General features: G+C 67.4%; 49 protein-coding genes (2 of these 49 cut by a window edge). 29 read left to right on the top strand and 20 right to left on the bottom strand.

Annotated elements, in window-relative coordinates; all coding sequences use genetic code 11:
• From AC07OD_RS08825 to AC07OD_RS08790, 8 genes are all read left to right on the top strand, one after another.
• Positions 1 to 766, top strand: the 3' portion of a protein-coding gene (locus tag AC07OD_RS08825) for an SDR family oxidoreductase (protein ID WP_218293217.1). 176 nt of this gene lie to the left of the window's left edge; only the last 766 of its 942 coding nucleotides appear in the window; its start codon lies beyond the left edge, outside the window; it ends in the stop codon at positions 764 to 766.
• Complete coding sequence (locus AC07OD_RS08820) at positions 763 to 2,376, top strand: acyl-CoA carboxylase subunit beta (RefSeq protein WP_494596195.1); 1,614 nt, start codon at positions 763 to 765, stop codon at positions 2,374 to 2,376. Before AC07OD_RS08825 ends, AC07OD_RS08820 begins: the two co-directional genes overlap by 4 nt.
• 29 nt (positions 2,377 to 2,405) lie before the next feature.
• Complete coding sequence (locus AC07OD_RS08815; RefSeq protein WP_494596193.1) at positions 2,406 to 3,536, top strand: DNA alkylation repair protein; 1,131 nt, start codon at positions 2,406 to 2,408, stop codon at positions 3,534 to 3,536.
• Positions 3,537 to 3,574: 38 nt separating this feature from the next.
• The gene (locus AC07OD_RS08810) at positions 3,575 to 4,744 is read left to right on the top strand and encodes an acyl-CoA dehydrogenase family protein (RefSeq protein WP_494596191.1); all 1,170 of its coding nucleotides are present in this window, start codon (positions 3,575 to 3,577) and stop codon (positions 4,742 to 4,744) included.
• Positions 4,745 to 4,915: 171 nt separating this feature from the next.
• Positions 4,916 to 5,716 carry an enoyl-CoA hydratase/isomerase family protein gene (locus tag AC07OD_RS08805; protein WP_494596189.1) on the top strand — a complete coding sequence of 267 codons (801 nt, stop codon included), beginning with the start codon at positions 4,916 to 4,918 and terminating at the stop codon, positions 5,714 to 5,716.
• Positions 5,716 to 7,650 carry an acetyl/propionyl/methylcrotonyl-CoA carboxylase subunit alpha gene (locus AC07OD_RS08800; RefSeq protein ID WP_494596187.1) on the top strand — a complete coding sequence of 645 codons (1,935 nt, stop codon included), beginning with the start codon at positions 5,716 to 5,718 and terminating at the stop codon, positions 7,648 to 7,650. The genes AC07OD_RS08805 and AC07OD_RS08800 overlap by 1 nt, the downstream gene beginning before the upstream one ends.
• Positions 7,647 to 8,903 (top strand): acyl-CoA dehydrogenase family protein, encoded by a 1,257-nt coding sequence (locus tag AC07OD_RS08795; RefSeq protein WP_494596185.1) that lies wholly within the window; start codon positions 7,647 to 7,649, stop codon positions 8,901 to 8,903. Before AC07OD_RS08800 ends, AC07OD_RS08795 begins: the two co-directional genes overlap by 4 nt.
• Positions 8,904 to 8,921: 18 nt before the next feature.
• Positions 8,922 to 9,827, top strand: coding sequence for a beta-keto acid cleavage family enzyme (locus AC07OD_RS08790; RefSeq protein ID WP_494596183.1), 906 nt, complete (start codon positions 8,922 to 8,924; stop codon positions 9,825 to 9,827).
• Positions 9,828 to 9,980: 153 nt separating this feature from the next.
• Here the strand turns inward: AC07OD_RS08790 and AC07OD_RS08785 are convergent, their stop codons facing one another.
• From AC07OD_RS08785 to AC07OD_RS08775, 3 genes are all read right to left on the bottom strand, one after another.
• The gene (locus tag AC07OD_RS08785; protein ID WP_494596181.1) at positions 9,981 to 11,240 is read right to left on the bottom strand and encodes a hypothetical protein; all 1,260 of its coding nucleotides are present in this window, start codon (positions 11,238 to 11,240) and stop codon (positions 9,981 to 9,983) included.
• A gap of 116 nt (positions 11,241 to 11,356) precedes the next feature.
• Complete coding sequence (locus tag AC07OD_RS08780; RefSeq protein WP_494596179.1) at positions 11,357 to 13,528, bottom strand: 3-hydroxyacyl-CoA dehydrogenase NAD-binding domain-containing protein; 2,172 nt, start codon at positions 13,526 to 13,528, stop codon at positions 11,357 to 11,359.
• A 183-nt stretch (positions 13,529 to 13,711) separates the two neighbouring features.
• The gene (locus AC07OD_RS08775; protein WP_492805602.1) at positions 13,712 to 14,917 is read right to left on the bottom strand and encodes an acetyl-CoA C-acetyltransferase; all 1,206 of its coding nucleotides are present in this window, start codon (positions 14,915 to 14,917) and stop codon (positions 13,712 to 13,714) included.
• A gap of 186 nt (positions 14,918 to 15,103) precedes the next feature.
• On the opposite strand from AC07OD_RS08775, the gene AC07OD_RS08770 reads away from it, so the two are divergent.
• Positions 15,104 to 15,406, top strand: coding sequence for a hypothetical protein (locus tag AC07OD_RS08770; RefSeq protein WP_225584958.1), 303 nt, complete (start codon positions 15,104 to 15,106; stop codon positions 15,404 to 15,406).
• 48 nt (positions 15,407 to 15,454) lie between these two features.
• Here AC07OD_RS08770 and AC07OD_RS08765 read toward each other — a convergent pair whose 3' ends face one another.
• From AC07OD_RS08765 to AC07OD_RS08735, 7 genes are all read right to left on the bottom strand, one after another.
• Positions 15,455 to 16,618, bottom strand: coding sequence for an acyl-CoA dehydrogenase family protein (locus AC07OD_RS08765; RefSeq protein WP_494596176.1), 1,164 nt, complete (start codon positions 16,616 to 16,618; stop codon positions 15,455 to 15,457).
• Positions 16,619 to 16,745: 127 nt separating this feature from the next.
• Positions 16,746 to 17,912, bottom strand: a complete 1,167-nt coding sequence (locus AC07OD_RS08760; RefSeq protein WP_218340479.1) for an ABC transporter substrate-binding protein — start codon at positions 17,910 to 17,912, stop codon at positions 16,746 to 16,748.
• A 96-nt stretch (positions 17,913 to 18,008) separates the two neighbouring features.
• Entirely contained in the window at positions 18,009 to 19,865 is a 1,857-nt protein-coding gene (locus AC07OD_RS08755) for an AMP-dependent synthetase/ligase (RefSeq protein WP_494596174.1), read from the bottom strand.
• Positions 19,866 to 19,872: 7 nt separating this feature from the next.
• Entirely contained in the window at positions 19,873 to 20,691 is an 819-nt protein-coding gene (locus tag AC07OD_RS08750; RefSeq protein ID WP_218340477.1) for an ABC transporter ATP-binding protein, read from the bottom strand.
• 61 nt (positions 20,692 to 20,752) lie between these two features.
• Entirely contained in the window at positions 20,753 to 21,592 is an 840-nt protein-coding gene (locus AC07OD_RS08745; RefSeq protein ID WP_494596172.1) for an ABC transporter ATP-binding protein, read from the bottom strand.
• A gap of 186 nt (positions 21,593 to 21,778) precedes the next feature.
• A complete protein-coding gene (locus AC07OD_RS08740; protein WP_218293235.1) occupies positions 21,779 to 22,855 on the bottom strand; it encodes a branched-chain amino acid ABC transporter permease in 1,077 nt (358 codons plus the stop codon).
• 4 nt (positions 22,856 to 22,859) lie between these two features.
• The gene (locus AC07OD_RS08735) at positions 22,860 to 23,735 is read right to left on the bottom strand and encodes a branched-chain amino acid ABC transporter permease (RefSeq protein ID WP_218293236.1); all 876 of its coding nucleotides are present in this window, start codon (positions 23,733 to 23,735) and stop codon (positions 22,860 to 22,862) included.
• Positions 23,736 to 23,952: 217 nt separating this feature from the next.
• Between AC07OD_RS08735 and AC07OD_RS08730 the strand changes: the two genes are divergently transcribed.
• The 4 genes from AC07OD_RS08730 to AC07OD_RS08715 all read left to right on the top strand — a co-directional run bounded on the left by AC07OD_RS08730 (position 23,953) and on the right by AC07OD_RS08715 (position 27,366).
• A complete protein-coding gene (locus AC07OD_RS08730) occupies positions 23,953 to 24,750 on the top strand; it encodes a crotonase/enoyl-CoA hydratase family protein (RefSeq protein WP_494596169.1) in 798 nt (265 codons plus the stop codon).
• Positions 24,751 to 24,858: 108 nt separating this feature from the next.
• Entirely contained in the window at positions 24,859 to 25,344 is a 486-nt protein-coding gene (locus AC07OD_RS08725) for a thioesterase family protein (protein ID WP_218293238.1), read from the top strand.
• A gap of 270 nt (positions 25,345 to 25,614) precedes the next feature.
• Positions 25,615 to 26,190 carry a bactofilin family protein gene (locus AC07OD_RS08720; protein ID WP_218293239.1) on the top strand — a complete coding sequence of 192 codons (576 nt, stop codon included), beginning with the start codon at positions 25,615 to 25,617 and terminating at the stop codon, positions 26,188 to 26,190.
• A gap of 204 nt (positions 26,191 to 26,394) precedes the next feature.
• Positions 26,395 to 27,366, top strand: coding sequence for an amidohydrolase family protein (locus AC07OD_RS08715; RefSeq protein ID WP_494596166.1), 972 nt, complete (start codon positions 26,395 to 26,397; stop codon positions 27,364 to 27,366).
• 69 nt (positions 27,367 to 27,435) lie between these two features.
• Here the strand turns inward: AC07OD_RS08715 and AC07OD_RS08710 are convergent, their stop codons facing one another.
• Positions 27,436 to 27,861: an acyl-CoA thioesterase gene (locus AC07OD_RS08710; protein WP_218293241.1), complete on the bottom strand. Its 426-nt coding sequence runs from the start codon at positions 27,859 to 27,861 to the stop codon at positions 27,436 to 27,438.
• A 128-nt stretch (positions 27,862 to 27,989) separates the two neighbouring features.
• Between AC07OD_RS08710 and AC07OD_RS08705 the strand changes: the two genes are divergently transcribed.
• From AC07OD_RS08705 to AC07OD_RS08695, 3 genes are all read left to right on the top strand, one after another.
• Positions 27,990 to 29,852, top strand: coding sequence for an ABCB family ABC transporter ATP-binding protein/permease (locus tag AC07OD_RS08705; RefSeq protein WP_494596164.1), 1,863 nt, complete (start codon positions 27,990 to 27,992; stop codon positions 29,850 to 29,852).
• 148 nt (positions 29,853 to 30,000) lie between these two features.
• Entirely contained in the window at positions 30,001 to 30,933 is a 933-nt protein-coding gene (locus tag AC07OD_RS08700; RefSeq protein ID WP_492244319.1) for a 2-hydroxyacid dehydrogenase, read from the top strand.
• A 76-nt stretch (positions 30,934 to 31,009) separates the two neighbouring features.
• Positions 31,010 to 31,342, top strand: a complete 333-nt coding sequence (locus AC07OD_RS08695) for a nucleotide pyrophosphohydrolase (protein WP_492805587.1) — start codon at positions 31,010 to 31,012, stop codon at positions 31,340 to 31,342.
• Positions 31,343 to 31,483: 141 nt separating this feature from the next.
• Here AC07OD_RS08695 and AC07OD_RS08690 read toward each other — a convergent pair whose 3' ends face one another.
• The 3 genes from AC07OD_RS08690 to AC07OD_RS08680 are packed head-to-tail and all read right to left on the bottom strand — an operon-like array spanning position 31,484 to position 34,421.
• Positions 31,484 to 32,521, bottom strand: coding sequence for a DctP family TRAP transporter solute-binding subunit (locus AC07OD_RS08690; protein WP_218340469.1), 1,038 nt, complete (start codon positions 32,519 to 32,521; stop codon positions 31,484 to 31,486).
• 41 nt (positions 32,522 to 32,562) lie between these two features.
• Positions 32,563 to 33,861: a TRAP transporter large permease gene (locus AC07OD_RS08685; protein ID WP_218293246.1), complete on the bottom strand. Its 1,299-nt coding sequence runs from the start codon at positions 33,859 to 33,861 to the stop codon at positions 32,563 to 32,565.
• Entirely contained in the window at positions 33,858 to 34,421 is a 564-nt protein-coding gene (locus tag AC07OD_RS08680) for a TRAP transporter small permease (RefSeq protein ID WP_369641399.1), read from the bottom strand. The genes AC07OD_RS08685 and AC07OD_RS08680 overlap by 4 nt, the downstream gene beginning before the upstream one ends.
• Positions 34,422 to 34,657: 236 nt before the next feature.
• On the opposite strand from AC07OD_RS08680, the gene AC07OD_RS08675 reads away from it, so the two are divergent.
• The 6 genes from AC07OD_RS08675 to AC07OD_RS08650 all read left to right on the top strand — a co-directional run bounded on the left by AC07OD_RS08675 (position 34,658) and on the right by AC07OD_RS08650 (position 40,102).
• A complete protein-coding gene (locus AC07OD_RS08675; protein ID WP_218293248.1) occupies positions 34,658 to 35,590 on the top strand; it encodes a LysR family transcriptional regulator in 933 nt (310 codons plus the stop codon).
• A 180-nt stretch (positions 35,591 to 35,770) separates the two neighbouring features.
• Positions 35,771 to 36,667: an amino acid ABC transporter substrate-binding protein gene (locus tag AC07OD_RS08670; protein ID WP_218293249.1), complete on the top strand. Its 897-nt coding sequence runs from the start codon at positions 35,771 to 35,773 to the stop codon at positions 36,665 to 36,667.
• A 115-nt stretch (positions 36,668 to 36,782) separates the two neighbouring features.
• Positions 36,783 to 37,682: an amino acid ABC transporter substrate-binding protein gene (locus AC07OD_RS08665; RefSeq protein WP_218293250.1), complete on the top strand. Its 900-nt coding sequence runs from the start codon at positions 36,783 to 36,785 to the stop codon at positions 37,680 to 37,682.
• A 108-nt stretch (positions 37,683 to 37,790) separates the two neighbouring features.
• Positions 37,791 to 38,549 (top strand): amino acid ABC transporter permease, encoded by a 759-nt coding sequence (locus AC07OD_RS08660; protein ID WP_218293251.1) that lies wholly within the window; start codon positions 37,791 to 37,793, stop codon positions 38,547 to 38,549.
• 1 nt (position 38,550) lies between these two features.
• A complete protein-coding gene (locus AC07OD_RS08655; RefSeq protein WP_218293252.1) occupies positions 38,551 to 39,216 on the top strand; it encodes an amino acid ABC transporter permease in 666 nt (221 codons plus the stop codon).
• Positions 39,217 to 39,364: 148 nt separating this feature from the next.
• The gene (locus AC07OD_RS08650; RefSeq protein WP_494596158.1) at positions 39,365 to 40,102 is read left to right on the top strand and encodes an amino acid ABC transporter ATP-binding protein; all 738 of its coding nucleotides are present in this window, start codon (positions 39,365 to 39,367) and stop codon (positions 40,100 to 40,102) included.
• A 200-nt stretch (positions 40,103 to 40,302) separates the two neighbouring features.
• Here AC07OD_RS08650 and AC07OD_RS08645 read toward each other — a convergent pair whose 3' ends face one another.
• Positions 40,303 to 41,223 (bottom strand): MurR/RpiR family transcriptional regulator, encoded by a 921-nt coding sequence (locus AC07OD_RS08645; protein WP_218293254.1) that lies wholly within the window; start codon positions 41,221 to 41,223, stop codon positions 40,303 to 40,305.
• A 102-nt stretch (positions 41,224 to 41,325) separates the two neighbouring features.
• Between AC07OD_RS08645 and AC07OD_RS08640 the strand changes: the two genes are divergently transcribed.
• The 6 genes from AC07OD_RS08640 (at position 41,326) to AC07OD_RS08615 (ending at position 48,298) form a co-directional block, all read left to right on the top strand.
• A complete protein-coding gene (locus AC07OD_RS08640; RefSeq protein ID WP_494596155.1) occupies positions 41,326 to 42,495 on the top strand; it encodes a M20 family metallopeptidase in 1,170 nt (389 codons plus the stop codon).
• Positions 42,496 to 42,526: 31 nt separating this feature from the next.
• Positions 42,527 to 43,525, top strand: coding sequence for a Bug family tripartite tricarboxylate transporter substrate binding protein (locus tag AC07OD_RS08635; RefSeq protein ID WP_218340465.1), 999 nt, complete (start codon positions 42,527 to 42,529; stop codon positions 43,523 to 43,525).
• Positions 43,526 to 43,634: 109 nt separating this feature from the next.
• Entirely contained in the window at positions 43,635 to 44,687 is a 1,053-nt protein-coding gene (gene pyrC, locus AC07OD_RS08630) for a dihydroorotase (RefSeq protein WP_218340464.1), read from the top strand.
• Positions 44,672 to 45,442 (top strand): DUF3025 domain-containing protein, encoded by a 771-nt coding sequence (locus tag AC07OD_RS08625; RefSeq protein ID WP_494596152.1) that lies wholly within the window; start codon positions 44,672 to 44,674, stop codon positions 45,440 to 45,442. The genes pyrC and AC07OD_RS08625 overlap by 16 nt, the downstream gene beginning before the upstream one ends.
• 199 nt (positions 45,443 to 45,641) lie before the next feature.
• Entirely contained in the window at positions 45,642 to 46,520 is an 879-nt protein-coding gene (gene htpX / locus AC07OD_RS08620) for a protease HtpX (RefSeq protein WP_218293259.1), read from the top strand.
• Positions 46,521 to 46,726: 206 nt separating this feature from the next.
• A complete protein-coding gene (locus AC07OD_RS08615) occupies positions 46,727 to 48,298 on the top strand; it encodes a methyl-accepting chemotaxis protein (RefSeq protein ID WP_494596149.1) in 1,572 nt (523 codons plus the stop codon).
• A gap of 71 nt (positions 48,299 to 48,369) precedes the next feature.
• Here AC07OD_RS08615 and AC07OD_RS08610 read toward each other — a convergent pair whose 3' ends face one another.
• Positions 48,370 to 49,449, bottom strand: coding sequence for a GlxA family transcriptional regulator (locus tag AC07OD_RS08610; RefSeq protein WP_494596372.1), 1,080 nt, complete (start codon positions 49,447 to 49,449; stop codon positions 48,370 to 48,372).
• 126 nt (positions 49,450 to 49,575) lie between these two features.
• Here AC07OD_RS08610 and AC07OD_RS08605 point away from each other — a divergent pair, with 126 nt between their 5' ends.
• Positions 49,576 to 50,919, top strand: coding sequence for an amidohydrolase (locus AC07OD_RS08605; RefSeq protein ID WP_494596147.1), 1,344 nt, complete (start codon positions 49,576 to 49,578; stop codon positions 50,917 to 50,919).
• Between the two features lie 724 nt (positions 50,920 to 51,643).
• Here the strand turns inward: AC07OD_RS08605 and AC07OD_RS08600 are convergent.
• The 4 genes from AC07OD_RS08600 to clsB all read right to left on the bottom strand — a co-directional run.
• Entirely contained in the window at positions 51,644 to 52,195 is a 552-nt protein-coding gene (locus AC07OD_RS08600; protein WP_218340460.1) for a VUT family protein, read from the bottom strand.
• 12 nt (positions 52,196 to 52,207) lie between these two features.
• Positions 52,208 to 53,923, bottom strand: a complete 1,716-nt coding sequence (locus AC07OD_RS08595) for an NAD(P)/FAD-dependent oxidoreductase (protein WP_494596145.1) — start codon at positions 53,921 to 53,923, stop codon at positions 52,208 to 52,210.
• A 170-nt stretch (positions 53,924 to 54,093) separates the two neighbouring features.
• On the bottom strand, positions 54,094 to 55,140 hold the full coding sequence (locus tag AC07OD_RS08590; protein ID WP_494596143.1) for a lysylphosphatidylglycerol synthase domain-containing protein: 1,047 nt from the start codon (positions 55,138 to 55,140) through the stop codon (positions 54,094 to 54,096).
• A gap of 16 nt (positions 55,141 to 55,156) precedes the next feature.
• Positions 55,157 to 56,430, bottom strand: the 3' portion of a protein-coding gene (gene clsB / locus AC07OD_RS08585; protein ID WP_494596141.1) for a cardiolipin synthase ClsB. The gene runs 10 nt beyond the window's last position; 1,274 of the gene's 1,284 nt are visible here — the last part of the coding sequence; its start codon lies beyond the right edge, outside the window; it ends in the stop codon at positions 55,157 to 55,159.

Below are 56,430 nucleotides of genomic sequence, written 5' to 3'. Positions count from 1 at the left end.
CGTAGCCGATGAGATCGCCGTGGATGGCGGCGCAGCGTCCTGGCACGCGTGCGACATCCGCTCCGAAGACGCGGTGGTGGTGCTGGTGCAGCAGGTGCTGGCCGCGCACGGGCGCATCGATGGACTGGTGAACAACGCGGGCGGGCAGTTCATGTCGCCGCTCGAATCCATCAGCGCCAGGGGCTGGGAGGCGGTGCTGCACACCAACCTCACCGGCGGCTTCCTGGTGGCGCGCGAGTGCTACCGGCAGTGGATGGCGTCGAACGGCGGCTCAGTAGTCAACATCGTGGCCGACATGTGGGGCTCCATGCCCGGCATGGGGCACAGCGGCGCGGCGCGCGCGGGCATGGTCAGCTTCACCGAAACCGCCGCGCTCGAATGGGCCTGCAGCGGCGTGCGCGTGAATGCCGTCGCGCCGGGCTACATCGCATCGAGCGGCATGGACAACTACCCGCCCGCCGCCGCGCACACGCTGCGCGCCATGCCGCAGACCGTGCCGCTGGGCCGCTTCGGCAACGAGGCCGAGGTGTCGGCGGCCATCGTCTTCCTGCTCAGCCCGGCCGCCAGCTTCATCAGCGGCAGCACGCTGCGTGTGGACGGCGCACGGCCGCAGGTGCGCCTGGGTTGGCCGCTGCGCGTGCCCGATGCCGCCACGCAGCAGCGCGCCGCCGTGAAGCCCTACGGGGGCTTTCACCGCGCACAGGTGCCGCGGGTGTTTGCGGCGTCTGCCGAGCAGGCTTCCAGTGCGTCCAAGGACTCTGAATGACCTCCGCCTTTGCTTCGCGCTTTCACTCCGGCGCACCCGATGCGCAACAGCGCCGCGCTGCCCTGGCCGCGCGCCTCGATGCCCTGCGCGCATTGGAAGAGCGTGCCGCCGCCGCCTCGGCCCGGTCGCTCCCCCAGTTCGACAAACGCGGCCAGCTGCTGCCGCGCCAGCGCGTGGCGCTGCTGCTGGATGCGGGCGCGCCCTGGCTGCCGCTGTGCACCCTGGCGGGCTACCTGCAGGATGTGAAGGACCCGGCAAAGTCCGTGCCCGGCGGCGGGATGATCGCCGGCATCGGGTTGGTCAGCGGCGTGCGCTGCATGGTGGTGGCCAGCGACTCCGGCATCGAGGCGGGGGCCATCCAGCCCATGGGCCTGGAAAAGATTCTGCGCGTGCAGGAGATCGCGCTGCGCGAGCGCCTGCCCTTCGTGCACCTGGTCGAGAGTGCGGGCGCCAACCTCATGCGCTACCGGGTCGAAGGCTTCGTGCACGGCGGCACACTGTTCCGCAACCTCGCGCGGCTGTCGGCGGCGGGCATTCCGGTGATCACCGTGCAGCACGGCTCGGGCACGGCGGGCGGGGCCTACATGCCGGGGCTGTCGGACGTGGTCATCATGGTGCAGGGCCGCTCGCGCGCCTTTCTGGCCGGGCCACCGCTGCTCATGGCTGCGACGGGCGAGATCGCGACGGAAGAAGAACTGGGCGGCGCCGAGATGCACACCGCCGTCTCGGGCCTGGGCGAATACCTGGCGCTGGACGACCGCGAGGCCATCGGCATGGCGCGCGACGTGATCGCGCAGACCGGCTGGGCCGCGCTGCCGCGCGCCGCAGCACCTGCGCCCAGACTGCCGGCCGACGACCTGCTGGCGCTGATGCCCGCCGACCTGCGCCAGCCCGTGGACATGCGCGAGGTGATTGCGCGGCTGGTGGATGGGTCTGAGCTGCTCGAGTTCAAGGCGCGCTACGGCATGGCCACCCTGTGCGCCCAGGGCCGCATTGGCGGCCACGCGGTGGGCTTCATCAGCAACAACGGCCCCATCGACGTGGCGGGCGCGAACAAGGCCACGCACTTCATCCAGTGGATGTGCCAGCTGGGCCACCCCATCATCTACCTGCAGAACACTACCGGCTACATGGTGGGCAAGGACAGCGAGCAGGGCGGCATGATCAAGCACGGCAGCAAGATGATCCAGGCCGTGACCAACGCCACCGTGCCGCAGATCACCATCCAGTGCGGCGCCAGCTTTGGCGCGGGCAACTACGGCATGTGCGGGCGGGGCTATGCGCCGCGTTTCCTGTTCAGCTGGCCCGGCGCCAAGACGGCGGTGATGGGCGGCGAGCAGGCTGCGCGCACCATGCAGATCGTGACCGAGGCGGCGCTCGCGCGCAAAGGCATCACGCCCGACCCGGCCGAGTCGCAAGCCCAGTTCGACAAGATCGTCGCCATGTTCGAGGCCCAGGCCGATGCGTTTTACACCAGCGGTTTGCTGCTGGACGACGGCGTGATCGACCCGCGCGACACGCGGGCCGTGCTGGCGTTTTGCCTGGACACCTGCGCCGAGGCACAGGCCCGCACGCTGCGGCCCCTGAGCTTTGGCGTGGCGCGGATGTAAGAGCCACGCCAAAGCACGCAATCACCACGATGGCCGAGTCTCTCAAACACCTGCTCAACGACACCGTGCCGCCGCGCATCGCGGCCATGGTGCGGCGCACGTGGCGCAAGTTCGATACCACCGCGTTTCTGCAGCAAGTAGAGCCCGGCTACGAATCGCTGGAGCTGATGGCACGCGGCCAGCGCATCGCGCAGTCCCTGCAGGCGCACCTGCCGCAAGACATACCACGCGCGCTGGCCGTGCTGGTCGATTCGATGGACCCACCCATGGGCCTCGATGCCGCTGGCGAACCCGACGCGGGCGACCGGCCCTACAGCGCCTTCCTGTACCTGCCGCACAGCATCTACATCGGCACACACGGCCTGCCGCATTTCGAGGCGGCCATGGCCGCGCAGCACGCGCTCACCCAGCGCTTTACCGCAGAGTTCTGCATCCGCCCCTACCTGCTGCACCACCAGGGCGCCACGCTCGCGCGGCTGCGCGACTGGGCGCACGACGGCAACGCCCATGTGCGCCGTCTGGTGAGCGAAGGCACGCGGCCCCGCCTGCCCTGGGCGCCGCGTTTGCCTGCATTCCAGAACAACCCGCAACTGGCCCTGCCGTTGCTCGATGCGCTCAAGGACGACCCGTCGTCCTATGTGCGCCGCTCGGTGGCCAACCACCTGGGCGACATCGCCAAGGACCACCCCGACCTGGCCGTGGGCACCGCCCGCACCTGGCTGCAGGGCGCATCCGCCCCGCGTGAAGCCCTGGTGCGCCACGGCCTGCGTTTTCTCATCAAGCGCGGCGAGGCTGGTGCGCTCGATGCCCTGGGCGTGGGGCATGCCGTGGCGTTGGACGTGCGGGCCGCGCGCGTGCTGCCTGCCAGCGCACGCATCGGAGACAAGGTGCGCATCGAGGCCGAGCTGCACAACCCCACGCCACGGCCCCAGCGCGTGCTGGCCGACCTGAAGGTGCACTACGTCAAGGCCCACGGCGGTGCCGCGCCCAAGGTGTTCAAGCTGCAAACGCTGGACATAGCGCCTGGCGCCACGGTGGCCGTGGGCAAGACGCTGTCGCTGCAGCAGATGACCACGCGCACCCACTACCCCGGCGCGCACCAGGTGGAACTGGTACTCAACGGGCGGCCGCAGCCGCTGGGGCAGTTCCAGTTGTCGTGATCGAGATCCACACAAACAAAACACCGGAGACAAACACCATGCAGTTCACGCACGAGCACCGCGAGATCCAGAAGACCCTCAAGCGCTTCATCGACGAAGAGATCAACCCCCACGTGGACGAGTGGGAGGCGGCCGAGATCTTCCCCGCGCACGAGGTCTTCAAGAAGATGGGCAACCTGGGCCTGCTGGGCCTGTGCAAGCCCGAGGAATACGGCGGGCAGGGCCTGGACTATTCGTACAGCCTGGCCATGGCCGAGACGCTGGGCCACATCCATTGCGGCGGCGTGCCCATGGCCATTGGCGTGCAGACCGACATGTGCACCCCGGCGCTCGCGCGCTACGGCAGCGAAGAACTCAAGCGCCAGTTTCTCGCCCCGGCCATCGCGGGCGACATGGTGGGCTGCATCGGCGTGAGCGAGCCGGCGGCGGGCAGCGATGTGTCGGGGATCAAGAGCGTGGCCCGCAAGGACGGCGACGACTACGTGATCACCGGCCAGAAGATGTGGATCACCAACAGCCTGCAGGCCGACTGGATGTGCATGCTGGTCAACACGGGCGAAGGCCCCGTGCACAAGAACAAGAGCCTGGTGATGGTGCCCCTGCGCGATGGCCCCGGCGGCAAGCTCACCAAGGGCATCGAGGTGGCGCAAAAGATCCGCAAGATCGGCATGCACAGCAGCGACACCGGCCTGATCTACTTTGACGAGGTGCGTGTGCCGCAGCGCTACCGCATCGGCGCCGAAGGCCAGGGCTTTGTCTACCAGATGCAGCAGTTCCAGGAGGAGCGCCTGTGGTGTGCCGCCAGCACGCTCGAATCGCTGAACCACTGCATCCAGTGGACCATCGACTATGCGCAGGAGCGCAAGCTGTTTGGCAGCACGCTGGCCGACCAGCAGTGGGTGCAGTTCAAGCTGGCCGAACTCAAGACAGAAGTCGAGGCTCTGCGCGCACTCACTTACCGCGCCTGCGACCTGTATGTGAACGGGCAGGACGTGCTGGAACTGGCCAGCATGGCCAAGCTCAAGGCCGGCCGCCTGAACCGCGAGGTGCCCGACACCTGCCTGCAGTTCTGGGGGGGCATGGGCTTTACGCTGGAGAACAAGGTCTCGCGCATGTACCGCGACGGGCGGCTGGCGTCGATTGGCGGCGGTGCGGACGAGGTGATGCTGGGCATCCTCGCCAAGCTCATGGGCATCGCCAAGAGATGAGCAACACCCCCCTGAGCGACTTCGTCGCTTCCCCCCGCTCTCGCATTGCTGCGCAATGCGGGCAGGGGGACGCAGCCCTCGCTGCGGGGCGGCCCTTGCTCGGCTGCCCTGGCACTGGGCCGCGCCAGTTTCGTATGTCGTGCGTAGCGCGCAGCACGGTGGAGACCTGACATGCCTTTACAGATAACCCGCGCGCCGCTGGCCAGCGGCTGTGTGGAGACCTGGACGCTCAACGACCCGGCCAGCCGCAATGCGCTGTCCGAGGCGATGGTGGACGCCCTGCTGTCCGCGTGTGAGCGGGCTGCGGCCGATTCCGATCTGCGCGGCGTGGTGCTGCGGGGTGCCGGTGGTCACTTCTGCGCGGGCGGCAGCCTGGGAGGCTTTGCCAAGACCATCGGCCAGCCCCTGACAGCGGGCGAGGCTGACCCGCTGGTACCGCTGAACCGCCGCTTTGGTGCGTTGCTGCAGGCCCTGTGTGCTCTGCCGCAGTGGTTCATCGTGGCGGTGGAGGGCGCTGCCATGGGCGGTGGCTTTGGGCTCGTGTGCTGTGCCGATCAGGTGCTGGCCCACACCAGCGCGCAGTTCGCCACGCCCGAGGTCACGCTGGGCATCGTGCCGGCGCAGATCGCGCCGTTTGTCGTGCGGCGCATTGGACAAGCGGCAGCGCGGCGGTGTTTGTTGACAGGCGAGCGCTGGGATGCCGCGACGGCTCAACGTGCGGGGCTGGTGGATGAGGTGGTAGCTGGCGACGTGGAGGCTGCTGTGCAAGCCGCCATCGCGCGCCACGCCGCCGCAGCGCCGAAGGCCGTGGCCGCCACAAAACGTTTGTTGCTGGCCCAAGTCGAAACGCCGTTGCCCGCGCTGCTGGACGAAGCAGCAATTGCTTTTTCGCAAGCGCTGCGTGGCCCCGAGGCGCCGCAAGGGCTGGCGGCGTTTGCTGCGCGCAAGGCGCCGCCGTGGAGTGCGACCTGATGAAAAAAATCCTTATCGCCAATCGCGGCGAAATCGCCCGCCGGGTGATTCACACCGCCCACCGTATGGGCATCGAAACGGTTGCCGTCTACTCCGACCCCGATGCCAACGCCCTGCATGTGCGCGAAGCCACCCAAGCCGTGACGCTGGGTGGCGAGACCAGCGCCGACACCTACCTGCGCACCGACAAACTGCTGGCCGCCGCCCGCGCCGCCGGGGCCGATGCCGTGCACCCCGGCTATGGCTTCCTCAGCGAGAACGCCGACTTCGCCCAGGCCGTGGTGGATGCGGGCCTGACCTGGATCGGCCCGCCTCCCGGCGCCATCCGTGCACTCGGCAGCAAGGCCGGTGCCAAGGCGCTGGCCCAGGCGCATGGCGTGCCCTGCCTGCCCGGCTACGCGGGGGATGACCAGAGCGACGAGCGCTTTGCCGCCGAGGCTGTGCGCATCGGTACACCCCTCATGGTCAAGGCCGTGGCGGGTGGGGGAGGGCGTGGCATGCGCCTGGTCACCGATCTGGCGCAGTTGCCCGCCGCGCTGGCCAGTGCCCGGTCGGAGGCGCTGGCGGGTTTTGGCTGTGGCGACCTGCTCATCGAACGCGCACTGCTGCAGCCGCGCCATGTGGAGGTGCAGATCTTTGCCGACGCGCACGGCGCATGCATCCACCTGGGCGAGCGTGATTGCTCGGTACAGCGCCGCCACCAGAAGATTATTGAAGAGGCCCCCAGCCCTGCGGTGGACGCCGCGCTGCGCGAACGCATGGGCACCTGTGCCGTGGCGCTGGCACAGGCTGCTGGCTATGTGGGGGCGGGCACGGTGGAGTTTTTGCTGGACGGCCAAGACTTCTTCTTGATGGAGATGAACACCCGTCTGCAGGTGGAGCACCCGGTGACCGAAGCGCTCACGGGGCTGGACTTGGTGGAATGGCAAATCCGCGTGGCGCGGGGCGAGCCGCTGCCGCTCACGCAAGATCAGGCGCATCTGCAAGGCCACGCCATCGAGGTGCGCCTGTGTGCCGAAGACGCGCACTTCCGCCCCCACACCGGCCGTGTGCTGCAGTTCAGCGCACCACCGGCCACCGCGTTTGAACGGGCTGCGCCGGGCGCGCTGCGCTTTGACCACGCGCTGGAAGAGGGCGCCGAAGTCACCCCCCACTACGACGCCTTGCTGGGCAAGCTCATCGTGCACGCTCCCACGCGGGCCGAGGCCATCGCCGCGCTGGTGCGTGCGCTGCAGGGCACCCGCGTGCTGGGCCTGCCCACCAACCGCGCGTTTCTGGCGGCCTGCCTGCAGCACCCCGTGTTTGCCAGTGGACAGGCGCTGGTGCCGTTCCTGGCGGAGTACGCTGCTGGCCTGCAGGATTTGCTATTAAATGAAGAGCTATCAGCACTTGTTCCTCCTGCGCTAGAGGCCATTTTTGCTTCAAATCTTGCGTCAGATTTGCCTTGTTCCATGGCCCGGCCGCTGCGCCTGCGTCACCAGGGCGAGGTGCACGCGGTCGCCGTGCGCGAGCTGGGCGGTGGGCGGCTGCAGATTGAGCAGGCCGGGGCAGAACCTGTGACTTTGCAACTGCCCCAGCGTGGTGTGCATTACGTTGCGGTTGGGCCGTTGCGCTGGCACTGGCAAACCGGCAGCGTGGACGGCTGGGTGGAAGACGCCTCATGGGAACCCGCTGCGCGCGCGGGTGCGGCGGGCGATGCGACGGAGTTGCGCGCCCCCTTCAACGGCAAGGTGGTCGCGCTGCCCGTGGCCGCAGGCCAGGTGCTGGCGGCGGGCGATACGGTGGTGGTCATCGAATCCATGAAGCTCGAACACAGCCTGGCCAGCCCTGCAGCTGCCACCGTGGTCGAATTGCTGGTGGTCCCCGGCCAGCAGGTGTCGCCCGGCCAGGTGCTGGCCCGCTTTGCACCCGCCACGCAAGGAGCGCCCGCATGACCGCCACATCCGATGCAAGTTCTGTGAGCGACGAAGACCGCACCGCCCTCACCGACACCGTCACCCGCTTTGCCCGCACCGAGATTGCCCCGCATGTGGATGCGTGGGACGCCGCCGGTGAATTCCCCCACAGCCTGTACCGTCGCGCGGCCGACCTGGGCCTGCTGGGTCTGGGCTACCCAGAGCAGTACGGCGGCACGCCTGCCAGCTACGCCTTGCGCCTGCCGCTGTGGCGCGCGCTCAGTCGCCACGGTGCCAGCGGCGGTGTGCTGGCCAGCCTGCTGTCGCACAACATCGGTTTGCCGCCCGTGCTGGCGCATGGCAGCGATGCTGTGCGTGCCGAGGTCATTCCACCGGTGCTGGCGGGCGAGCAGATTGCCGCACTGGCGATCACCGAACCCAGTGGCGGGTCCGACGTGGCCCAACTCAAGACCACAGCGCGGCGCGAGGGTGATGACTACATCGTCAACGGCGAAAAAGTGTTCATCACCTCCGGCATGCGCGCGGACTGGATCACGGTCGCTGTCAGAACGGGAGAAGCTGGAAGCAAGGGCAGTGGCGGCATATCGATGCTGCTTGTGCCCGGCCACAGTGCAGGCCTGTCGCGCAGCAAGCTCGACAAGATGGGCTGGCTCTGCTCCGACACCGCCCACCTGCGCTTTGACAACGTGCGCGTGCCCGCGCGCTACCTGCTGGGCGAAGAGGGCGCGGGCTTTCGCATCATCATGGCCAACTTCAACGGCGAGCGTTTTGGCCTGGCTGCATCGGCCCTGGGCTTTGCCGAGGCCTGCTACGACGAAGCCCTGGCCTGGGCCCGCCAGCGCAAGGCCTTTGGCGCCGCGCTGGTGGAGCACCAGGTCATCCGCCACAAGCTGGTGGACATGCAGATGCGCATCCAGTCCACCGCGGCGTGGTGCGAATCCGTGGCTGCGCAGGCTGATGCGGGGCGCGCGGGCGATGCGGCGCCGGGCCGCCCCAAGCCGCATCAGCCCCCTTGGGGGGCAGCGACCCATGCGCAGCAGGGGAGCGTGGGGGCAGACAGTGCTTGGGTAGCGCAGGTGTGCCTGCTCAAGAACCACGCCACCCAAACCATGCAGTTCTGTGCCGACCAGGCCGTGCAGATCCTGGGCGGCATGGGCTTCATGCGCGGCACCGTCAGCGAGCGCATCTACCGCGAGGTCAAGGTCATGATGATCGGCGGCGGTGCGGAAGAAATCATGAAAGACCTGGCTGCACGACAGCTCGGCATTTGAATGAAGGAGACAGGCACCATGCACAGCACCGACCACAGCAACAAAGCCATCATCACCTGCGCCATCACCGGCGTGCTGACGGACCCCGGCCAGCACCACGTGCCCGTCACGCCCGAGCAACTGGAGAAAGAAGCCCGCCGCGCCTACGACGCAGGCGCCGCCGTGGTCCACGTGCACTTTCGCAACCAGGAGCCCGGCAAGGGCCACCTGCCCAGCTGGGACCCGCAGGTGGCGCGCGACTGTGTGCAAGCCATGCGCGAGGCCTGCCCGGGTTTGATCATCAACCAGACCACCGGCGTGGTCGGCCCCAATTACCAGGGCCCGCTCGACTGCCTGCGCGCCACCCGCCCCGAGATGGCAGCGTGCAACGCCGGCTCGCTCAACTACCTGAAGGTGCGCAGCAACGGCACCTGGGCCTGGCCGCCCATGCTGTTCGACAACCAGCCCGCCAAGGTCAAGGACTTCATCGACGTGATGCTGGAGACCGGTACGCTGCCCGAGTTCGAATGCTTCGACGTGGGCATCGTGCGCTGCGTGGAGATGTACGTGCAGACCGGCATGTACACCGAGCGCCTGCCCGAATACAACTTTGTGATGGGCGTCGAATCCGGCATGCCTGCCGACCCCGACCTGCTGCCCATCATGCTCAAGCTGAAAATCAAGGACGCCCCCTGGCAAGCCACCGTCATCGGCCGCAGCGAGATCTGGCCCGTGCACCAGCGCGTGGCCGAGTTGGGCGGGCACCTGCGCACGGGGCTGGAAGACACGTTCTATCTGCCGGATGGGACCAAGGCGACGTCAAACGGGCCACTGATTGAACAGTTGGCGAGGTACGCGCGCCATGCGGGGCGGGAGGTGGCTTCGCCGCAGGAGGCGCGGGGGATGTTGGGGTTGAAGGGGGTGGCAGTTGCTTCGATTGCCTGAGTACTACATGAGGGAGCTCATTCCGGTGCTCTCCTCAGATCCTTGCAAATTGATCGTCTCGTGATCAATTCGCAAGGTAACCCTATCTGCGCTCTGACCGTAGAGTCGGTCGGCACTCTGCGCTTCATAAGCATGCAGCTTGACGCTGGAAAGCTATTTCCCCCGTTGTTCTTGTTCAACCACCGCTTTTGGCAGGAGCCACCAAGAGCCTTTCCTGGCGGGAACCAGCCTCTCGAGCGCCAGGTTGTCCAACTTTTCGCTGGGAAGTTGTGCTACGTCTGGCGCAGTTGGCGCCTCCGAATATTTTTTAAGTTCTTCCACTAGCTTGCGCTCTGCTGTCGGATCAATGGGCTCCTCAAGCAGGGGCTTTCCTCTTTTTGGGGAGTGCTTTTCCCACATTGATACAACTACGTTGCTGGCATTACCACGGGGTCTCGGCGCGATTTTGTGCAGACCTTGCTCGCGTTCCTCTTGGGGGATTGAGGAGAGTTCAGAGTTGATGCTTGAAAGCGAGGCTTTCAGATCAGGACCCCATATGAAGTCTTGGGCTGGGGCCAAGAAAGGTGGGGTGCATAGCTTGTGCAATTTATCGCCCGAGACAAACAAGTTGCAAAACGGCAGATAGAAGAGATACGCAATATCGGCCCGATTCGATGCTCGATCGGCAGAGATCAGGTTGGCTGCCAGAGCTATCTGAAAAAACATCTCAACTTTCAGAACGTGCGCTGCATAGGGCGCGTAGTTGGCAAGTGGAGGGAAGCCTGCAGAAGACCAGCGATGGAGAATTTCCCCCTGAAGATGGACCGGTACATGAACAAATTCAAAGAGCAGACCGATTTGCTCCAATGGAGCAGCTTGGGAGTGCATGAGTCCGTGAGCTAGTCCCCATGCCTCTTTGACAGATTTGCAATTTTTTGGTGTGACACCGAGTGCCCTCATTCTTTGAGCGACCTCGGGCAAGTTCAAGCTAGAGAGCATTGCCCGCCATGCGGACGCAGCATCGCGTTCGACCTCCATAAATTCGTGACGTTGCCAACGAGCAAACGATTCCGCTTCAGGGGAGGGCTTGAACACAACCCCAGCCTTGTTGTCTTTGGTTCTTATGGGGCGGCCGCCAGCGAGGGGGACTTGGCCCAATCTTGGTGCTTGGTGACCCAAGAGGTTGGCGATACACATATCCATGTGATGTACGCATGGAGCGCCAGATAACACAGGAGATTTGTCTGCAAGTATTCGGACTTCATCCTGAGGGGTTCTTGAAGAGTTTGAACGCTTGGTTTTTGCCAGATCTGCTAGTGTTTCCACATAAAAAACTGGGCATATGACGGCCAGAAAGAAGTGATCAAACCAGACCGATTCGTCAAGCGTCAGGGACTGTAAAAACGATTTGTCGAAGAGTGCGACGGGACCCATTTTTCCCTCGTGAGTAACTAGTGAACCGGGCGGTGGACATCCTTAGTGCATTCTCGATACCTCGATTGCATTTCTAGCGCACTTAGATATCCAGCGACCAACACTACCGCATCTCACTAGTAGGAGGGTTGAAGTCGTTCGACTGCCTGCTTGACTGTCTCGGAAGCTATGAAGCCCGCGCCGTGTTTAGTGGCAAGTTCTCGGGATCGCCGCCAAAACGCTTCCACGCCCATCCCATAAATAAACTGCATCGCCCCCCCCGTCCACGCCGGAAACCCAATCCCGAAGATCGACCCGATGTTCGCGTCATGCACGCTGGTCAGTACGCCCTCTGCCAGGCAGCGCGCGGTCTCGATGGCCTGGCGGTAGAGCAAACGGTCCTGGATCTCCTGCACGCTCCACTCCACGCCGGGCTTTTCGAACAGAGGTTTCAGCTCGGGCCACAGGTGCTTCTTGGCGCCTGCGGGGTAGTCATAAAAACCGCCGCCACCGGCGCGGCCGGGGCGCGTGAGTTCCTTGACCATGCGCTCCACCAGCAGTTCGCCGGGCGTGGTGGTGTAGGTCTTGCCTTCGGCCGCGTAGTCGGCACGGGTCTGGTCCAGCACATGCACGCTCAGGGTCAGCGCGGTTTCGTCCAGCACGGCCAGCGGGCCCACGGGCAGGCCGGCCTGCATGGCGGCGTTTTCAATGGCGGCGGCGGGGATGCCTTCGCCCAGCATGGCGGCGCCTTCCGTCACGAAGGTGCCGAAGGTGCGGCTGGTGTAGAAGCCGCGTGAGTCGTTGACCACGATGGGCACCTTGCCCAGGGCCTGCACGTAGTCGAACGCGCGGGCCACGGTTTCGTCATCCGTCTGTTTGCCGCGGATGATCTCCACCAGCTTCATCTTGTCCACGGGGCTGAAGAAGTGGATGCCGACAAATTTCTCGGGCTGGCTGCTGGCCGTGGCCAGGCCGCTGATGGGCAGGGTGGAGGTGTTGCTGGCAAAGAAGCCGCCGGGCGCCAGTTGCGGCTCGGCCTCTTGTGTGACCTGGGCCTTGAGGTCGCGGCTTTCGAACACGGCTTCGATGATGAGGTCGCAGCCCGCCAGGTCGGCCGCGCTGGCGGTGGGCGTGATGCGCGCCAGCAGCGCTTGCTGCGCCTCGGCCGTCATGCGGCCCTTGTCCACGCGGGCCTGGGTGAGCTTGGCACTGTAGGCCTTGCCAGCCTCGGCCTTTTCCGCGCTCACGTCCTTGAGCACGGTGGCGATGCCCCGGCTGGCCTGGGCCCAGGCGATGCCCGCGCCCATCATGCCGGCGCCAAGGATGCCGACTTTTTGCGGCTTGTAGCGTGGGGCCGAGCCTGGGCGAGACTTGCCGCTCTTGATCGCATTCATGTCAAAGAAGAACGTGTTGATCATGTTGCGCGCCACGGGGCCGGTCATCAGGCGGGCGAGGTAGCGGCTTTCGATGCGCAGGGCGGTGTCGTAGTCCACCATGGCGCCTTCGACCATGGCGGCCAAGGCAGCCTCGGGCGCGGGGTAGCGGCCGCGTGTGGTCTTCTTGAGCATGGCGGGCGCCACCGTCAGGGCGCTGGCGATCTTGGGGTTGGCGGGCGTGCCGCCAGGCATCTTGTAGTTCTTGTCATCCCACGGCTGCACCGCGTGCGGGTGGGTGGCGATGTGGGCCAGGGCGGCGGGCAGCAGCTGTTCGCGCGTGGCCACCAGCTCGTGCACCAGTTGCAGCTCCAGCGCTTCGGCGGGGTTGAAGAGCTTGCCTTCCAGGATGTAAGGCTGCGCGCCCATCAGGCCCAGCAGGCGCGTCATCTTGGTCACGCCGGTGGCGCCGGGCATCAGGCCCAGTGTCACCTCGGGCAGGCCGAACTGGATCTTGGGGTCGGCCACGGCGATGCGGTAGTGGGCGATCAGGGCCACCTCCCACCCGCCGCCCAGCGCGGCGCCGTTGAGGCAGGCCACCACCGGCAGCCCCAAGGTTTCGAGCGTGCGGAAGTGCTTCTTCATGCGCTCGATTTCGCCAAACGCGTTGGGCGCATCGGCGGGCGTCAGGCGCATGGTGGCCTTGAGGTCGGCACCCGCAAAGAAGCTGGTCTTGGCGGATGCCAGCACGATGCCCTTGAGCGCGGCGCCCAGGCGTTCGCGGTCGCCCAGCACCTGGGCCGTGACCTCGCCCAGCTCTTGCTGCCACTGGCGGCACATGGTGTTGACGGGGGAGTTGGCTTCGTCAAACGTGATGACGGCGACCTGGCCTTCGGTGCCCTGGGCGGGGATGATTTCGTAGCGGATGGTTTGCATGCTGATGTCTCCGAATCGGTAATGCGCCATGGCGCAGCTATGGGGCGCGGCCTTGGATGAAGCGTGGCCGAGGCCAGCGGACGCCGTGGAACTGGCTTTGCCAGGCCAGTGGCGTCGTCCCCCTTCCCATCGCGCAGCGATGAGAGAAGGGGGAAGCGGCGCAGCCGCTCAGGGGGTTGTTCCTCATACGCGTTCAACGATGGTGGCGATGCCCATGCCTCCGCCCACGCACAGCGTGGCCAGGCCATAGCGCTGGCCCCGGCGGTGCAGTTCGTCAATCAGGGTGCCGAGGATCATGGCGCCCGTGGCGCCCAGCGGGTGGCCCATGGCGATGGCACCGCCGTTCACGTTGACCTTGTCGTGCGGCACGCCCAGCTCGCGCATGAAGCGCATGGGCACGGCGGCGAAGGCCTCGTTCACTTCGAACAGGTCGATCTGGTCGATGGTCATGCCCGCGCGGGCCAGCGCCTTCTTGGCGGCGGGCACGGGGCCGGTGAGCATGATGGTGGGGTCGGCGCCGCTGAGCGCCGTGGCCACGATGCGTGCGCGCGGCGTCAGGCCATGGGCCTTGGCGGCAGCCTCGTTGCCGATGAGCACGGCGGCGGCGCCATCCACGATGCCCGACGAGTTGCCTGCGTGGTGCACGTGGTGGATGCGCTCCACCTGCGGGTAGCGCTGCAGCGCCACGGCGTCGAAACCCATGCCGCCCAGTTGCTCGAACGAGGCCTTGAGCGCGCCCAGGCCCTCCAGCGTGGTCTTGGGCTTGATGAATTCGTCCTCCGCCAGGATGGTCTGGCCGATGAAGTCGCGCACGGGCACGACCGAATTCTTGAAGTAGCCCGCTGCGCGCGCGGCGGTGGCGCGGCGCTGCGATTCGAGGGCGAAGGCATCCACGTCGGCGCGGGTGTAGCCATCCAGTGTGGCGATCAGGTCGGCGCCGATGCCCTGGGGCACGAACAGGGTTTCCGAATTGGTGGCGGGGTCTTGCGCCCAGGCGCCTCCGTCGGAGCCGATGGGCACGCGGCTCATGCTCTCCACGCCGCCGGCCACCACCAGGTCTTCCCAGCCGCTGCGCACCTTTTGCGCGGCCAGGTTCACCGCTTCGAGGCCCGATGCGCAGAAACGGTTGACCTGCACACCCGCGCATCGAAAGTCCCACCCGGCCTTGAGCGCGGCCACTTTGGGCAGCACCGAACCCTGTTCGCCCACGGGCGAGACGATGCCCATGACCACGTCGTCCACCGCTGCCGTATCAAAGCGGTGGCGCGCCTGCAGCTCGATCAGTAAGCCGGTGAGCAGGTCGATGGGCTTGACCTCGTGCAGGGTGCCGTCCTTCTTGCCCTTGCCGCGCGGGGTGCGCAGCGCGTCGAATACATAGGCTTCGGTCATGAATGGTCTCCGGTGGTCTTTAAACTGGAAGCTCGCTGGGTGATTGGGCAGGCGCTTGGGAGGCGCGCCCCATGCGGGTCGGCAGCGAGCGGTGCCTCGGCGGCGCACACCACAACAGCGCGCTTTCTGACGCGCGTGCGGTGGTTTTTGCACTATCTTTCTGCGGTTGCTCTCTCATTTTTGGCTATGAAACGAAATACATCCTCTGCATTGCAGCGCATGGTCCGTGGCGCTGTGGAATACGACGACACGCGCGATGGGTTTGCGCTGGAACACCATGTGGTACTGGCCGCATCCAGCGCGCTGGCGGTGGCGGCCTTCATGGCACCCAGCCGCAGCTCGGCAGCCATTCGCGGCATCGGCGCGGGTTTGCTGCTGATGCGTGCCCTGAGCGGCAGCCAGGGTGTCCGCTCCTGGTTGAATGTCACCGATCGCCGCCCCGGCGCGCCGCTCAGCCCCGAGGAAGCCCGCGCCGCCTGGTACCTGTGACGGGGTTGGGCGCCCGTCGCGGCGCAGTCCGTGGCGCTGGTCATGGTGCTATTTGCCCAGGCCCATGGCGCGCGCAATCACCTCTTTCATGATCTCGTTCGTGCCGCCGTAGATGCGCTGCACGCGCGCATCGGCGTAGGCGCGGGTGATGGGGTATTCCCACATGTAGCCGTAGCCGCCGAAGAGCTGCACGCATTCGTCCATCACCTTGCACTGCAGGTCGGTGGTCCAGTACTTGGCCATGCTGGCGGTATCGGTGTCGAGCTGGTCGCGCGTGATCAGCTCGCAGCACTTGTCCACGAACACGCGGGCCACCTGCACCTGGGTCTGCAGCTCGGCCAGGGTGTGGCGGGTGTTCTGGAACGAGGCCACGCTCTGGCCGAAGACCTTGCGCTGCTTGACATAGTCCACCGTCCAGTCGATGGCGGCCTGCGCGGACGCCACGGCGGTGATGGCGACCTGCAGGCGCTCCCATGGCAGCTGCTCCATCAGGCAGATGAAGCCGCGCCCTTCCATGGCGGGGCCGCCCAGCAGGTTGGCGGCGGGCACCTTCACGTCGGTGAAGAACAGCTCGGAGGTGTCCTGCGCCTTCATGCCCATCTTCTTGAGGCGCTGGCCTTTTTCAAAACCGGGCATGCCGCGCTCCACCAGGAAGAGGCTGGTGCCCTTGGCCCCGGCCGCCGGGTCGGTCTTGGCGACCACGATCACCACATCGGCATGCCAGCCGTTGGTGATGAAGGTCTTGCTGCCGTTGAGCACGTAGTGCGATCCATCTGCGCTTTTCATGGCGGTGGTCTTGATGCCCTGCAGGTCGCTGCCCGCGGCGGGCTCGCTCATGGCGATGGCGCCTACCATGGCGCCGCTGGCCATCTGCGGTAGGTAGCGGCGCTTTTGCTCCTCGGTGCCGTAGTGCAGGATGTACGGCGCCACGATCTCGCTGTGCAGACCAAAGCCGATGCCCGTGGTGCCGGCGCGCGCCAGCTCTTCCATCTGCGCCACGGAGTAGAGCTTGTCGGCCCCGGCGCCGCCGTATTCCTCGGGCAGGCTCATGCACAGAAAGCCGTTGGCGCCCGCTTGGCTCCACACCTCGCGCGCCACGTAGCCCTGGTCTTCCCAGTCGGCGTGGTGGGGCGTTACCTCCTTGTCGATGAAGCGGCGAAAGCTGTCGGCAAAGGCCTGGTGGTCGGGCTGGAAGAGGGTGCGTTCGATCATGGCGGTGGATTCGGTCTATTTATGCAAAGTTACTGCTTGGTTAAATTCTGCCACCGACTGGGCCCGAGCGCATCCCCTGAAACACAAAAGCCGCCCGAAGGCGGCTTGGGAGCGGGTGGTCAGACCCTCATGGCTTGACGTAGTCGGACACCACCTTCCACTTGCCATCGGTGATCTGCGACAGGCGAGAAAGATCGCTGCCCAGGCGCTTTTGCGGGCCGTAGGTGGCCTCGGCGCTGCCGAACATGTCGGGCGGGATCACCATGGTGTCCATGGCCTTGATGAAGCTGTCGGTGGTAAGGCTGGTGCCCGCCTTCTGGGCTGCCTTGATGAAGGCATCCACCGCCCCGTAGCCGTAGACCGAGAACACCGTGGGGTCTTCGTTGAACTTGGTCTTGTACTTGTTGGCCCAGAAGCGGATGGGCTGGCTGGCCTCGTCCAGGTAGGGGTGCTGCACCGTCATGGTGGCGTACAGCCCGTCCATGGGCTTGCCGCCCAGCTTGTGGATGAGGTCGGTGTACGCGGCGCTGGAGCCCAGGAACGTGGGGTTGAAGCCCGTTTTGCGCGACTCGCCGATGGTGCCGATGGTCTCGCGGATGATGGTGCCCAGGATCACGAAGTCGCAGTCCGACGACTTCATCTTGGCGACCTGCGACGAGAAGTCGGTGGCGCCGCGTTTGTACGACGTCTTCTCGGTGAATTCCATGCCCAGGGACTTGAGCGCCGCCTCGCCGCCACGCATCACCTCCAGGCCGAATTCATCGTCCTGGTAGATGGTGCAGACCTTCTTGGCGCCTTTTTCCTTGATGAGCTTGGGTGCGGCCAGGCGGATCTGGTCGTAGTAGGTGGCGGCGAACGAATACTTGAGCTTGTGGAAGGGCTCGTACATTTCGCGCGCGGCGGTGACCGGGAAGAAGTTGATCACGTTCTTGCTGAACTGGACGGGCATGGCGGCCAGGTTCTGTGCCGTGCCGATGTGCGCCACCATCATGAAGATCTTGTCCTGGTTCACGAGCTTCTGCGCGGCCAGCACGGCTTTCTTCGGGTCGTAGCCCGAGTCTTCCACCTTCAGGTCGAGCTTGCGGCCGTTGACGCCGCCTTGCTCGTTGGCCTCGTCCACGCGCAGCATCATGCCCAGCCGCACCTGCTTGCCAAAGCCCGCCAGCGGGCCGGACAGGTCCTGGATGGAGCCCAGGGTGATGGTGTCCTTGCTCACGCCCTGGCTGGGCTGCGCCTGCGCAGCACCTGCGGCCATGGCCACGATGGCCAGCGCGGCAATGTGATGAAGTTTCATGGCACGTCTCCTTGAATGGATCAGTCGTTATAGAACGATGCCCAGGGTGGGGCACCAGCACTTTCCCTATGCCGCGCGCCACCTGGCGCAGGCTGCCTAGCGGTACATGGCGTCAATCTGGGGCGCGTACTTCTGCTGCACCAGCTTGCGCTTGAGCTTCATGGTGGGCGTGAGCTCCTCGTCCTCGGCGGTGAGCTGCGTGTCGAGCAGGAAGAACTTCTTGATCTGCTCCACGCGGGCGAACCGGGTGTTCACGCGGTCGATCTCGGCCTGGATCAGGTCCTGCACCTCGCGGGCGCGGGTCAGGCTGGCGTAGTTGCTGAAGGGCACGTCGTTGTCCTGCGCATATTTCTCCACGTTCTCCTGGTCGATCATGATGATCACCGTGAGGTAGGGGAGCTTGTCGCCGATGACGACGGCGTCCGTCACGTAGGGGCTGAACTTGAGCTCGTTCTCCAGCTCGCTGGGCGTGATGTTCTTGCCCCCGGCCGTGATGATGATGTCCTTCATGCGGTCGGTGATGCGCAGGTAGCCGTCGGCGTCGATGGTGCCCACGTCGCCCGTGTGCAGCCAGCCGTCGGCGTCGATGGTCTCGGCCGTCTTTTCTGGCAGGTTGAGGTAGCCCTTGAACACATTGGGGCCGCGCACCAGGATCTCGCCCGTGGCGGGGTCGATGCGCACCTCGTTGTAGCTGGCCGCCGGGCCGATGGAGCCGGGCTTGATGCGGCTGGCGGGCACGCCGGTGGCGGCGCCGCAGGTCTCCGTCATGCCCCACACCTCCAGCATGGGCACGCCCAGGGCCAGGTACCACTTCACCAGTTCGGGCGAGATGGGCGCTGCGCCCGTGACGAGGAAGCGCGCGCGGTGGATGCCGATGAGCTTGCGCACGTTGTTCAGCGCCAGAAAGCGCGCCAGCATGAACTGCGCCTTCAGCAGTCCCCCTACCGGCTGGCCCGCCAGCACGCGGTCTGCAATGCGGGTGCCCACGCCAATCGACCAGGCATAGGCCGCCTGCTGCAGGCGCGTGGATTCCTTGAGCGCGATCATCACGCCCGAATAGAACTTCTCCCACACGCGCGGCACGGCGGTGAACACCGTGGGCGCGATCTCGCGCACGTTCTCGGGCACGGTGTCGGGGTTCTCGACAAAGTTCAGGCGCGAGCCGGTGTACAGCGAGAAGTACTCGCCGCCCATGCGCTCGGCGATGTGGCACAGCGGCAGGAAGCACATGGCCTCGTCGTCTTCGGTGCGCGATATCAGCGTGTTGTAGCCGCGCACCGTGTAGGTGAGCGCGGCGTGCGTGTGCATCGCGCCCTTGGGCTTGCCGGTGGTGCCCGAGGTGTAGACGAGGATGGCCACGTCCTCGGGCTGGCAGGCCTGTACCCGGCGCATGAGCGCGTCGGGGTTCTGCTGGTTCCAGGCGCGGCCCATGTCGCGCAGCGCATCCAGGCTGATGACGCCCGGGTCCTGAAGGCCCCGCAGGCCCTCCATGTCGAAGACGACGATCTTGCGCAGCAACGGCAGGTTGGCGCGCACCTCCAGTGCCTTGTCGAGCTGCTCATCGTCTTCGACGAACAGCACGCTGGTGCTGGAGTCTTCGCTCAGGTAGTGCACCTGGGCGGCCGCGTCGGTGGGGTAGATGCCGTTGGACACGCCGCCGCAGCTGAGCACGGCCAGGTCGGCCAGCACCCATTCGATGTTGGTGCTCGACAGGATGGAGGCGCAGTCGCCGCGCGCAAACCCCAGCGACATGAGTCCGCCCGCGAGCTCGCGCACGGCCTCGGCGGTCTGGTCCCAGGTCCAGCTCTTCCAGATCCCCATTTCCTTCTGGCGCATCCACACGCGCGGGCCGCGCTCGGCCACGGCGTTCCAGAACATGGCCGAGATGGTGCTGCCGGCCAGCACGTCGGTGCCGGCGGGCTGGATGTGATCGAGGTCCCAGAGATTGCTCATGTAGTCCTCACCGCCAAGTCTTTTTCTTCTTCCACCGCCGCTCACCCCGCACGCCGACATCCTTCATGCCCAGGTAGAACTCCTTGATGTCGTCCTTCTCGCGCAGGCGCTCGCAGCTGTCCTCCATCACGATGCGGCCGTTCTCCAGCACGTAGCCGTAGTCCGATGCGTTGAGCGCCATGTTGGCGTTCTGCTCGACCAGCAGGATGGTGGTGCCGCGCTCGCGGTTGATGCGCACCACGATCTCGAAGATCTCCTTGGTGAGCTTCGGGGACAGGCCCAGGCTGGGCTCGTCGAGCAGGATGAGTTCGGGGTTGGCCATGAGCGCGCGCGAGATGGCCAGCATCTGCTGCTGCCCGCCCGAGAGCAGGCCCGCGTCCTGCGCGGCGCGTTCCTTCAGGATGGGGAAGTAGCCGTACACGGTTTCGATGTCGCGCGCCACCGCGTCGGCGTCGCCGCGGGTGTAGGCGCCCATGAGCAGGTTGTCGCGCACCGACAGCAGCGCGAACACCTCGCGCCCCTCGGGCACATGCATGAGGCCCCGGCGCACGATGGCCGCCGGGTCGTTGGCGGTGATGTCGGCGCCCTGGAATTCGATGGAGCCCTTGCGCGGGTCGATGATGCCGCTGATGGTCTTCAGGATGGTGGTCTTGCCCGCGCCGTTGCTGCCCAGCACGGCAGCGATCTCGCCGCGCCGCACCTGCAGGCTCACGCCGCGGATGGCCTTGATGGGGCCGTAGGCGCTTTCCACATTCTGCAGGCGCAGCAGAGGTTGGTCGGCCGCCGCGGCGGCTGGTGTGTTGACGGCGGCAAGTACGGCGCTCATTCGGAAACCTCCGTGCTGCGCACTGCGGTGCGAGCTTGCTGGGGGCGGCCCGGCGCGGCGCTCATGCCCGGACCCCCAGGTGGGAACCCGTCGGGCGGCGCAGGTTGCTCACATCGTCGATGGTGCCCAGGTAGGCCTCGATCACGCCGGGGTGCGACTGCACCTCGCGCGGCGTGCCCATGGCCACGACCTCGCCCTGGTTCATCGCCAGCACGCGGTCGGACACCTTGGAGACCAGTGACATGTCGTGCTCCACCATCAGCACGGTGATGCCCAGCTCGTGCTGGATGTCCTGGATCCAGAAGGCCATGTCGTCGGTCTCCTCCACGTTCAGGCCCGACGAGGGTTCGTCGAGCAGCAGCAGCTGCGGCTCGGTGCACAGCGCGCGGGCCAGCTCCACCACCTTGCGAACGCCGTAGGGCAGGCCGGCCACCAGCGTGTCGCGGTAATGCTGCAGGTCGAGAAAGTCGATGACCTGCTCGGCCTTCTCGCGGGCTCGCACCTCGGCGTCGCGCACCTTGCGGGTGAACAGCATGTCGGCCCACAGGCCGGTCTCGCGCCGCGTGTGGCGGCCGATCAGCAGGTTGTGCAGCACGCTCGCGTGCTCGAAGAGCTCGATGTTCTGGAAGGTGCGCGCTATCCCCAGGCCCGCCACCTTGTGCGGCGGCTGGTCGGTGAGCGGCAGCATCGCGCCGCCCGGGCCCGCGTAGGCGATGGTGCCGGTGGTGGGCGTGTAGATGCGGCTGATGAGGTTGAACACCGTGGTCTTGCCCGCGCCGTTGGGGCCGATGAGGGTGAACACCTCGCCCCGGCGCACGTCGAAGCTCACGTTGTTGACCGCCAGCACGCCGCCAAAGCGCACGCTGAGGTTCTGGGCGCTGAGCAAGATGTCGTCAGTCATGGGTACAGCAATTGGGATCATTTCACTGGTCCATTGCGCTGAATGCCGCTCGCTGCCTTTGCGACTGGCGTGACCGAGGCCAGTGCCCCCGCGCAAGGGCCGCCCCACCGCGCTGGGGGCGTTCCCCTCCCGAATCGCACAGCGGGTCGAGAGAGGGGGAAGGCGCGAAGCGACTCAGGGGGTGCTTCATCTCAGCCTGTCCGACTTCTGGAAGGACTTCTGCCGCTTGAACAGGCCCTTGCGGTAGAACGGGAACATCTGCAGCCAGGTGCGCACCTTGAGCCAGCGGCCGTACAGCCCCATGGGCTCGAACAGCACGAAGGCGATCAGGACCGCGCCATAGACCACCGCCTGCAGGCCCGGCGCCTGGCCCACGGCGGCGGGCAGCCAGTCCTTGCTCAGCGAGATCAGCTGGGGCATCGAGATCAGGAAGATCGCGCCCAGGAACGCGCCGTGCACCGAGCCCAGGCCGCCGATCACGATCATCAGCAGCAGGTCGATGGACTGCAGGATGTTGAATTGGTCCGGCGAGATGAACTGCAGCTTGTGCGCATACAGCGCGCCACCGATGCCGGCCAGGGCCGCCGAGATCGAGAACGACAGCGTCTTGTAGCGCGCGAGGTGGATGCCCATGCTCTGCGCGGAGATCTCCGAATCACGGATCGCCACGAAGGCCCGGCCCGTGGGCGAGCGCAGCAGGTTCAGGATGGCCAGGGTGCTGACCACGGCGATCACGAGGCACAGGAAGTAGAAGGACTCGGTGGATTCGAACTTGAAGCCCCAGATCTCGGGCGGCACCAGGTGCTTGCCGGAGTTGCCCCCGGTGACCGACTCCCACCGCGCGAACACCTCCTCGACGATGAAGCCGAACGACAGCGTGGCCATGCCCAGGTAGATGCCCTTCACGCGCAGCGCGGGCAGCCCCACCACCACGCCCACGGCGGCCGACAGCCCCGCCGCGCAGGCCAGCGACAGCGCGAACGGCCAGCCCATGCCCGTGAGCACCGCCTGGGTGTACGCCCCCACGCCGAGGAAGGCCGCATGTCCGAGCGAGAACAACCCCGTGAACCCGGCCAGCAGCATGAGCCCCAGGCCCACGATGGCGTAAATCAGCACGAAAGTGAGCTGCGCGAGCCAGTACTCGGGCGCCACCCAGGGTGCTGCGACCAGCCCTACGGCCAGCAGGCTGTACCAGAAGACATGCCCGCCATGTTTGGCGAGGCGCAGGTCTTGTTCGTAGCTGGTCTTGAAGATGAATCTCATGGGGTCACACCTTCTTGCGCAGCTTTTCGCCGAACAGCCCATTCGGTTTGACCATCAACATGATCAGCACCACGATGTACGCCGCCGTGTCCTTGAAGCCGTCGGGCAGATAAAAACCCGAGAGCGATTCGACGATCCCGATGACCAACCCTCCCACGATGGCGCCCGGCAGGCTGCCAAAGCCGCCCACTACGGCGGCGGGAAACGCCTTCAGCCCGATCAGTCCCATGTTGGCGTGCACGAAGGTGATGGGCGCCAGCAGCAGCCCCGCCACGGCGGCCACGGCGGCGGCCAGGCCCCAGGCCAGGCCGTTGAGCCGCTGCACGGGGATGCCCATGTAGTACGCGGCCAGCTGGTTCTGCGACGAGGCCTGCATCGCGATGCCCAGCTTGCTGTAGCGGAACATCGCGAACAGCAGCACGCACAGTGCGGCCGTGGCGCCGATCACCACCAGCTGCTCGGCGTTGAGCACCAGCGCGCCCAGGCGGAACGACAGGTCCTTGTAGGGCACGGGCAGCGTGTGCGTGTCGGTGCCGATGTTGGGAATCATGGTGACCAGCCCGCGCAGCACGTAGCCGATGCCGATGGTGAGCATGACGATGGAGAACGCGGGCTGGCCGAGGATGGGGCGGATCACCGCGCGTTCGAGCACCACGCCGAAAAGGCCCATGGCCAGGATGCTGGCGAGCACCGCCACCCAGAAGGGAAAGCCCAGCACCGTCATGAGCGCCAGGCCGCAGAACGCGCCCAGCATCATCAGCTCGCCCTGGGCGAAGCTCACGGTCTCCGTGGCCTTGTAGATGAGCACGAAGCCCAGCGCTATCAGGCCGTAGATGCACCCCTGGGAGATACCGCTGATCAACAGTTGCAAGAATTGCACCCTGGCGCTCCAGAATATTTTTACAAAGCGATTGCTTTGCATAAATAATGGTGCCTGTGCCGGACGCATCCCGCACTCGGGGCTAACCCTGATCGGTCCCGGCGCATATTGACGCAGTGCGCGGCGGGGCGCAATAAGGGTTGCGTCCGATAGGCGCACCCCGGGGCGCCCTCCGGCAGGGCCGGGGAAGGCGCGCAACACCCTCTGAGAGAACGCCATGTCCGTACAGATAGAGACCGAGGACCGTGTCACGCTGGTGACACTGCACCGCCCCGACGTGCGCAATGCCGTGGACGCGGCGACCGCGCGAGCGCTCCACGCCGCGTTCCTGGCGTTCGAGCAGGACGGCGCGGCCGACGTGGCGGTGTTCCATGGCGCTGGCGGGCATTTCTGCGCGGGCTGGGACCTGCAGTCGGGGGCGCGGCTGCAGGCGCAGGGCGTGGCGCCCGAGGCGCTGGCCGGATCGCTCGATTTCACGGCCGACACCCCGCTGCCGCTGGGGCCGATGGGCCCCAGCCGGTTGCACCTCACCAAGCCGGTGATCGCCGCAGTCAGCGGCGCGGCCGTGGCCGGTGGCATGGAGCTGGCGCTGTGGTGCGACCTGCGCGTGATGGAGGAGGACGCGTACTTCGGTGTCTTTTGCCGCCGCTTCGGCGTGCCGCTGATCGACGGCGGAACCGTGCGCCTGCCCCGCCTGGTGGGCCTGTCGCACGCGCTGGACCTCATCCTCACCGGCCGCAAGGTCGGGTCGGCGGAGGCCTTGCGCATGGGGCTGTGCAATCGCGTGGTGCCCTCGGGGCAGGCGCTGCAGGCGTCGCTCGCGCTGGCGCGGGAGATCGCTGCATTCCCTCAGGCCACGCTGCGCGCCGACCGGGCCAGCGCGCTCGCGGCCGAAGGGCTGCCGCTGCAGGAGGCTCTGCTGCGCGAGTGGGCGGGGGGGCGGGCGTGCCTGGCCGACGCCCTGCGGGGAGCGGCGCGGTTCGCCGACGGGCAGGGACGCCATGGTGAGTTTTGAGTGAAAATGGCCGCCAGCGCTTATCGTGAAAGCGCAGTGCGCTATATAAAATATAGCAAATGACGTTCGTGGGCCCGAGCTGCCCGCGCGCACTCCCCCAGGAAACCCATGAGCAAATCCACCACACCGCCCCCGCAAGCCTTCGAGCCCGACTTCATTGCCGGGCTCAAGGCCATCTTTGAAGAGAAGATCGTGTTCAACCAGGTGCTGGGCCTCAAGATCACCTCCCTCAAGCCCGATGGCGTGGTGGGCCGCATCGACATGAAGCCGGACCTGGTGGGCCACTATGCGTACAACCGCATCCACGGCGGCGTGATCAGCGCGGGGCTGGACGCCATGGGCGGGCTGGCCGTGATGGCGGCCATCGGCGCCAAGCACATGGACGAGGCGCCCGAGCAGCGCCTGCACCGCTTTGCCAAGCTGGGCACCATCGACCTGCGCATCGACTACCTGCGCCCCGGCATCGGCAGCCACTTCGAGCTGCGCGCCAACGTGCTGCGACTGGGCTCGCGCGTGGCCAGCACGCGCATGGAATTCCTCGGCCCGGACGGGGAGATCATGTCGGCGGGGGCCGCGGCGTACATCGTGTCGTAGCGCCCTGAGCGGCTAGGCCGCTGTGCGGCGCGGGCGGGGACGGCGCCTTCGCTGCGGGGCGGCTTCACCGCCAACGCGCTGCGCGCGCACCCCTCTTCGGACACGGGGGCGAGGTCACGGCCGCTGCCGCGCCCCCATCGCGTGGATGTGTGATCCCGCAAGCCTTGCAAGCGCATGCTACGGACGAACCGTTTGGTTACCGTTCTTGCGTAACGAAGGCATCTTTCACAGGGCCCCAAACCTACGATGACTTCTTTTCAAGGAGATCTGATGGCCGTGCAAAACCCCTTCTTTGGCAAGCGTGAACCTGAGTCGTTCCAACCCCGCCATGGCGCCACCACTTCATCATCCTCATCTGCCGCCTCCAGCCTGAGTGGCACGGCGGCCAGCAGCGCGGCCACGGCGCAGTCCGTGGCCGGCACCGCCGCCAACCGGTCTTCCAGCGACTCCTCGGGCAGCAAGCTCACGGTGGGCCCCAACATCAAGCTCAAGGGCGTGGAGATCACCGATTGCGACACGCTCGTGGTCGAAGGCACGGTCGAGGCCACCATGGATTCGCGCGTCATCCAGATCTCTGAAAACGGCGCCTTCCGCGGCTCGGCCGAGATCGACATCGCCGAAATCCATGGCGAGTTCAACGGCACGCTCACCGTGCGCCAGAAGCTCGTGATCTACAGCACCGGCAAGGTCAACGGCAAGATCCGCTACGGCAAGCTGGTGGTGGAGGAGGGCGGGCAGCTCGCGGGCGAGATCGAGGCGGGCTTTGCCAGCGGCGCGTCGTCGTCCGGCGCGCAGCGCACGGCGTCTGCACCGCTGCGGGCCGAGCCCACGGCGATGGCGGCCTGATCCGCATCGCGGCACACAGATAAACCAGGGCATTCAGGCACCCGCGGCAGCCCGGCCTGGCTGGAGCCCTCACGGGTGCCTAGTGCCGTCCGGCGCGCCGGTGGTGGTGGGGCGCGGGCGCGGAGAAGGCAGCATGGGAATGGCTTTGTAGAATTTCCACGTCGTCCTGCACTCCGGGCGCGCTTTCTTCGCGCCATTGCCACCATGACACGAGTTCTATTTGCCACGTGCCTTGCCCTGGCTGCGCTCAACGCCTGGCCGCAGGCCGAGCCGTCCGAGCCCGTGCGGCGCGCCACGCGGCAGCCGGTGCAGCGCGATGCCGCGCCCGGCCCCGCGCAGGCACCCACACCGGCCGGCGTCCTCACGCCCTTCGTGGATGCCCATGTGCACCTCAACAGCCTGCCGATGCAGCTGGAGCTCATGGCGCGCTGGGGGGCCAGCCACGCGGTGGTGTTCTGGGGCGGGCGCAGCAGCAATGAGTCCGTGGCCGAGGCCGCGCGCCAGCACCCCGGCGTGCTGATTCCGTTCGCCTCGATATCGCCCGAACGCACGGCGTACCGGCCGCACTGGGAGCACAACGGCGTCGAGCTGCTCACACAGCTCGACGCCATGCTGGCGACCGGCCTCTACAAGGGCATCGGCGAGATCTCGGTGGCGCACTTTCCCTCGGCCGGCTTCGCGGAGACGGACTTCGGCGTGGCCGGCCCGATGATGGCGGGCATCCTGGAGCTGGCCCGCAAGCACAAGGTGCCGGTGATGGTGCATGTCGAAGGCACGCGCATGGCGGAGCTTTCACAGCTCTTGCAGCGGTTCCCGGATGTGCCCGTGATCTGGGCGCACGGGGGCTATACGCCGCTGTTCCTGGCGCGGCGCATGCTGGAGCGGCATCCCAACCTCTACTACGAACTGAGTGCGCGCACCTGGCCGCACCATCCCCGCTCGCCGGACTACACCATCCTGCGCGATGGCACGCGCGTCTGGCCCGAGTGGCTGGCGCTCATCGAGGAGCAGCCCGGGCGCTTTCTGGTGGGAACGGATGCGAGCCACCGCTCGGCCGCGAGCGACGACATGAAGTACGCGAGCGTGCAGGGCTTCCTGGCCCAGCTGTCGCCTGGCGCGCGCCAGCAGGTGGCGCGGGGCACGCTGATGCGGCTGGTGGGGCTCGGGCAGCCCTAGGCCGCATGCCGGTCCGGGCCTTCCCGGAAAGCCTGCGCAAAGGCCGGGCCGTGCGGGGCCGTTTCTCCCCTACGACGGATTCGGCGCCAGCTTGGGCACGGGGCGCGGGCGTCCCTGCTCGTCGATGGCCACGTAGGTGAGCCGCGCCTCCGTCACCTTCACGTACCGGCCCTGCTCGGCAAAACGCTCGGCATACACCTCCACCTCCACGGTGACCGAGGTGTTGCCCACGCGCGTGATGGACGAGAAGAACGACAGGATGTCGCCCACGCGCACGGGCTGCTTGAAGATGAACTCGTTCACTGCCACGGTGGCCATGCGGCCCTGCATGTAGCGCGCGGGCAGCACCGAGCCGGCGAGGTCGACCTGTGCCATCACCCAGCCCCCGAAGATGTCGCCGTTGCCATTGGTGTCGGCGGGCATGGGGATCACCTTGAGCACCAGTTCCTTGTCGGAGGGCAATGCGGCGGGGGGCGGGCTGAAAACGGCAGACATGGGCACAATCTCGGTTGGGGCTGAGCCAATCCTTGGGGAACCAGGGGTTTCATCACAGGCTCGCGCCCTGCAAAAAACCACCTGGGCATCAGCCGGGTCGGTAAAAACAACAACTGGAATTGTCCCCCATGCGCCACCACGGCGAAACCGCCCCTTCCGCCACCGCCATCATTGCACCGCCTGCACAGTCCGACTGGAGCACCCTGAACCGCCTGCTGCCCTACCTGTGGCAGTACAAGTGGCGCGTGATCGCCGCCATCGTGTTCATGGTGGGCGCCAAGGTGGCCAACGTGGGCGTGCCCCTTCTGCTCAAGACGCTGGTCGATGCGATGAGCTTCAAGCCCGGAGACCCGGCGGCGCTGCTGGTGGTGCCCGTGGGGCTGCTGGTGGCCTACGGCGCGCTGCGGCTGTCCACGTCGCTGTTCACCGAGCTGCGCGAACTGGTGTTCGCCAAGGCCACGCAGGGGGCGGCGCGCTCCATCGCGCTGCAGACCTTCGAGCACCTGCATGCCCTGAGCCTGCGCTTTCACCTGGAGCGGCAGACCGGCGGCATGACGCGCGACATCGAACGCGGCGTGCGCGGCATCGAGTCGCTGATCTCCTTCACGCTGTTCAACGTGGTGGCCACGCTGGTCGAGGTGGTGCTGGTGCTGTCCGTGCTGGCCGTGAAGTTCGACGCCTGGTTTGCCTGGATCACGCTGGCGGCGCTGGCGTTCTACATCGTCTTCACGGTGCTGGTGACCGAGTGGCGCACCCAGTTCCGGCGCGAGGCCAACGAGTTCGATTCGGCCGCGCACACCAAGGCCGTGGATTCGCTGCTCAACTACGAGACGGTCAAGTACTTCAACAACGAAGGCTTCGAGGCCCGCCGCTACGACGAAAGCCTGGAGCGCCTGCGCCGCGCGCGGCTCAAGAGCCAGACGACGCTGTCCCTGCTCAACACGGGGCAGCAGCTCATCATCGCCGCCGGGCTGGTGGCCATGCTCTGGCGCGCCACGCAGGGCGTGGTCGATGGCCGCATGACGCTGGGCGACCTCGTCATGGTCAATGCCTTCATGATCCAGCTGTACATCCCGCTCAACTTCCTGGGCGTGATCTACCGCGAGATCAAGCAGAGCCTGACCGACCTGGACAAGATGTTCACGCTGATGGACAAGGAGCGCGAGGTGGCCGACCGCCCCGGCGCATTGCCCCTGGCCGGGCTGGACCAGCCCGCCGTGCGCTTCGAGGACGTGCATTTCGCCTACGAGGTGCGCAAGGGCGGCGACCTTGGCAGCGGCCGCCCCATCCTGCAGGGCATCAGCTTCGAGATCCCCGCGGGCAAGACGGTGGCGGTGGTCGGGCCCTCGGGCTCGGGCAAGAGCACGCTGGCGCGGCTGCTGTTCCGCTTCTACGACATCCAGCAGGGCCGCATCACCATCGCCGGGCAGGAAATCCGCGCCGTGACGCAGGCCAGCGTGCGCCAGGCGATCGGCATCGTGCCGCAGGACACGGTGCTGTTCAACGACACGGTGGCCTACAACATCGCCTACGGCCGCCCCGGCGCCAGCCAGGCCGAGGTGGAAGCGGCCGCGCGCTCCGCCCGCATCCACGACTTCATCGCCAGCACCCCCAAGGGCTACGGCACCATGGTGGGCGAGCGCGGGCTCAAGCTCTCGGGCGGCGAGAAGCAGCGCGTGGCCATTGCGCGCACCCTGCTCAAGAACCCGCCCATCCTGATCTTCGACGAGGCGACCTCGGCGCTGGACTCGGCCAACGAGCGCGCGATCCAGGCCGAGCTGCAGAACGTCTCGCAGAACAAGACCACCCTGGTGATCGCCCACCGCCTCTCCACGGTGGTGGAAGCGCACGAGATCCTGGTCATGGACGCGGGACGCATCATCGAGCGCGGCACGCATGCCCAGCTGCTGGCCCTGGGAGGCCGCTACGCGGGCATGTGGTCCTTGCAACAGGAAAGCCCCCCCGAGTCGCCTGCGGCGCTTTCCCCCTGAGGGGCGGCACCTCTGCCACGGGGGCGGCCCTTGCCGGGTGCCTCTCGCGCGGGCCGCGCCGGTTTTGTACGCTCTGCGCGCAAGGAGACGATGCACGCCGCACGGCTCTTGTTCTCGCAGTTTTTTTCCATTGACATTGCATTGACCCATGAAGCCTGTCCTGCTTGCCCTCATGTTCCTGTCCGAAGAGCACATCGCCCAGATGGCTCAGACCTTCGAGGTGGTCTACGCCCCCGACGCGCCCCAGGCCGCGGCTGCCATTGCGCAGCATGGCGGGCGCGTGCGCGTGGTGCTCACCATCGGTGCCGTGGGCCTGAGCCCCGCGCAGATCGACGCATTGCCCGCGCTCACCCTCATCTGCGTGCTGGGCGCAGGCTATGAGAACGTGGCCGTTGCGCACGCCAAGGCGCGCGGCATCGTGGTGGCCACGGGCGCGGGCACCAACGACGACTGCGTGGCCGACCACACCTGGGGCCTGCTGATCGCGGCGCAGCGCCGCATCCTGGCGCTGGACAAGGCCACGCGTGCGGGCATCTGGCGCACGGCGCTGCCGCTGCCGCCCAACGTGTCGCACAAGCGCCTGGGCATCATCGGGCTGGGCACCATCGGCAAGAAGATCGCGCAGCGCGCGCTGGGCTTCGAGATCGAGGTGGGCTACCACAACCGCAGCGTGCGCACCGATGTGCCCTACCGCTACTTCGCAGACGTGGCGGCGCTGGCCGGATGGGCGGACTTCCTCGTGGTCGCCACGCCGGGTGGTGCAGGTACCAGGCACCTCGTCAATGCCGCTGTGCTGGATGCCCTGGGCGCACGCGGCGTGGTGGTCAACATCGCGCGCGGCAGCGTGATCGACACGGCCGCCCTGGCCGCCGCGCTGCGCGAAGGCCGCATCGCGGCGGCGGGCCTCGATGTGTACGAAAGCGAGCCCGCGCCCCCGGCCGAGCTGCTGGACCTGGACAACGTGGTGCTCACGCCCCACGTGGCGGGCTGGTCGCCCGAGGCGGTGCAGGCCTCGGTGGACCGGTTCATGGAAAACGCCCGGCGCCACCTGGCGGGCGAGGCGCCCGTCACGGTGGTGTGACAGAAGGTTCAATAGTGATATCGGCTGCTGGCGCTTGCTGGACAAGCGCTGGCAGCTATTCCATCAGGAGCGACTCATGTCCGTCGATTTGAATGCGCTGCAGGCCCGGCTGCGTGTGTTTGCGGCCGAACGGCAGTGGCAGCCGTTCCACACCCCCAAGAACCTGGCCATGGCGCTGATGGTGGAGGCGGCCGAGCTGGCCGAGATCTTCCAGTGGATGACGCCCGAGCAGTCGCGGTTGGTGCGCGACGACCCGGCGTTCAAGGAGCCCATCGCCGATGAAGTGGCCGATGTGCTGCTGTACCTGCTGCAGCTGGCCGACCATGCGGGCGTGGACCTGGCCGAAGCGGTGGAGCACAAGCTGCGCAAGAACGCCGTCAAGCACCCCGCACCAGAAAACCTGGAGTGAACGGGGGCGCCTGCACCGGTGTTGCATGCCGGGTGCTCTCCATTTGGCAGTGACGGGACGCCCATGAAAAAGCCCCGCCAGGGCGGGGCTTTTTCATGCTGCACGCACCGGCTTACTTCCGTGCGCCGGTGATGGCATTGCTCACTTCTTGCGCGCGGCGATCGCCTTCTCGGCCGAGCCCACCAGGTCGGCGCCGATCTGGCCCTTCCACTTTTCGTACACGGGGCGCGTGGCCTTCACGAAGGCATCGCGCTCGGCGGTGGAGAGCTGCGTGACGGTCACGCCATTGGCGGCGATGTCCTTGAGCAGGGGCTTGTCGGCCTCGACCATGCCCTTGCGGGCAATGGCGATCTCTTCCTTGCCGGCATCGATGGCGGCCTGCTTGACGATCTCACGGTCGGCGGGTGTCCAGGACGCCCAGATGTCCTTGTTGACCACGAAGATCAGCGGGTCGTTCACGTAGCCCCACATCGTCACGTGCTTTTGCGCCACGGTGTGCAGCTTGGCTGCCATGTACACGGCAATCGGGTTCTCCTGGCCGTCCACGGCGCCGCTGGCAAACGCGGGCTGTGCATCGGCCCAGCTCATCTGGGTGGGGTTGGCGCCCAGCGCGGTGAAGGTGTCCAGGAACAGGGGCGAGCCCACCACGCGGATCTTCAGGCCCTTCAGGTCCTCGGGGGTCTTGATCGCCTTCTTGGAATTGGAGATCTCGCGGTAGCCGTTCTCGCCCCAGGCCAGGGGCATCACGCCCGCCTTGTCCAGGGTCTGGAAGATCTGCTTGCCCACGTCGCCCTGCGTCACCGCGTCCACAGCCGCGTAGTCGGGGAACAGGAAGGGCAGCGAGAACAGGTTGAGCTGCTTGACCTGGGGCGACCAGTTGATGGTGGAGCCCACGGCCATGTCGATCACGCCCTGGCGCAGCGCGCTGAACTCGCGCGTCTGGTCGCCCTGGATCAGCGAGACGCCGGGGTACAGCTTGATGTTGATGCGGCCGCTGGTGCGCTCGCGGACCTTGTTGGCCCAGAGTTCGCCGCCCTTGCCCCAGGGGAAGGCGGTGCCCAGCACCAGCGACATGCGGTACTCGCTCTTGTAGGCCGTCTGGGCAATGGCGGCGGGGGCGGTGAAGGCGAGGGCGGCCGCAGTGGCGACGGCGGAAGTGAGGAAAGTGCGCAGTTTCATTGTTTCAGTCTCCTTGTAGAAATCAGGGGTCAATGTGTGAATCAATAACCGAGTTTGGCGGGCAGCCACAGGGCCAGTTGCGGGAAGGCGATCACGAGCACCATCACGAGGAACATGGCGAACAGCATCCAGCCCACCCAGCGCACGGTGGATTCCATGCGCACGCCGGCGATGCGGCACGAGACCATGAGGTTCACGGCCAGCGGCGGTGTGAACTGGCCCAGGGCCACCTTCAGGGTCAGGATCACGCCGAACCAGACAGGGTCCCATTTGTAGAACTGCATGATGGGCAGCAGCAGCGGCACGAAGATCAGGAAGATCGAGATGCCGTCGAGGAACATGCCCACGGTGATGAGCAGCACGATGAGCAGCGCCAGCACGCCGTACTCGCCCAGGCCGGAGTTCACGATGGCGTTGGCCACCGGGTCGATCACGCCCAGCGTGGACAGCGAATACGCAAAGATGCCCGCGAGCGACACCACGATGAGGATCACGGCCGACAGCTCGCCCGATTCGCGCAGGATGGGGAACAGGTCGCGCACCTTGATCGTGCGGTGGATCACCATGCCCACGAACAGGCCGTAGAACACCGCCACCACGGCGGCCTCGGTGGGTGTGAACCAGCCGGCGCGCATGCCGCCCAGGATCAGCACCGGCGCGGCCAGGCCCCAGGTGGCCTCGCGCAGGCTCTTCCAGAACGGAGGGCGGGGCATGGTGGCTTCCAGTGCTCCCATCTTGTGCTTGCGGGCCATCCACACGGCCGGCACGATCAGCGCGATGCCTGCCAGGATGCCGGGGATCATGCCGGCGGCGAACAGCGCCGGCACCGAGGCGCCGGGCACCAGCACCGAGTAGATGATGAACGCGACCGAGGGCGGGATCAGGATGTCCGTGGCCGCTGCCGCGCCCACCACGCTGGCCGAGAACGAGGGCGGGTAGCCCGCGCGCGACATGGCGGCGATCATCACGCCGCCCACGGCGGCGGCGTTGGCCGGGCCCGAGCCCGAGATGCCCCCGAGGAACATGGCCACGGCGATCGCCACCAGCGGCAGCATGCCCGGGCCGCGCCCGACGATGGCCACGGCGAAGTTGACCAGGCGCAGCGCCACGCCCGAGCGGTCGAAGATGGAGCCGACCAGCACGAACATGGGGATGGCCAGCAGCGGGTACTTGCCCAACCCGGCGTAGAAATTCTGCGGCACGGCCAGCAGGCCGAACCACTGGCTGTCGGCATTGGCCAGCGCGATGGCGGCGGCACCCGCCAGCCCCAGCGCGGCGCCGATGGGCACGCCCACGAACATCAGGCCCAGGAAGGCCACGAACAGGAGCGTGGCGATCATGGCCGGGCGTCCTCGGCGGATTCATCGGTGGCCCCGGGCGCCGCGCGCGTGCGCCGCACCAGCAGGCCGACGGCCCGCGCCGCGATCAGCGTGGACAGCACGGGCAGCCAGATCGAATACCACCACTGCGGCACGCCGATGCCGGGCGAGGTCTCGCCGAAGCGGTAGTCGTCCCACACCACGCGCACGCTCAGCACCGCGATCAGCCCGAACAGCAGGGCCACGGTGATGGCTCCCAGCTGCGCCAGGCGCCTGCTGCGCAGGGCAGAGCCGCCTTCGGCGAAATACTCGATGCGGATGTGCTGGTCGCGCGCCACGGCGGCGGAGCCCGCCACCAGGGCCAGCACGATCATCAGGAACACGGAGATTTCCTCCGTCCAGGCGAAGGAGGAGTTGGTGAAATAGCGCACCAGGACATTGGCGAACGTGATGAGCGCGAGCGCCGCCATCACGAGGACGGTGAGCCAGTCTTCAAGGCGCAGCGAGCGGGGCTCGGCGTCGGGGCTGGCAGCGCCGGGCGATGCATCGGCCGCGGGCCCGGGGGGGGGAGAGGAGGACATGGGAGCAGGGGTGGAGGGGAACAAACATATGCGAATGCCGGCCGCCCTGCCCGGCGGTGTTGTGCACCGGGGGCTGGGGCGAATCCCGCCCCGAGCGCAAAAAAAGCGCGGTAAGCGCTGCTTTCTATTATGCGATGGTTGCTATGCATGCACACCATTGGTGCGCCTGGGGCGGGCTGTGAAAACCCTCATATCTTTACGAAGCACGTCCGCGGGCGCGCGCGGATAATGCGCCCATGGAAACCAAGTGGCTAGAGGATTTTGTCAGTCTTGCGGAAACGCGCAGCTTCAGCCGCTCCGCCCAGTTACGCCACGTGACGCAGCCCGCCTTCTCCCGGCGCATCCAGGCCCTGGAAGCCTGGGCGGGCACCGATCTGGTGGACCGGAGCTCCTACCCCACCCGCCTCACGCCCGCCGGCAAGACCCTGTACGACCAGGCGCTGGAAATGCTGCAGGCACTGCAGAACACGCGCGCCATGCTGCGCGCGCACACCAGCGCCGGCAAGGACATGATCGAGTTCGCGGTGCCGCACACGCTCGCGTTCACCTTCTTCCCCGCCTGGGTGTCCAGCCTGCACGACAAGTTCGGCCCGTTCAAGAGCCGCCTCATCGCCCTGAACGTGCACGACGCCGTGATGCGGCTGGTGGAGGGCGGCTGCGACCTGCTGATCGCCTACCACCACCCTTCGCAGCCGTTCCAGCTCGATGCCGACCGCTACGAGATGGTGAGCCTGGGGCAGGAGGTGCTCTCCCCTTACAGCAAGGCCGACGCGGAAGGCCAGCCGCTGCACCGCCTGCCGGGCCGCGCCGGGCAGCCGCTGCCCTACCTGGGTTACGCGCCCGGTGCCTACCTGGGGCGCGTGACGGAGCTGATCCTCAAGGAGTCCGGCACGCCCATCCATCTGGAGCGGGTGTACGAGACGGACATGGCCGAGGGCCTCAAGGCCATGGCGCTCGAGGGCCATGGCGTGGCCTTCCTGCCGCACAGCGCGGTGAAGAAGGAGCTGCGCTCGCGCCGCCTGGTCAGTGCGGCGCCGCCCGATACCGAAGGACTGCAGATGACCATGGACGTGCGCGCCTACCGCGAAAAGCCCGCGGGCAAGGAAGCCCCCAAGGGCACGGCGCAGGCCCTGTGGACTTACCTGCAATCCCAGGCAGGGTCATGCTAAGGGTAAATACGGATATAAACACTTTGCATAGTTGCGCGCGCAAACGGCATTGGAATTTCACGGTAACGACACGTACAGTCTGCGCCATCGACGGGTCGGTTACCGCAGCGCGCGCCCTCTGAAGGCCCCACGGTGGCACGAACATTGCAAATCCGATCCATCCACTCACCGAGACACCGTATGAACGTTCAGCATTGGGGAATTGCCTGGGGCCTTGCCGCCCTGTGCAGCGCTTTTGCGACTTCTGCGCAGGCCTCGGTGCTCGAGCGCATCGGCGCCGGCGGCAAGCTGGTGATCGCCCACCGGGAATCGTCAGTGCCTTTCTCGTACATCGACACCCAGTCCGGCAAGCCGGTGGGCTACGCGATGGATCTGTGCCTGCGCCTGGCCGAGGTGGTGCGCAAGAAGACCGGCAAGAAGGACATGGAGGTCGAGTTCGTGGCGGTCACGCCGGCCAACCGCATCGCGGTGATCGAGCAGGGCAAGGCCGACATGGAGTGCGGCTCCACCACCAACAACGCCGAGCGGCGCCAGAAAGTGGCCTTCACGATCCCACACTTCATTACCGGCGCGCGCCTGCTGGTGAAGTCCGCCAGCCCCATCGACCGCGTGGAAGACCTCAACGGCAAGAAACTGGTGTCCACCAAGGGCACGACGCCGCTGAAGGCGGCCGACCAGGCCAACCGCGAACGCCTGATGGGCATCACCATCGTGGAGGCGCCCGACCATGCCAAGGCCGTCGAAATGGTGGAAAAGGGCGAGGCCGACGCCTTCGTGATGGACGACGTGCTGCTGTACGGCCTGGCGGCCGGGCGGCCCGACCCCAAGGCGCTCAAGGTGGTGGGCCGCTTCATGACCACCGAGCCCCTGGCCATCATGCTGCCCAGGAACGACCCCGAGTTCAAGAAGCTCATCGACGAGGAGATGCGCCGCCTGATCACCAGCCGCGACATCTACCCGATCTATGACAAATGGTTCAACAAGCCCATCCCCCCGAACAACACGGTGCTGAACCTTCCGGTCAGCTACTTGTTGCGGGACTTCTGGAAATACCCTACCGACCAGGTCCCGTTCTGACTAATATCCCTGGTCGAGGTTTCCATTTTTGGAGAATGCGGTCTGCCGGTACCCCCGGCAGGGTCGAATCTCTAGAATCCATCCCTTTTTTCGCTTCACACACAAGGAGATACCAATGAAGAAGCATTTGCTCGCGGTTGCCGTGACCGCCCTGGCTGCAGGTAGCGCTTTCGCTCAGGCCACCGACACCCTGGCCAAGATCAAGGCCTCGGGCAGCGTGACGCTGGGTGTGCGCGAGTCTTCGGGTCTTTCCTACACCCTGGGCAACGGCAAGTTCGTGGGCTTCCACACCGAAATGGGCGAAGTCGTCCTGGCCGACATCCAGAAGCAGCTGGGCCTGCCCAAGCTGGACGTCAAGTACCAGCCCGTCACCTCGCAAAACCGCATCCCCCTGGTGACCAACGGCACCGTGGACCTGGAGTGCGGCTCCACCACCAACAACGCTGCGCGCCAGAAGGACGTGGCGTTTGCCGTGACCACCTATGTGGAAGAAGTGCGCACCGCCGTGAAGTCCAGCTCGGGCATCACGTCGATCAAGGACTTGAACGGCAAGACCATCGCCACCACCACGGGCACCACGTCGGTGCAGACCCTGCGCAAGCACGAGCGCGCTGGCGGCATCGACTTCAAGGAAGTCTTCGGCAAGGACCACGCTGACAGCTTCCTGATGCTGGAAACGGGCCGCGCTGACGCTTTCGTGATGGACGCCTCCATCCTGGCGGCCAACATCTCCAAGTCCAAGAACCCCGCCGACTACAAGATCGTCGGTGAAGTCCTGAGCGTGGAGCCCATCGCCTGCATGCTGCGCAAGGACGATGCAGCCTTCAAGAAGGCCGTGGACGACTCCATCAAGCGCCAGATCGCGGACGGTTCGCTGGCCAAGCTGTACGACAAGTGGTTCATGCAGCCCGTGCCGCCGACCAACACCAAGATCGGCCTGCCGATCTCCGATGCCACCAAGGCCGCCTGGGCATCGCCTAACGACAAGCCCATGGAAGACTACGCAAAGAAGTGATCTTCTGAGCGCTTGTGCCCCTTCGGCCAGCCGGTTTGAAGGGGCTTTTTTGTTGGGCTCGCGAGCGGTAGCGGCCAACGCAACACCAAGAATTAAAGGGGTGCTCCTATGAGTTGGGATTGGCAGGTGTTCTGCCAGGACACCATGGACCGGGAAGTCGTGCAAAGCTGCTTTGGCAAGGGCGGCGACATCACGTACCTGGACTGGATGCTGTCTGCCTGGGGCTGGACGGTGTCTGTTTCTCTGCTGGCACTTGTGCTGGCACTTGTTTTGGGCTCTTTCATCGGCACGCTGCGCACTCTGCAGGACCGGCCGGTGATCGTTCGGCTGGGCAATGCCTGGGTCGAGCTATTCCGCAATATTCCGCTGCTGGTCCAGATCTTCCTCTGGTACCACGTCCTGCCGAGCCTGTTCCCGGTGCTCAAGGGCGTTCCGGGGTTTGCACTGGTCGTGCTGGCCCTGGGCTTCTTCACCTCGGCGCGTATCGCCGAGCAGGTGCGTTCGGGCATCCAGACGCTGCCACGCGGCCAGCGCTATGCCGGCCTGGCGGTGGGGTTCACCACGTTCCAGACCTACCGCTATGTGCTGCTGCCCATGGCGTTTCGCATCATCATCCCGCCGCTGACCAGCGAGACGATGAACATCTTCAAGAACTCGTCGGTGGCGTTTGCCGTGTCGGTGGCCGAACTCACCATGTTCGCCATGCAGGCGCAGGAAGAAACCTCGCGCGGCATCGAGGTGTACCTGGCCGTGACGGCGCTCTACATCATCTCGGCCTTTGCCATCAACCGGATCATGGCGTTCATCGAGAAGCGCGTGCGCATCCCGGGCATGGTCGTGGCCAGCAGCGCAGGCGGAGGTCATTGATATGAATCTCGACTTCTCCTTCTACAACTGGGATCTCATCTCCAATTTCGTGCTCAAGGGGCTGTACTTCAGCCTGCTGCTCACCTTCGTGGCCACCATTGGCGGGGTGATCTTCGGCACCGTGCTCGCGCTCATGCGCCTGTCGGGCAAGAAATGGCTCGACGTGCCCGCCACCATCTACGTCAACGGCATGCGCAGCATTCCGCTGGTGATGGTGATCCTGTGGTTCTTCCTGCTGGTGCCCGCCATCATCGGGCGGCCCATCGGCGCGGAAGTGTCGGCCGTGGTGACCTTCATCGCGTTCGAGGCCGCCTATTTCAGCGAGATCATGCGCGCCGGCATCCAGTCCATTCCGCGCGGACAGGTGCATGCCGGCCAGGCGCTGGGCATGACGTATGGCCAGAACATGAAGCTGGTGGTGCTGCCGCAGGCGTTCCGCAACATGCTGCCGGTGCTGCTCACGCAGACCATCATCCTGTTCCAGGACACGTCGCTGGTCTACGCCATCGGCGCCTACGACATGCTCAAGGGCTTCGAAGTGGCAGGCAAGAACTTCGGCCGGCCCATCGAGGCCTACCTGGCGGCCGCCGTCCTGTACTTTGTGATGTGCTACGCGCTGTCCTGGATGGTCAAGCGCCTGCACCAGAAGATCGCAATTATTCGGTAGCCCCCTGAGTCGCCTTCGGCGCCTTCCCCCGAGAGGGACGACGCCAGTGGCCTGGCAAAGCCAGTTCCACGGCGTCCTCGCATGGGGCCGGATCGGTCTCATGCGCAGCGCCCTGAACAAGTGACGAGAGAAGAGATTGGAGAAAGAAATGATCGAACTCAAGAACGTATCCAAGTGGTATGGCCCCGTGCAGGTGCTCAACGAATGCTCGGCCACCATCAACAAGGGTGAAGTGGTGGTGGTGTGCGGGCCCTCGGGCTCGGGCAAATCCACGCTGATCAAGACCATCAACGCGCTGGAGCCCTTCCAGAAGGGCGAGATCACCGTGGACGGCATCCGCCTGCACGATCCCAAGACCGACCTGCCCAAGCTGCGCAGCCGCGTGGGCATGGTGTTCCAGCATTTCGAGCTGTTCCCCCACCTGTCGGTGACGGAGAACCTGACGATCGCGCAGATCAAGGTGCTGGGCCGCAGCGCGGACGACGCCAGGAAGCGTGGCCTGAAGATGCTCGAACGCGTGGGCCTGATGGCGCACAAGGACAAGTTTCCGGGCCAGCTCTCGGGCGGCCAGCAGCAGCGCGTGGCGATTGCCCGTGCGCTGTCGATGGACCCCATCGTGATGCTGTTCGACGAACCCACGTCCGCGCTCGACCCCGAAATGGTCGGTGAGGTGCTGGACGTGATGGTGGGCCTGGCCAACGAAGGCATGACCATGATGTGCGTGACCCACGAAATGGGCTTCGCCCGCAAGGTCAGCAACCGCGTGATCTTCATGGACGTGGGCGGCAAGATCCTGGAAGACTGCTCCAAGGACGACTTCTTCAACAACCCCGACGCCCGCCAGCCGCGCACCAAGGACTTCCTCAACAAGATCCTGCAGCACTGATGGCTCCCCCTGAGTCGCCTGCGGCGCCTTCCCCCAGGGGGACGCCACCGGTGGCCTGGCAAAGCCAGTTCCCCGGTGGCACTGGCTTGGGCCGCGCCAGTTTCATGCAGCGAGTGGCGTGCAGGTGTTCAGGATTAAAAGCAAAAAGCGCTCTTCGGAGCGCTTTTTTTATGGGCGCATGCAATGCCAAGGAGCCCAGGCTAACGCTTGCCCCGCCGGCCGGCCGGCGGGCTACCCTCCACGATGAGCTGCGACTCAAAATCCGTCCACAGGTCGTCGCGATGCTTCAGGGCCTCGGACACGGCCTTGTGGCGCAGCTGGGCCACGGCCGACACCAGGGCGTTGCACAGGAAGAAGGCCGCGGTGTACGAGTCGAACGGTGATGCGTTGGAGGTGCGCACCTGAAGCCGGTGCTGGGCCAGCCGCGCCAGCGGTGCGGCCGCGCTGTCGGTGATGGCCAGCACCTGTGCGCCCGCGTCGCGAAAGCGCTGGGCCACCTTCACCGGGCCGCTCGCATAGCGGCGGATGCTGAAGACCAGCAGCGTGTCCTCGGGCTGCACCCACAGCAGCTGGTCGGTGGTCGCCACGGCGCCCACGCCCAGCTCATGCACCCCGGGGCGGCACATGTTCAGGTGCAGTGCCAGCCACGCGGCCACGGGCGCGCTGTTGATCTGGGCTAGCACGAACAGGCGGCCCCGCGCCTGGGCGATGCGCCGGGCGATGGCCTCAAAGGCCGCCATGTCCAGGCCGTCGCGCGTGGCGGCGATGTTGTGCTGGTCGTGCAGCAGCGCATCGTCCAGGCACTGCTGCAGGCTGCGCTCCGTGCCGATGGTCACCGGTGCGCGCTGGCCGGCCGTTTGCAGCAGCGCCGTGACTTCGCCGCGCGCCTCGCGCTGCGCCTGGGCATAGCTTTCATAGCCCAGCTTGGCGAACAGCCTCACCACCGTCGATGCGCTCGTGCCGTTGCGCGCCGCCAGCGCCGTGGCGGACTCCAGCAGCGCGTGCGGGTAGTCGCGCCCCAGCGCCTCCGCCAGCGCGCGCTCGGTGGTCGTGAGTTCGGCGCCCTGGCGGGCCAGGCGCTCGGTCAGCAGGCCGGCGGATTCTTGCAATGATGATTTCATGAATGTCTCTTTTATGAAAAATGTATTGCAAACAGAGGCAGCGCGTGCAACACTTCGGACCAATTTTCGCCCCGCGTTCAGGGGCAGGACCTAAGGACACAGATGCAGGATACCCTTGAAGCAAGCGGCTCCCAGGTGCGCCGGCGCATCCTGGACTGGCTCGCTGGCCAGTCGCAGGCCATGCAAGACCTGTTGCAGAAAGTTGTGAACATCGACAGCGGCAGCCGCGACGAGGCGGGGGTGACGGCCGTGGCCACCGCCCTGCGCGAGCGGCTAGAGGCCGCCAGCGTGGCCGTGCGGTTCGAGCCCGTACCGGGTTACGGCGTGCTGCTGCATGCCCACGTTCCTGGCGCCACCGACGGCCCGCCCATCGTGCTCATGGGCCACATGGACACCGTGTTCCCCGCGGGCACCGTGGCGCGGCGCCCCTTCCGCGTGGAGGATGGCCGTGCCTACGGCCCGGGCGTGGCTGACATGAAATCCGGCCTGGTGATGAACGTGTTCGTGGCCGAGGCCTTCGCGCGCTGCGGCGGGCTCCAGGGGCCGCTGCAGCTGTTCTTCTCGTGCGACGAGGAGATCGGCTCGCCCGCCACGCGCGAGCGCATCATGGCCCAGGCGCGCGGCGTCAAGGCGGTGCTCAATGCCGAGCCGGGACGCGTCAGCGGCAACCTGGTGACGAGCCGCAAGGGCTCGATGGTGGTGGAGTTCGAGGTGGAGGGCGTCGCCGCCCACGCCGGCATCAACCACGCGGCGGGCGCGAGCGCCATCGAGGCCCTGGCCCGCAAGACGCTGGCGCTGCACGCACTCACCGACCCCGCCACGGGCACCACCGCCAACGTGGGCGTGGTGCAGGGCGGCATCGTGCCCAACATGGTGGCGCCGCACGCCAAGGCCGCGGTGGACCTGCGCTTCACCTCGGACACCGACCCCGAGGAACTGCTCGCCAGGGTGCGCGCCATCGTGGAGGAGGAATCCGTGCCGCGCACCAAAGGCCGCATCACCGAATCGCGCCGCACGCTGCCCATGAAGCCCACGCCCGACGCGCTGCTGGCGCTGTACCAGCGCGGCGCCCAGTCGTTGGGCTTCGAGGTGCAGGGCGAATTCACCGGGGGCGCGGCCGACAGCGGCCTCACCGCCTCCGTGGGCGCGCCCACGCTGTGCGGCACCGGCCCCGTGGGCGGCCACCCGCACACCGAGCGCGAGTACTGCGAGCTGTCCACCTTCGTGCCGCGCGCCCAGGCCGTGGCGCTGGCCATCCTGGACCATCCCTGATCCCCCCCATTCCTTTTCGAGAGAAGACCCCATGCATTCCACACAACCCAACCGCCGCCATGTTCTTTCCGCCGGCCTGGGGCTGGGCCTTGCGGGCCTGGCGCCGGTAGCAGCCCAGGCGGACGAGAAATTCCCCTCGCGCCCCATCACCCTGGTGGTGCCGTTCCCGCCCGGCGGGTCGGTGGACATCATGGCCCGCCAGTATTCCGAGCCGCTCTCGCGCGTGCTGGGCGTGCCCATCATCGTGGAAAACCGCGCGGGCGCGGGCGGCTCGGTGGGCGCGTTGTACGTGGCGCGCGCCAAGCCCGACGGCTACACGCTGGTCGTGTCGTCGCAAAGCAGCCACCTGGCCAACCCGCTCACCCAGCCCAAGGTGGGCTACGACCCGGTCAAGGATTTCGAGAACATCGCCATCCTGGGCCGCCAGCCCAACGCGCTGGTGGTGCACAGCAGCCTGCCGTTCAAGACGTTCGCCGAGTTCGTGGCCTACGCCAAGAAGAACCCCGGCAAGCTCAACTACGGCAGCGGCGGCGTGGGCAGCATGGGCCAGCTCAACGTCGAGATGTTCAAGGCCGCCACCGGCGCCTTCACCACCCACATTCCCTACCGTGGCGGCACGCCGCTGATCACGGCCGTGCTGGCCAACGAAGTGCAGTTCATCCTCGACAACCTGGTGATCATGCTGCCGCACGTGCAGGCCGGCAAGGTGCGTGCCCTGGCCGTGGCGGCCGACCAGCGGCTGGCCCAGCTGCCCGATGTGCCCACCATGGCCGAGGTGGGCTATCCGGAGCTCAATCTCACCTCGTGGACAGGCCTGGCGGCCCCCGGCGGCACGCCCGATGCCATCGTGCAGACGCTGTACAAGGCCGTGCGCCAGGTCGCCACTTCGCCCGCGATGCTGGCCAACCTCAAGGAGCGCGGCGTGATCGCCCCCGAGGAGATGGCGCCCGCCGCCTTCGAGAAGATGATGTCCGAGCGCCTCGTGAAATTCGGCGAGGTGGTGCGCAAGGCGGGCATCACGGCCGAATGACGCCATGCTGGCCTGCTGTTCGTGATTGTTTTTCGCTGCTGGCCCTTGTTTTTCAAGCGCCGGCAGCTATCAAATTGATAGTTCCAAAGCCGATGGGACAATGCTGCCCATGACCGCCGCCCTCCACCCCCCCATCGACTCCCTCACCATCACCCGGCCCGACGACTGGCACCTGCATGTGCGCGACGGCGAGCCGCTTTCCACCGTGGTGCCGCACACGGCCGCGCAGTTCGGCCGCGCGATCATCATGCCCAACCTGCGCCCGCCCGTGACCACGGCCGAGCAGGCCCTGGCCTACAAGCAGCGCATCCTGGCCGCCGTGCCCGCCGGCGTGCAGTTCGAGCCGCTGATGACGCTGTACCTCACCGACAACCTGCCCGCCGACGAGATCGTGCGCGCCAAGGATGCGGGCGTGGTGGCCTGCAAGCTCTATCCCGCGGGCGCCACCACCAACAGCGACGCGGGCGTGACCGACATCCGCAAGACCTACAAGACGCTCGAGGCCATGCAGAAGGCCGGCATGCTGCTGCTGGTGCACGGGGAAGTCACGAGCAGCGACATCGACCTGTTCGACCGCGAGGCCGTCTTCATCGACCAGCAGCTCATCCCGCTGCGCCGCGACTTCCCCGAGCTCAAGATCGTCTTCGAGCACATCACCACCAAGGACGCGGCCGACTACGTGCAGGCGTCCGACCGCTTCACCGCGGCGACCATCACGGCGCACCACCTTCTGTACAACCGCAACGCGATCTTCGTCGGCGGCGTGCGCCCGCACTACTACTGCCTGCCCGTGCTCAAGCGCGAGACGCACCGCGTGGCCCTGGTGCAAGCGGCCACCAGCGGCTCGGCCAAGTTCTTCCTGGGCACCGACAGCGCGCCGCACCCCGCGCACCTCAAGGAGCACGCCACCGGCTGCGCAGGCTGCTACACCGCGCATGCCGCCATGGAGATGTACGCCGAGGCGTTCGACAACGCCGGTGCGCTCGACAAGCTCGAAGGCTTTGCCAGCTTCCACGGCCCCGACTTCTACAGCCTGCCGCGCAACACCGGCACCATCACCCTGCGCCGCGAATCCTGGACGCCGCCCGAGAGCTTCGTCTTCGGCGAGGCCAACCTCAAGCCCCTGCGCTCCGGTGAAGCGCTTCCGTGGCGGCTGGTGTAAGCCTCTTCTTCGACGCCATCGACTGGAGCGCTCCCTGGCTGGCGCCGTGGCGCGGCCTGGGCCAGCCCATCGCGCGGCAGGTGCAGGGCGGCGGCGCGGTGCACGAGGCATTGCAGTCCGCGGCGCCCGGCGCGGTGCCCATGCTGTTCGCGCCGCAGGCCGCGCTGCCCGAGGGCGTGGCCTACGAGCAGTACATCTGGGACACCCGCCGCGTGCCCACGCGCGACAACCTGCACGACTTCTTCAACGGCCTGGTGTGGCTGCATTTCCCGCTCACCAAGCGCCGCCTGAACGAACTGCAGGCCCAGGCCATCGCCGCCGACGGCGTGCAGGCGGTGCGCGGGCCGCTGCGCGATGCGCTCACGGTGTTCGATGAAAACGGCGCGCTGCTGCAGGCGCCCGACGCACTGTGGGATGCGCTCCGGGCGCGCGACTGGCAGCGCCTGTTCGTCGACCTGCGCCCGCTGTGGCGCGAAGCCCGGCTGGTGCTGTTCGGCCATGCGTTGCTGGAGAAGCTGGTGGCACCCCGAAAACCCATGGTGGCGCATGTCTATCCAGCGTCTGAAGCTATTGAATCCATAGCGAATTTGGATGCCTGGCTCGCGCGGCGGGTGCAATCTCCCACCTGGGACGCCAAGCCTTTCACCCCCCTGCCGGTACTGGGCGTGCCCGGCTGGTGGCGGGCGAATGAGGTGCCGGGCTTCTATGCCGACGCCCAGGTGTTCCGTCCGCCGCGCGCTGCACCCGCTCCCTAATTCCCGTCAAGGCTTGTGTGATAAGGCCGCGCCACAGGTTTGCACCTACCATAGCGCGATGAAATCGCGGCCATGGGCGGCGGGCGCGGGGGCTGCAGCGGCCCGCCACGCCCGAGGGCGTACCGCTTGAAGCGCGGTCCCCGGCCCCCATCTGGACCAGCGGACACTGTTGTTGTTGACCCCACGGAGAATTCATTCCATGAAGCGGATCCTGTTATTTGTGATGACCAACCTGGCCGTCGTTGTCGTGCTGGGGGTGGTGGCCAGCCTGCTGGGCGTGAACCGCTACCTCACGGCCAACGGGCTGAACCTGGGCGCGCTGCTGGGCTTCGCGCTCGTCATGGGCTTTGGCGGCGCGATCATCTCGCTGCTCATCAGCAAGCCCATGGCCAAGTGGACCTCGGGCGTGCGCGTGATCGACGGCTCCGGCTCGCCCGACGAGCGCTGGATCGTCGAGACCGTGCGCAAGTTCGCCACCGAAGCCAAGATCGGCATGCCCGAAGTCGGCATCTTCGAGGGCGACCCCAATGCGTTCGCCACGGGCGCGTTCAAGAACTCGGCCCTGGTGGCGGTGTCCACCGGCCTGCTGCAGGGCATGACGCGTGAAGAGGTCGAGGCCGTGATCGGCCACGAGGTGGCCCACATCGCCAACGGCGACATGGTCACCATGACGCTGATCCAGGGCGTGATGAACACCTTCGTCGTGTTCCTGTCGCGTGTCATCGGCTACGCCGTGGACAGCTTCCTTCGCAAGAACGACGAGAGCAGCTCGGGCCCCGGCATCGGCTACTACGTGACCACCATCGTGCTCGACATCCTGCTGGGCTTTGTGGCCGCCATGATCGTGGCCTGGTTCAGCCGCCAGCGCGAATTCCGCGCCGACGCGGGTGCCGCCCAGCTCATGGGCCGCCGCCAGCCCATGATCAACGCCCTGGCCCGCCTGGGTGGCATGCACCCGGCCGAGCTGCCCAAGAGCATGGCCGCCATGGGCATCGCCGGCGGCATCGGCAAGCTGTTCAGCACGCACCCGCCCATTGAAGAGCGCATTGCCGCGCTGCAGAACGCGCAGCAGCAGTAGCAGGGCTGATCCGGCTCGGGCCTCGGTCCCTGCAGGCCGCCGCGGGAGCCCCCGCGGCGGCCTTTTTGTTGGTGGGGTGGGCAGGCCGCCTCGTGGCAAGGCTCAAGGGCTTGTCACCTTGTGTCGATAAGGTGGTGGCGACCCAGGCCCGCATGCCGTGCGGCGCGCGGTTGCATCATTGACCTTCATTCCCACGAGAGCACTCCATGTCCATTTTCCACGCACGTGTTGCGGTCCGCCTGGCCCTGGCCTTTGGCGTTGTCTGCCTGGTCATGTCGCTGTCGGCCGCCGTCGGCATCTGGCGGCTGGCGGGGCTGCAGGACATCGCCGACGACCTGGGCGGCGCCTCGTCCGAGCGCGCACTGCTGGCGCGCGAGCTGCACGCCATCGTGGTGCTCAGCTCCGTGCGGGCCGAAACCCTGCTGGAAATCGACAACCCCGCCTACGCGGCGCGCATCGATGCCGACCGCAAGGTCACCTCTGCCCGGTCCGCCGACGTGCGCAAGCGGCTGGACGAACTGGCGGCGGACCCGGAGTCCCAGGCCCTGTTCGATGCCATCGACAAGGCAGGCAATGGTTTTCGCACCGTGCGCGACGACCTCGTCAAGCGCCGCAAGGACGGCGAGGCCCTGCCGCCCGACGCCATCGCCACGCGCCTGCGCCCGGCGGCTGATGCCTATGCGGCGGCCGTGAACCAGCTGGCCGATTTCCAGCGCCAGCGCGTGGCCGAGGCCCGCGATGCCGCCGCCCGCAGCGAACGGCAGGGCATCACCCTGCTGGCGGCGGGGTCCGTGGTGGGGCTGCTGCTGAGCCTGGCCTGTGCCTGGCTGCTGTCGCGCTCCATCCTGCGGCCGCTGGCCCGTGCGTCCGAAGTCACCGACCGCATCGCCGAAGGTGACCTGACCTCGGCCGTGCCGGCCCCGGGCGCGGGCAACCGCGACGAGCTGCAGGCGCTGCTCGCGCGCCTGGGCGGCATGCAGGCACGCCTGGCCGCTCTGGTGGTGGGCATGCGCCAGGCCAGCACTTCCGTGGCCGGGGCCAGCAGCGAGATCGCGGCGGGCAACAGCGACCTGTCGGCCCGCACCGAGCACACGGCCTCCAACCTCGAAGAAATCGCCGCGAGCATGGAGGAGCTGCTGGCCACCGTGCGCCACAGCGCCGACGCCGCCGCGCAGGCCAGCAGCCTGGCCACGGGCGCCAGCGGCGTGGCGCAGCGCGGGCGCGAGGCCGTGGACCGCGTGGTGGGCACCATGGATGGCATCGCGCTGTCGTCCCGCCGCATCGCCGACATCACCAGCGTGATCGACGGCATCGCGTTCCAGACCAACATCCTCGCGCTCAACGCCGCCGTGGAAGCGGCCCGGGCCGGAGAGCAGGGCCGGGGCTTCGCGGTGGTGGCCGGCGAGGTGCGCAGCCTGGCCCAGCGGTCGGCCACGGCGGCCAAGGAGATCGGCGGCCTGATCAGCGACAGCGTGCGCCAGGTGGACGAGGGCGCCAAGCTCGTGCACGCGGCGGGCAGCACCATGGGCGAGATCGTGAGCTCCGTGCAGCAGGTGGCCACCATCATTGGCGAGATCAGCACCGCCGCGCGCGAGCAGACCACGGGCCTGAGCCAGGTGGGCGAGGCGGTCTCGCAGCTCGACCAGATGACGCAGCAGAACGCCGCGCTGGTGGAAGAGTCCTCCGCCGCCGCGCAGGGTCTGCGCGCGCAGGCGCAGCAGTTGGCCGAACTGGTGGAGGCGTTCCGCCTGCCGGCTGGCAACGCGCTGCCGCGCTAGACAAGGGCGTCTTCCCTGGAGTGAAGCGCGGCGTCCAAGGCTGGCGCGGCCAAGCCGGCGCCACAGGGCGGTCACGATATTTCCACCCGCCAGCGCCTGCGCGGCGCGCGCAGCGCATGGCGCTTGCGGTACTCCGCCGGCGCCATGCCGGTGTAGCGCGCGAAGATGCGCCTGAAAGCCGCCGGGTCGGCGTAGCCGCAGGCCACGGCGACGCTGGGCACGCTCTCCAGCGTCACTTCCAGCATGACCTTGGCGCGGCGGCAGCGCAGGCCGTGCAGGTAGTCGAGCGGCGACTGCGACAGCTCCTGCTGGAAGTGCCGCAGCAGCGTGCGCGTGCTCACCGATGCTGCCTCGGCCAGCCGGGCCAGGGAGTACGGCTGGTCCAGGTGGGCCTCCATCCAGGCGATGGCGCGCGCCAGGGTGCTGTCGCGCGTGGCCGGGATGTGCTGCTGCGCGTTGGCCTGAAGGGCCGCGCGCGCACGCTGGTGGTCCGGCGCCATCACGGTCTCGCAGGCGGCGGCCAGTTCCTCCCCCAGCGCGTGGCGCACCAGGGCGATCGCCAGCAGGTTCACGCTGTGCGGCAGCGCGCAGCTGAGCCAGGGGCCGTCGTCCGACAGGTCCCGGCCCAGGCTGTGGCCGATGCCCGGGAAGTCCCGTTCGAAGCCCGCGATGTAGAACCAGGGCAGGCTGGCCTGGCGCCCGTTCAGGCGGCCGCTTTGCGCCGCCAGCCAGGCGCCATTGCCCACCGTGAGCAGTTTCTGCCCGGCATCGATCGCGATGCCCAGCTGCCGCGACAGCGCGCGGTGGCGGGCCGCCACCGCGCGGATGGCCGGAATGTCCGCGGCATGGAACGAGGGGATGAACAACGCGTGGGCCGGGGCGGAGGGCGCCGCCGTGTCCCCGGCCGGCGTGTAGGCCGCCAGCGGCCCTGGCAGGGAAGCGAGGGGTAGCCCCCCGGCATCGAGCAGCCGCCAGGCCATGCGCGGCGCCTGCGCGCCCATGCGCAGGCCCGCCAGCAGGTTGGCGCCGCGCAGCAGGTCGATGAGCTGCAGCGCATTGCCCACGGCGGACTCGGGCAGCAGCGGAATGTCCACGCGAAAGACCGGCGGCCTGGCGGGACTCGGGGGCAAGGACGAAGGTGACTGCGGCATGGCGGTATTGGCTCGTTGGATGGCCATTTTCGCTTGTCATGAAGAGGGTGCCGGCTTTTAGCATGAACGTGCTTTTTGCTCCCTGCTCCAGCCTTGCAAGCTGTCACCCACCCTATGGATCTGCCCATGCACAAACCCCTTTCCGCCATCGCGCTTGCCGCCGGCCTCGCCGCCAGCGGGCTGATCGCCGCCTCTTCGGCCCACGCCCAGGCGCTCGATGCCGCCGGCCTGCAGGCCATCGACACCGCCGTGAACAAGGTGGCGCCCAAGATGGTCAATTGGCGCCGCGACATCCATGCCCACCCCGAGCTCTCGGGCCAGGAGGTGCGCACCGCCAAGCTCGTGGCCGAGCACCTGAAGAAACTGGGCATGGAGGTGCAGACCAACGTGGGCGGCACCGGCGTGGTGGGCACGCTGCGCGGCGGCCTGCCGGGCAAGGTGGTGGCCCTGCGCGCCGACATGGACGCATTGCCCGTGCCCGAGAACACCGGCCTGCCCTTTGCCTCGAAGGTGAAGGCCAACTACCTGGGCAAGGAAGTGCCGGTGATGCACGCCTGCGGCCACGATGCCCACGTGGCCATGCTCATGGGCGCGGCCGAGGCGCTGGCTGGCATGAAGGCCCAGCTGCCCGGCACCATCAAGTTCATCTTCCAGCCCGCCGAGGAAGGCGCGCCCGTGGAGGCCGACGCCAACGGCAAGGTGCCCAGCTTCGGGGCCAAGGCCATGGTGGAAGAGGGCGCCTTGAAGGATGTGCAGGCCATCTACGGCCTGCACATCACGGCCAACCTGCCGTCCGGCGTGGTGGGCTACCGCAGCGGCCCGCTCATGGCCGGATCGGACAACATCAGCATCCAGGTGGAAGGGCGTGGCGGCCATGGCTCGTCGCCCTGGAACGCGGTGGACCCGGTGGTGGCGGCCAGCCAGGTGGTGCTGGGCCTGCAGACCGTGGTGAGCCGCCAGCTCAACATCAGCCAGGAGCCTGCGGTGGTCACCATCGGCTCCATCCATGGCGGCACGCGCTACAACATCATTCCGGACAACGTGGAGCTGCTGGGCACCCTGCGTACCTTCGACGAGGGCATGCGCCAGGAGGCCTTGAAGCGCATCACCACCACCGCCGAGCAGATCGCGGCGTCGAGCGGCGCCAAGGCCAAGGTGCGCTTCGGACCCGTGGCCTACCCGGTGACCACCAACCCGGCCGAGCTGACGGCCGCCTCGCTGCCCGCGCTCAAGCTGGCCACGGGGGGCAAGGCGATGATCATCCCCAAGGTGAGCGGTTCGGAAGACTTCTCGGAGTTCCAGAAGGTCGCGCCCGGCTTCTTCTACTTCCTGGGCGCGCCGCCCAAGGGCGCGGACTTCAACAAGGCACCATCCAACCACTCGCCGCTGTTCGACATCGATGAAGACCAGCTGCCGGTGGGCGCGCGCACGCTGGCGGCGCTGGCGGTGGATTTCTTGCAGCGCAAGTAAGGCGTGGGCCTTGGCGCTGGGTGTGGTGCCGACGGGGTCGCATGGGGTTGGGGCTCTTCAGGTTGCGCGGGCTGAGCTTGTCGAAACCTGGGTTGGCTCTTTGGCTGATGGATGCGACATGCCTGTGTTGAGGGCGGGAGCCGGGGTGCGCGCCCGGCGGCGCGGTAACGTTCTCTTGGTTCGCCAAGAGAAAGTCACCAAAGAGAAGGAGACCCCCAGTCTGCGACCCCTTCGCGGTGCGAAGGGGCAAACCTGCGGCGGGGGTGGACAGCCCAACATCCGAACAACCATACGGGCCATTGCTGCGCTCGGCCGCGCGGTCGCGGCGCGAAGCGCCTGCGCGTTCGGGGGCCGAGCGCAGCGATGGCCCGTGTGGATGTTGGCTCCCCCAGCCCTTCAGGATGCGCCGAGGAGCGCAGTGCGGGGGGCGGGCGTGTGCCGAAGGACACACGCCTTCGTTGACTGACTCGCTGCGGTTGTCTGAGCGGAGCGCGAAGCGCGCAGCGAGTTCCGCAGCGCGCCCCCCGCACGAGCACCGCAGGTTGCCCCACTCGCCCAGCGGGCGAGTGGGGACGCAGGCTGTAGGGTCGCCCTTTCTTTGGTGACTTTCTTTCGGCGAAGCGAAAGAAAGTTACTCGCACGCCGGGCGACTCCCGGCCTCCGCCCTTCAACCAGGCATGCTGCCCATCAGCGAGCCTGCGAGCGCACCCAGGGTCCGACAAGCTCAACCCGACCGGGTGTGGAGCGCGGCGCCCCGGCCCACCAGCAGCCGAAACGGCAGCAGCAGCGCCACGCCCAGCACCAGCTTCACCCCCAGGTCCCCCAGCGCCCACGTCACCCAAGGGTCGCTGCTACCGGCAAAGGCGATGCTCCAGAACACCGCCGTGTCCAGCACCGCAGCCATCAGCGTGGCCACCAGCGGCGCGCGCCACCAGGTGCCGTGGCGCAGCCGGTCGAACACGGCGATGTCCAGCCATTGCGACAGCAAAAACGCCGTGCCGGACGCGATGGCAATGCGCGCAGGTGCCAGCACCAGCGACGCGGCCACCGCCACGGCAAAGCCCACCCAGGCCACGCGGCGAGCCTGCTGCGGGCCGTGGGCGCGGTTGACCAGCTCACTCACCAGGAAGGCGACCGGGTAGGTGATCGCGCCCCAGGTGAGCCAGTCGTTGATCGGGAACTGCACCAAGATGTTGGAGGCCAGCACCACGGCGGCCATGGCCAGGGCAGCGGCAGCGAACTGCGCGCGGGTCGGGAGCGTCAGCGCAGCAGGCATGCCACCACCAGGTCAGGCACGGCCCAGCAGAGCATGCGCAACCGCCTCGCCCACCTTGATCCCGTCCACCCCCGCGGACAGGATGCCGCCCGCATAGCTGGCGCCTTCGCCCGCCGGGTACAGGCCGGCGGTGTTCAGGCTCTGCAGGTTTTCATTGCGCCCGATCTTGAGCGGCGACGACGTGCGGGTCTCCACGCCGGTCAGCACCGCGTCGTGCATGTCGAAGCCCTTGATCTTGCGGCCGAACACGGGCAGCGCCTCGCGCAGGGCCGCGATGGCGTAGCCGGGCAGGGCGGCGTGCAGGTCGCCCAGGGCCACGCCGGGCTTGTACGAAGGCTCCACATCGCCCAGGTGCTTCGATGGAGTGCCCTGGATGAAGTCGCCCACCAGCTGCCCCGGCGCGCTGAAGTCGCGCCCGCCGAGCACGAAGGCGTTGGATTCGAGCTGGCGTTGCAGCACGATGCCCGCCAGCGGGTGGAACTGGCCCTGCGGCAGCGCTTCGATGCCGTGGGTGTGGCCCAGGTGGGTGTCGAACGCGTCGGCATCGGTGGGGTAGTCGCTCGGGTCGATCCCCACCACCATGCCCGCGTTGGCGTTGCGCTCGTTGCGGGAGTACTGGCTCATGCCGTTGGTGACCACGCGGTTCGGCTCGCTGGTGGCGGCCACCACGGTGCCGCCGGGGCACATGCAGAAGCTGTACACCGCCCGGCCGTTCTGCGCATGGTGCACCAGCTTGTAGTCGGCCGCGCCCAAGAGCGGGTGGCCGGCGTGGCGGCCCCAGCGCGCGCGGTCGATGATGCCCTGCGGGTGCTCGATGCGAAAGCCGATGGAAAACGGCTTGGCCTCCATGGCGACGCCGCGGTCGTACAGCATGGCAAAGGTGTCGCGCGAGCTGTGGCCCAGGGCCATCACCACATGGTCGGCGCGCAGGTCGGTGGTCTCGCCCGTGGCCTGGTTCAGCACCTTCAGGCCGCGCAGGTGGCGGTTCTCCCCGGTGCCTTCGACGACCACGTCCGTCACGCGCTGCTCGAAGCGGATCTCGCCGCCCAGCGCGATGATCTGCTCGCGCAGGTTCTCCACCACCTTCACCAGCTTGAAGGTGCCGATGTGCGGGTGGGCCACGTACAGGATTTCCTCGGGCGCGCCGGCCTTCACGAACTCGTTCATCACCTTGCGGCCCAGGTGGCGCGGGTCCTTGATCTGGCTGTAGAGCTTGCCGTCGCTGAAGGTGCCTGCGCCGCCCTCGCCGAACTGCACGTTGCTTTCGGCATGCAGCTCGCGCTTGCGCCACAGGCCCCAGGTGTCCTTGGTGCGCTCGCGCACGGGCTTGCCGCGCTCGAGCACGATGGGCCGGAAGCCCATCTGCGCCAGCACCAGCGCCGCGAAGATGCCGCAGGGGCCAAAGCCCACCACCACGGGGCGCAGGGGCAGCTCGGCCGGGGCCTGGCCCACGGGCTGCCAGGCCATGTCGGGTGTGGGCTGGATGTGCGGATTGCCCGCGAACTGCGCGAGCAGCGCGGCCTCGCGCTCTGGCTGGGCGAGGGTGATGTCGATGATGTACACCGCCAGCAGTTCCACCTTGCGCGCGTCGAAGCTGCGCTTGAAGACGTGCAGGTGGGTGATGTCGGCCGGGGCCAGGCCCAGCAGCCTGGCGGCGGCGGCGCGCAGCAGCGCGTCGGGGTCTTCGGCCGCCGTGAAGGGCAGCCGGATTTCGGAGAGGCGGATCATGGTCTTGCGGGCCCGTGTCGATCGGGCGGGGTGCAAAGTCGTGGGGCCGTGATTTTACCGGGCCGCTCGCGCGCGGCCCCGTGCCTGCCGTGGGCGCCCTTGGCCTGGGGTAGGCGATTATTCAAAAATGATAGCTGCTACCGCTTGATGGATAGGCGCTGCAACCGTTTTTATGCGGATCTTCCGTCGCCGGTGGCCTCGCCCCTGCGCCAGCGCAGCTCGGCCACGCCAAAGCCCAGCGCGGCCAGCAGCAGGGGCAGGAAGTAGTACAGCGCCCGGTACGCCAGCAGGGCCGCCAGCACCTTGTCCTGGCCCAGCGCGCCGTGGGCCAGCAGCGCGACGCCCACGGCCTCCAGCACGCCCAGGCCCGCGGGCACCCGCAGGACCAGCCCGGCCACCGCTCCCAGCTGCACGGTGGCGAGCGCGGCGGGGTAGCTCACCGCGCCCTGCAGCACGGCCCACAGCGCCGCGCCCATGAGCATCCAGTTCGTGGCCGACGCCGCCACCTGCCACAAGGCCACGGGCCACCGGGGCAGCGGAAAGGCGTGGCCGCGCAGCGTGAGGGCCCGTCCGCCGCGCGCGGCGCACAGCGCCACGTAGGCCACGGGCAGGCAGCCCAGCACCGCGCCGCCCAGCCGCCATTGCCATGGCGTGGCGGCCCAGCCGGCCAGCAACGGGGGCTGCCACAGCCAGGGGAGGACCGCCGCGAGCAGCAGGTAGCCCACCCAGTTGGTCAGCACGCTGGTGCCCACCACCTGCCCGATGGTGCCCGCGTCCACCCCGCGCCGCGCGTACAGCCGGTAGCGCACGCCCACGCCGCCGATCAGCGAGCCCAGGTTGAGCGTGAAGGGATAGCTGGTCATCGCGATGCCCAGCGTCGCGCGGCGCGTGAGCCGGTGGCCGCTGCAGTGGCGGCCCACCCAGTCGAAGCTGCCGTAGGTGAAATGGCTGGCCAGGGCCAGCGCTCCCGCCACGGCGAGCGCGCTGGCGGGCAGCGCCTGCAGGGCGCGCAACACGGCGGGCCAGTCCACCAGGCGCGCCTGCCGGAAGATGAGCCAGGCCACCCCCCCGAAGAACGCCGCCGCGAGGCCGCGCGTGAGCCACGGCCACCAGGGGCGCTGGGTGAGGCCGCGCCAGCCGGAAGGGGCGCCGGGGGCCTGCCTGCCCGCGGCCAGGGGCGGCAGGGCCGGGTGGCGCGGGGTGGTGGTGGCTGCCATGGGATGCCGGGGCCGCCTAGGCGGCCACGCCCGCGCTGCTGTTGTTGTTGGTGCCGTTGCCGGCGGCATCGCCCGCGGGCTGCGCGGGGGGCGGCGCCTTGCGGACCATGGTGATGGTGGGCTCGTGGCGGGGCAGCCAGCCGGCCCAGGTGGGAAACCACCGCATCAGGTGGAAGACCACGTAGCTGCGCAGCAGGCGCAGGCCGTCCAGCCGCCCCGGCGGCGGGGCCTCGATCTGCCGGCAGTTGTTCTCCATCAGCCGCGCCAGGCGGCGATGGAGCTGGGCGTTGAAGCCGCGGTCCTGGATGATCACGTTGGCCTCGAGGTTGAGCGACAGGCTCAGCGGGTCGAGGTTGCTGGAGCCGACGGTGGACCATTCGTCGTCCACCAGCGCCACCTTGCCGTGCAGGGGCCGCTCGCAGTATTCATACACCTGCACGCCCGCGCGCAGCAGGTGGTCATAGAGCATGCTGGCCGCCGTGCGCACGATGGCCATGTCGGGCTGGCCCTGCAGGATGAGCCGCACGTCGACCCCGCGTTTGGCGGCGCGCCGCATCTCGCGGATGAAGCGGTAGCCCGGGAAGAAATACGCATTGGCGATCACCACGCGATGGCGTGCCGACCGCAGGGCCACGCGGTAGTGGCGTTCGATGTCGCTGCGGTGGTCGTGGTTGTCGCGGGTCACGAAAATGGCATGGGCGGTGCCCGCGTGGGGCCGCCCCGTGGCGGCCGCGCCGCCCGGGCGCCGGCGCTGCGCGCCCTCCTGCACGGCCTCGCGAAGGAAATGGTGCATCTGCGCCACGATGGGGCCGCGCACCTGCACGGCGTAGTCCTGCTTGGCCTCGGGGCCGAAATCCGCCACGTGGTCGGCCGAGTAGTTGATGCCGCCGATGAACCCCAGCTCGCCGTCCACCACCACCATCTTGCGGTGCATGCGGCGCAGCATGTTCAGGCGCTGGCCCATGAAGCGGCGGCCCGGGTCGAAGATGCGAAAGCGCACGCCCGCCTCGACCAGGCTGCCCACGAAGCCGTCGGACAGGTCGGGTGAGCCGAACCCGTCCACCAGCACATGCACTTCCACGCCGCGCCGGGCTGCCGCGAGCAGGGCGGCGTGCAATTCCTGGCCGATCTTGTCCTCGAACAGGATGAAGGTCTCCAGCAGCACTTCGCGCCGTGCCTTTTCAATCGCGCCGAACACCCGGGGGAAAAACTCCTCGCCGTTTTCCAGCAGATCGAAGTGGTTGCCCGGCACCCAGCGGGATGAGCGTGGTGCGCGAAACGAGCGGGAAG

The sequence above is a fragment of the Acidovorax sp. GW821-FHT10E03 genome (genome assembly GCF_059415205.1).
The sequence above is the reverse complement of the archived record's forward strand: the minus strand, read 5'-3'. Positions and strand labels throughout refer to the sequence as shown.

Excerpts from the sequence above, each read along its gene's own strand:
- AC07OD_RS08765 (WP_494596176.1), bottom strand. The coding sequence starts at position 16,618 with ATGATCGAACGCACCCTCTTCCAGCCCGACCACCAGGCCTTTGCCGAC.
- AC07OD_RS08595 (WP_494596145.1), bottom strand. The coding sequence starts at position 53,923 with ATGATCCGCCTCTCCGAAATCCGGCTGCCCTTCACGGCGGCCGAAGAC.
- AC07OD_RS08640 (WP_494596155.1), top strand. The coding sequence starts at position 41,326 with ATGCAGGATACCCTTGAAGCAAGCGGCTCCCAGGTGCGCCGGCGCATC.
- AC07OD_RS08665 (WP_218293250.1), top strand. The coding sequence starts at position 36,783 with ATGAAGAAGCATTTGCTCGCGGTTGCCGTGACCGCCCTGGCTGCAGGT.
- AC07OD_RS08820 (WP_494596195.1), top strand. The coding sequence starts at position 763 with ATGACCTCCGCCTTTGCTTCGCGCTTTCACTCCGGCGCACCCGATGCG.
- pyrC (WP_218340464.1), top strand. The coding sequence starts at position 43,635 with ATGACCGCCGCCCTCCACCCCCCCATCGACTCCCTCACCATCACCCGG.
- AC07OD_RS08670 (WP_218293249.1), top strand. The coding sequence starts at position 35,771 with ATGAACGTTCAGCATTGGGGAATTGCCTGGGGCCTTGCCGCCCTGTGC.
- AC07OD_RS08800 (WP_494596187.1), top strand. The coding sequence starts at position 5,716 with ATGAAAAAAATCCTTATCGCCAATCGCGGCGAAATCGCCCGCCGGGTG.
- AC07OD_RS08615 (WP_494596149.1), top strand. The coding sequence starts at position 46,727 with ATGTCCATTTTCCACGCACGTGTTGCGGTCCGCCTGGCCCTGGCCTTT.
- AC07OD_RS08720 (WP_218293239.1), top strand. The coding sequence starts at position 25,615 with ATGGCCGTGCAAAACCCCTTCTTTGGCAAGCGTGAACCTGAGTCGTTC.
- AC07OD_RS08715 (WP_494596166.1), top strand. The coding sequence starts at position 26,395 with ATGACACGAGTTCTATTTGCCACGTGCCTTGCCCTGGCTGCGCTCAAC.
- AC07OD_RS08740 (WP_218293235.1), bottom strand. The coding sequence starts at position 22,855 with ATGAGATTCATCTTCAAGACCAGCTACGAACAAGACCTGCGCCTCGCC.
- AC07OD_RS08760 (WP_218340479.1), bottom strand. The coding sequence starts at position 17,912 with ATGAAACTTCATCACATTGCCGCGCTGGCCATCGTGGCCATGGCCGCA.
- AC07OD_RS08645 (WP_218293254.1), bottom strand. The coding sequence starts at position 41,223 with ATGAAATCATCATTGCAAGAATCCGCCGGCCTGCTGACCGAGCGCCTG.
- AC07OD_RS08705 (WP_494596164.1), top strand. The coding sequence starts at position 27,990 with ATGCGCCACCACGGCGAAACCGCCCCTTCCGCCACCGCCATCATTGCA.
- AC07OD_RS08810 (WP_494596191.1), top strand. The coding sequence starts at position 3,575 with ATGCAGTTCACGCACGAGCACCGCGAGATCCAGAAGACCCTCAAGCGC.
- AC07OD_RS08745 (WP_494596172.1), bottom strand. The coding sequence starts at position 21,592 with ATGACTGACGACATCTTGCTCAGCGCCCAGAACCTCAGCGTGCGCTTT.
- AC07OD_RS08725 (WP_218293238.1), top strand. The coding sequence starts at position 24,859 with ATGAGCAAATCCACCACACCGCCCCCGCAAGCCTTCGAGCCCGACTTC.
- AC07OD_RS08610 (WP_494596372.1), bottom strand. The coding sequence starts at position 49,449 with ATGCCGCAGTCACCTTCGTCCTTGCCCCCGAGTCCCGCCAGGCCGCCG.
- AC07OD_RS08755 (WP_494596174.1), bottom strand. The coding sequence starts at position 19,865 with ATGAGCAATCTCTGGGACCTCGATCACATCCAGCCCGCCGGCACCGAC.
- AC07OD_RS08680 (WP_369641399.1), bottom strand. The coding sequence starts at position 34,421 with ATGTCCTCCTCTCCCCCCCCCGGGCCCGCGGCCGATGCATCGCCCGGC.
- AC07OD_RS08690 (WP_218340469.1), bottom strand. The coding sequence starts at position 32,521 with ATGAAACTGCGCACTTTCCTCACTTCCGCCGTCGCCACTGCGGCCGCC.
- AC07OD_RS08605 (WP_494596147.1), top strand. The coding sequence starts at position 49,576 with ATGCACAAACCCCTTTCCGCCATCGCGCTTGCCGCCGGCCTCGCCGCC.
- AC07OD_RS08635 (WP_218340465.1), top strand. The coding sequence starts at position 42,527 with ATGCATTCCACACAACCCAACCGCCGCCATGTTCTTTCCGCCGGCCTG.
- AC07OD_RS08655 (WP_218293252.1), top strand. The coding sequence starts at position 38,551 with ATGAATCTCGACTTCTCCTTCTACAACTGGGATCTCATCTCCAATTTC.
- AC07OD_RS08805 (WP_494596189.1), top strand. The coding sequence starts at position 4,916 with ATGCCTTTACAGATAACCCGCGCGCCGCTGGCCAGCGGCTGTGTGGAG.
- AC07OD_RS08785 (WP_494596181.1), bottom strand. The coding sequence starts at position 11,240 with ATGGGTCCCGTCGCACTCTTCGACAAATCGTTTTTACAGTCCCTGACG.
- AC07OD_RS08600 (WP_218340460.1), bottom strand. The coding sequence starts at position 52,195 with ATGCCTGCTGCGCTGACGCTCCCGACCCGCGCGCAGTTCGCTGCCGCT.
- AC07OD_RS08650 (WP_494596158.1), top strand. The coding sequence starts at position 39,365 with ATGATCGAACTCAAGAACGTATCCAAGTGGTATGGCCCCGTGCAGGTG.
- AC07OD_RS08770 (WP_225584958.1), top strand. The coding sequence starts at position 15,104 with ATGAAACGAAATACATCCTCTGCATTGCAGCGCATGGTCCGTGGCGCT.
- AC07OD_RS08780 (WP_494596179.1), bottom strand. The coding sequence starts at position 13,528 with ATGCAAACCATCCGCTACGAAATCATCCCCGCCCAGGGCACCGAAGGC.
- AC07OD_RS08775 (WP_492805602.1), bottom strand. The coding sequence starts at position 14,917 with ATGACCGAAGCCTATGTATTCGACGCGCTGCGCACCCCGCGCGGCAAG.
- AC07OD_RS08790 (WP_494596183.1), top strand. The coding sequence starts at position 8,922 with ATGCACAGCACCGACCACAGCAACAAAGCCATCATCACCTGCGCCATC.
- AC07OD_RS08695 (WP_492805587.1), top strand. The coding sequence starts at position 31,010 with ATGTCCGTCGATTTGAATGCGCTGCAGGCCCGGCTGCGTGTGTTTGCG.
- AC07OD_RS08675 (WP_218293248.1), top strand. The coding sequence starts at position 34,658 with ATGGAAACCAAGTGGCTAGAGGATTTTGTCAGTCTTGCGGAAACGCGC.
- htpX (WP_218293259.1), top strand. The coding sequence starts at position 45,642 with ATGAAGCGGATCCTGTTATTTGTGATGACCAACCTGGCCGTCGTTGTC.
- AC07OD_RS08750 (WP_218340477.1), bottom strand. The coding sequence starts at position 20,691 with ATGAGCGCCGTACTTGCCGCCGTCAACACACCAGCCGCCGCGGCGGCC.
- AC07OD_RS08795 (WP_494596185.1), top strand. The coding sequence starts at position 7,647 with ATGACCGCCACATCCGATGCAAGTTCTGTGAGCGACGAAGACCGCACC.
- AC07OD_RS08660 (WP_218293251.1), top strand. The coding sequence starts at position 37,791 with ATGAGTTGGGATTGGCAGGTGTTCTGCCAGGACACCATGGACCGGGAA.
- AC07OD_RS08710 (WP_218293241.1), bottom strand. The coding sequence starts at position 27,861 with ATGTCTGCCGTTTTCAGCCCGCCCCCCGCCGCATTGCCCTCCGACAAG.
- AC07OD_RS08815 (WP_494596193.1), top strand. The coding sequence starts at position 2,406 with ATGGCCGAGTCTCTCAAACACCTGCTCAACGACACCGTGCCGCCGCGC.
- AC07OD_RS08700 (WP_492244319.1), top strand. The coding sequence starts at position 30,001 with ATGAAGCCTGTCCTGCTTGCCCTCATGTTCCTGTCCGAAGAGCACATC.
- AC07OD_RS08730 (WP_494596169.1), top strand. The coding sequence starts at position 23,953 with ATGTCCGTACAGATAGAGACCGAGGACCGTGTCACGCTGGTGACACTG.
- AC07OD_RS08590 (WP_494596143.1), bottom strand. The coding sequence starts at position 55,140 with ATGGCAGCCACCACCACCCCGCGCCACCCGGCCCTGCCGCCCCTGGCC.
- AC07OD_RS08685 (WP_218293246.1), bottom strand. The coding sequence starts at position 33,861 with ATGATCGCCACGCTCCTGTTCGTGGCCTTCCTGGGCCTGATGTTCGTG.